This is a genomic window from Microvirga massiliensis (assembly GCF_001006805.1).
Classification (GTDB): Bacteria; Pseudomonadota; Alphaproteobacteria; order Rhizobiales; family Beijerinckiaceae; genus Microvirga; species Microvirga massiliensis.
The window spans coordinates 158,730-216,400 of sequence record NZ_LN811359.1; the positions used below are offsets into that span (position 1 = coordinate 158,730).

54 protein-coding genes and 1 pseudogene are annotated in these 57,671 nt (G+C 63.7%); 22 read left to right on the plus strand and 33 right to left on the minus strand.

Annotated elements, in window-relative coordinates; translation table 11 throughout:
* Positions 1–247: hypothetical protein (locus BN1233_RS49215; RefSeq protein ID WP_046866714.1), on the minus strand; the 247-nt coding region annotated here is incomplete at its 3' end.
* A 256-nt stretch (positions 248–503) separates the two neighbouring features.
* Between BN1233_RS49215 and BN1233_RS26840 the strand changes: the two genes are divergently transcribed.
* The 12 genes from BN1233_RS26840 (at position 504) to acuI (ending at position 13,134) form a co-directional block, all read left to right on the plus strand.
* Positions 504–1,370, plus strand: a complete 867-nt coding sequence (locus BN1233_RS26840) for a branched-chain amino acid ABC transporter permease (RefSeq protein WP_046866715.1) — start codon at positions 504–506, stop codon at positions 1,368–1,370.
* Positions 1,367–2,380: a branched-chain amino acid ABC transporter permease gene (locus BN1233_RS26845; RefSeq protein WP_082145668.1), complete on the plus strand. Its 1,014-nt coding sequence runs from the start codon at positions 1,367–1,369 to the stop codon at positions 2,378–2,380. The genes BN1233_RS26840 and BN1233_RS26845 overlap by 4 nt, the downstream gene beginning before the upstream one ends.
* The gene (locus BN1233_RS26850) at positions 2,377–3,129 is read left to right on the plus strand and encodes an ABC transporter ATP-binding protein (protein WP_046866716.1); all 753 of its coding nucleotides are present in this window, start codon (positions 2,377–2,379) and stop codon (positions 3,127–3,129) included. Before BN1233_RS26845 ends, BN1233_RS26850 begins: the two co-directional genes overlap by 4 nt.
* Positions 3,126–3,833, plus strand: a complete 708-nt coding sequence (locus tag BN1233_RS26855) for an ABC transporter ATP-binding protein (RefSeq protein ID WP_048710310.1) — start codon at positions 3,126–3,128, stop codon at positions 3,831–3,833. The genes BN1233_RS26850 and BN1233_RS26855 overlap by 4 nt, the downstream gene beginning before the upstream one ends.
* A gap of 4 nt (positions 3,834–3,837) precedes the next feature.
* On the plus strand, positions 3,838–4,599 hold the full coding sequence (locus BN1233_RS26860) for an enoyl-CoA hydratase/isomerase family protein (RefSeq protein ID WP_046866717.1): 762 nt from the start codon (positions 3,838–3,840) through the stop codon (positions 4,597–4,599).
* Positions 4,600–4,606: 7 nt separating this feature from the next.
* Positions 4,607–6,736 (plus strand): acetate--CoA ligase family protein, encoded by a 2,130-nt coding sequence (locus BN1233_RS26865; RefSeq protein ID WP_197094652.1) that lies wholly within the window; start codon positions 4,607–4,609, stop codon positions 6,734–6,736.
* Complete coding sequence (locus tag BN1233_RS26870) at positions 6,720–7,502, plus strand: GntR family transcriptional regulator (RefSeq protein ID WP_048710306.1); 783 nt, start codon at positions 6,720–6,722, stop codon at positions 7,500–7,502. Before BN1233_RS26865 ends, BN1233_RS26870 begins: the two co-directional genes overlap by 17 nt.
* 93 nt (positions 7,503–7,595) lie before the next feature.
* Complete coding sequence (locus BN1233_RS26875) at positions 7,596–8,819, plus strand: ABC transporter substrate-binding protein (protein WP_046866718.1); 1,224 nt, start codon at positions 7,596–7,598, stop codon at positions 8,817–8,819.
* Positions 8,820–8,846: 27 nt separating this feature from the next.
* Entirely contained in the window at positions 8,847–10,046 is a 1,200-nt protein-coding gene (locus tag BN1233_RS26880; RefSeq protein WP_046866719.1) for an MFS transporter, read from the plus strand.
* Positions 10,047–10,075: 29 nt separating this feature from the next.
* Positions 10,076–10,900, plus strand: coding sequence for an enoyl-CoA hydratase/isomerase family protein (locus BN1233_RS26885; protein ID WP_046866720.1), 825 nt, complete (start codon positions 10,076–10,078; stop codon positions 10,898–10,900).
* A gap of 31 nt (positions 10,901–10,931) precedes the next feature.
* Complete coding sequence (locus BN1233_RS26890) at positions 10,932–12,095, plus strand: NADH:flavin oxidoreductase/NADH oxidase (RefSeq protein ID WP_046866721.1); 1,164 nt, start codon at positions 10,932–10,934, stop codon at positions 12,093–12,095.
* A gap of 55 nt (positions 12,096–12,150) precedes the next feature.
* Complete coding sequence (acuI, locus tag BN1233_RS26895; protein WP_046866722.1) at positions 12,151–13,134, plus strand: acrylyl-CoA reductase (NADPH); 984 nt, start codon at positions 12,151–12,153, stop codon at positions 13,132–13,134.
* A gap of 190 nt (positions 13,135–13,324) precedes the next feature.
* Here the strand turns inward: acuI and BN1233_RS26900 are convergent, their stop codons facing one another.
* The 9 genes from BN1233_RS26900 to BN1233_RS26940 form a co-directional block, all read right to left on the minus strand.
* Positions 13,325–15,727, minus strand: a complete 2,403-nt coding sequence (locus tag BN1233_RS26900; RefSeq protein ID WP_244471047.1) for a xanthine dehydrogenase family protein molybdopterin-binding subunit — start codon at positions 15,725–15,727, stop codon at positions 13,325–13,327.
* An 88-nt stretch (positions 15,728–15,815) separates the two neighbouring features.
* The gene (locus tag BN1233_RS26905; protein WP_082145669.1) at positions 15,816–16,469 is read right to left on the minus strand and encodes a helix-turn-helix domain-containing protein; all 654 of its coding nucleotides are present in this window, start codon (positions 16,467–16,469) and stop codon (positions 15,816–15,818) included.
* A gap of 167 nt (positions 16,470–16,636) precedes the next feature.
* On the minus strand, positions 16,637–17,434 hold the full coding sequence (locus tag BN1233_RS26910) for an ABC transporter permease (protein WP_244471046.1): 798 nt from the start codon (positions 17,432–17,434) through the stop codon (positions 16,637–16,639).
* The gene (locus BN1233_RS26915; RefSeq protein ID WP_046866724.1) at positions 17,422–18,237 is read right to left on the minus strand and encodes an ABC transporter ATP-binding protein; all 816 of its coding nucleotides are present in this window, start codon (positions 18,235–18,237) and stop codon (positions 17,422–17,424) included. The genes BN1233_RS26910 and BN1233_RS26915 overlap by 13 nt, the downstream gene beginning before the upstream one ends.
* The gene (locus BN1233_RS26920; RefSeq protein WP_046866725.1) at positions 18,234–19,232 is read right to left on the minus strand and encodes an ABC transporter substrate-binding protein; all 999 of its coding nucleotides are present in this window, start codon (positions 19,230–19,232) and stop codon (positions 18,234–18,236) included. Before BN1233_RS26920 ends, BN1233_RS26915 begins: the two co-directional genes overlap by 4 nt.
* A gap of 17 nt (positions 19,233–19,249) precedes the next feature.
* Positions 19,250–19,453 carry a hypothetical protein gene (locus tag BN1233_RS26925; RefSeq protein ID WP_046866726.1) on the minus strand — a complete coding sequence of 68 codons (204 nt, stop codon included), beginning with the start codon at positions 19,451–19,453 and terminating at the stop codon, positions 19,250–19,252.
* A gap of 104 nt (positions 19,454–19,557) precedes the next feature.
* Positions 19,558–20,496, minus strand: a complete 939-nt coding sequence (lhpI, locus tag BN1233_RS26930; RefSeq protein WP_046866727.1) for a bifunctional Delta(1)-pyrroline-2-carboxylate/Delta(1)-piperideine-2-carboxylate reductase — start codon at positions 20,494–20,496, stop codon at positions 19,558–19,560.
* A 20-nt stretch (positions 20,497–20,516) separates the two neighbouring features.
* Entirely contained in the window at positions 20,517–20,858 is a 342-nt protein-coding gene (locus tag BN1233_RS49220; protein ID WP_197094651.1) for a tautomerase family protein, read from the minus strand.
* 399 nt (positions 20,859–21,257) lie between these two features.
* The gene (locus BN1233_RS26940) at positions 21,258–21,926 is read right to left on the minus strand and encodes a helix-turn-helix domain-containing protein (RefSeq protein ID WP_046866729.1); all 669 of its coding nucleotides are present in this window, start codon (positions 21,924–21,926) and stop codon (positions 21,258–21,260) included.
* Positions 21,927–22,069: 143 nt separating this feature from the next.
* On the opposite strand from BN1233_RS26940, the gene BN1233_RS26945 reads away from it, so the two are divergent.
* From BN1233_RS26945 to BN1233_RS26970, 6 genes are all read left to right on the plus strand, one after another.
* On the plus strand, positions 22,070–23,626 hold the full coding sequence (locus BN1233_RS26945; RefSeq protein WP_046866730.1) for an ABC transporter substrate-binding protein: 1,557 nt from the start codon (positions 22,070–22,072) through the stop codon (positions 23,624–23,626).
* A 9-nt stretch (positions 23,627–23,635) separates the two neighbouring features.
* A complete protein-coding gene (locus BN1233_RS26950; RefSeq protein WP_046866731.1) occupies positions 23,636–24,586 on the plus strand; it encodes an ABC transporter permease in 951 nt (316 codons plus the stop codon).
* Positions 24,579–25,409 (plus strand): ABC transporter permease, encoded by an 831-nt coding sequence (locus BN1233_RS26955; protein ID WP_046866732.1) that lies wholly within the window; start codon positions 24,579–24,581, stop codon positions 25,407–25,409. Before BN1233_RS26950 ends, BN1233_RS26955 begins: the two co-directional genes overlap by 8 nt.
* Positions 25,406–27,499: a dipeptide ABC transporter ATP-binding protein gene (locus BN1233_RS26960; protein ID WP_048710301.1), complete on the plus strand. Its 2,094-nt coding sequence runs from the start codon at positions 25,406–25,408 to the stop codon at positions 27,497–27,499. Before BN1233_RS26955 ends, BN1233_RS26960 begins: the two co-directional genes overlap by 4 nt.
* Entirely contained in the window at positions 27,496–28,500 is a 1,005-nt protein-coding gene (locus tag BN1233_RS26965; RefSeq protein WP_046866733.1) for an arginase family protein, read from the plus strand. The genes BN1233_RS26960 and BN1233_RS26965 overlap by 4 nt, the downstream gene beginning before the upstream one ends.
* A 172-nt stretch (positions 28,501–28,672) precedes the next feature.
* Positions 28,673–29,800 carry an NAD(P)/FAD-dependent oxidoreductase gene (locus BN1233_RS26970; RefSeq protein ID WP_046866734.1) on the plus strand — a complete coding sequence of 376 codons (1,128 nt, stop codon included), beginning with the start codon at positions 28,673–28,675 and terminating at the stop codon, positions 29,798–29,800.
* A gap of 268 nt (positions 29,801–30,068) precedes the next feature.
* Here the strand turns inward: BN1233_RS26970 and BN1233_RS49905 are convergent, their stop codons facing one another.
* From BN1233_RS49905 to BN1233_RS27005, 9 genes are all read right to left on the minus strand, one after another.
* Positions 30,069–30,200 (minus strand): LbetaH domain-containing protein, encoded by a 132-nt coding sequence (locus BN1233_RS49905; RefSeq protein WP_425311749.1) that lies wholly within the window; start codon positions 30,198–30,200, stop codon positions 30,069–30,071.
* Positions 30,201–30,395: 195 nt separating this feature from the next.
* Positions 30,396–31,001, minus strand: coding sequence for a DUF1989 domain-containing protein (locus tag BN1233_RS26975; protein WP_046866735.1), 606 nt, complete (start codon positions 30,999–31,001; stop codon positions 30,396–30,398).
* A gap of 56 nt (positions 31,002–31,057) precedes the next feature.
* The gene (locus BN1233_RS26980; RefSeq protein WP_046866736.1) at positions 31,058–31,717 is read right to left on the minus strand and encodes an amino acid ABC transporter permease; all 660 of its coding nucleotides are present in this window, start codon (positions 31,715–31,717) and stop codon (positions 31,058–31,060) included.
* Positions 31,714–32,373, minus strand: coding sequence for an amino acid ABC transporter permease (locus BN1233_RS26985; protein WP_046866737.1), 660 nt, complete (start codon positions 32,371–32,373; stop codon positions 31,714–31,716). The genes BN1233_RS26980 and BN1233_RS26985 overlap by 4 nt, the downstream gene beginning before the upstream one ends.
* 35 nt (positions 32,374–32,408) lie before the next feature.
* Entirely contained in the window at positions 32,409–33,266 is an 858-nt protein-coding gene (locus BN1233_RS26990; RefSeq protein ID WP_046866738.1) for a transporter substrate-binding domain-containing protein, read from the minus strand.
* Positions 33,267–33,540: 274 nt separating this feature from the next.
* The gene (locus tag BN1233_RS26995; RefSeq protein WP_063779857.1) at positions 33,541–33,978 is read right to left on the minus strand and encodes an LbetaH domain-containing protein; all 438 of its coding nucleotides are present in this window, start codon (positions 33,976–33,978) and stop codon (positions 33,541–33,543) included.
* Between the two features lie 25 nt (positions 33,979–34,003).
* Positions 34,004–34,942, minus strand: coding sequence for a sigma factor-like helix-turn-helix DNA-binding protein (locus BN1233_RS50825; protein ID WP_063776764.1), 939 nt, complete (start codon positions 34,940–34,942; stop codon positions 34,004–34,006).
* A 70-nt stretch (positions 34,943–35,012) separates the two neighbouring features.
* On the minus strand, positions 35,013–35,708 hold the full coding sequence (locus BN1233_RS27000) for a thermonuclease family protein (RefSeq protein ID WP_046866739.1): 696 nt from the start codon (positions 35,706–35,708) through the stop codon (positions 35,013–35,015).
* Positions 35,709–35,954: 246 nt separating this feature from the next.
* Positions 35,955–37,259 carry a purine-cytosine permease family protein gene (locus BN1233_RS27005; protein ID WP_046866740.1) on the minus strand — a complete coding sequence of 435 codons (1,305 nt, stop codon included), beginning with the start codon at positions 37,257–37,259 and terminating at the stop codon, positions 35,955–35,957.
* 205 nt (positions 37,260–37,464) lie between these two features.
* Here BN1233_RS27005 and BN1233_RS27010 point away from each other — a divergent pair, with 205 nt between their 5' ends.
* Positions 37,465–38,850, plus strand: a complete 1,386-nt coding sequence (locus BN1233_RS27010) for an aminotransferase-like domain-containing protein (protein ID WP_046866741.1) — start codon at positions 37,465–37,467, stop codon at positions 38,848–38,850.
* A 55-nt stretch (positions 38,851–38,905) separates the two neighbouring features.
* On the plus strand, positions 38,906–39,304 hold the full coding sequence (locus BN1233_RS27015; RefSeq protein ID WP_046866922.1) for a RidA family protein: 399 nt from the start codon (positions 38,906–38,908) through the stop codon (positions 39,302–39,304).
* A gap of 118 nt (positions 39,305–39,422) precedes the next feature.
* Here BN1233_RS27015 and BN1233_RS27020 read toward each other — a convergent pair whose 3' ends face one another.
* The 5 genes from BN1233_RS27020 to BN1233_RS27040 all read right to left on the minus strand — a co-directional run bounded on the left by BN1233_RS27020 (position 39,423) and on the right by BN1233_RS27040 (position 44,339).
* Positions 39,423–40,343: an arginase family protein gene (locus BN1233_RS27020; protein WP_063776763.1), complete on the minus strand. Its 921-nt coding sequence runs from the start codon at positions 40,341–40,343 to the stop codon at positions 39,423–39,425.
* 64 nt (positions 40,344–40,407) lie between these two features.
* Complete coding sequence (locus BN1233_RS27025; protein WP_046866742.1) at positions 40,408–41,532, minus strand: ABC transporter substrate-binding protein; 1,125 nt, start codon at positions 41,530–41,532, stop codon at positions 40,408–40,410.
* Between the two features lie 18 nt (positions 41,533–41,550).
* The gene (locus BN1233_RS27030) at positions 41,551–42,348 is read right to left on the minus strand and encodes an ABC transporter permease (protein ID WP_046866743.1); all 798 of its coding nucleotides are present in this window, start codon (positions 42,346–42,348) and stop codon (positions 41,551–41,553) included.
* Between the two features lie 12 nt (positions 42,349–42,360).
* Complete coding sequence (locus tag BN1233_RS27035; protein ID WP_082145671.1) at positions 42,361–43,248, minus strand: ABC transporter permease; 888 nt, start codon at positions 43,246–43,248, stop codon at positions 42,361–42,363.
* 5 nt (positions 43,249–43,253) lie between these two features.
* Entirely contained in the window at positions 43,254–44,339 is a 1,086-nt protein-coding gene (locus BN1233_RS27040; protein WP_046866744.1) for an ABC transporter ATP-binding protein, read from the minus strand.
* Positions 44,340–44,475: 136 nt separating this feature from the next.
* Between BN1233_RS27040 and BN1233_RS27045 the strand changes: the two genes are divergently transcribed.
* Both BN1233_RS27045 and BN1233_RS27055 read left to right on the plus strand, forming a co-directional pair.
* Positions 44,476–45,414, plus strand: coding sequence for a LysR substrate-binding domain-containing protein (locus tag BN1233_RS27045; protein ID WP_063776762.1), 939 nt, complete (start codon positions 44,476–44,478; stop codon positions 45,412–45,414).
* A gap of 517 nt (positions 45,415–45,931) precedes the next feature.
* Positions 45,932–46,462, plus strand: coding sequence for a hypothetical protein (locus BN1233_RS27055; RefSeq protein WP_052763947.1), 531 nt, complete (start codon positions 45,932–45,934; stop codon positions 46,460–46,462).
* Here the strand turns inward: BN1233_RS27055 and BN1233_RS27060 are convergent.
* The 9 genes and pseudogenes from BN1233_RS27060 to BN1233_RS27100 all read right to left on the minus strand — a co-directional run.
* Positions 46,438–47,043 (minus strand): annotated as a pseudogene (locus tag BN1233_RS27060) (transposase); the annotation flags it as partial. The gene BN1233_RS27055 and the pseudogene BN1233_RS27060 overlap by 25 nt on opposite strands.
* A 270-nt stretch (positions 47,044–47,313) precedes the next feature.
* On the minus strand, positions 47,314–48,018 hold the full coding sequence (locus BN1233_RS27065; protein ID WP_046866747.1) for a maleate cis-trans isomerase family protein: 705 nt from the start codon (positions 48,016–48,018) through the stop codon (positions 47,314–47,316).
* The gene (locus BN1233_RS27070) at positions 48,015–49,649 is read right to left on the minus strand and encodes a hydantoinase B/oxoprolinase family protein (RefSeq protein WP_046866748.1); all 1,635 of its coding nucleotides are present in this window, start codon (positions 49,647–49,649) and stop codon (positions 48,015–48,017) included. Before BN1233_RS27070 ends, BN1233_RS27065 begins: the two co-directional genes overlap by 4 nt.
* Positions 49,646–51,751, minus strand: coding sequence for a hydantoinase/oxoprolinase family protein (locus BN1233_RS27075; RefSeq protein WP_187144380.1), 2,106 nt, complete (start codon positions 51,749–51,751; stop codon positions 49,646–49,648). Before BN1233_RS27075 ends, BN1233_RS27070 begins: the two co-directional genes overlap by 4 nt.
* Positions 51,752–51,776: 25 nt before the next feature.
* The gene (locus BN1233_RS27080) at positions 51,777–52,898 is read right to left on the minus strand and encodes a pyridoxal phosphate-dependent aminotransferase (protein WP_046866750.1); all 1,122 of its coding nucleotides are present in this window, start codon (positions 52,896–52,898) and stop codon (positions 51,777–51,779) included.
* 184 nt (positions 52,899–53,082) lie between these two features.
* A complete protein-coding gene (locus BN1233_RS27085; protein ID WP_046866751.1) occupies positions 53,083–54,474 on the minus strand; it encodes an aminotransferase-like domain-containing protein in 1,392 nt (463 codons plus the stop codon).
* Between the two features lie 79 nt (positions 54,475–54,553).
* Entirely contained in the window at positions 54,554–55,810 is a 1,257-nt protein-coding gene (locus tag BN1233_RS27090) for a TRAP transporter large permease (protein ID WP_197094650.1), read from the minus strand.
* Positions 55,811–55,840: 30 nt separating this feature from the next.
* The gene (locus BN1233_RS27095) at positions 55,841–56,371 is read right to left on the minus strand and encodes a TRAP transporter small permease (protein WP_046866753.1); all 531 of its coding nucleotides are present in this window, start codon (positions 56,369–56,371) and stop codon (positions 55,841–55,843) included.
* Positions 56,372–56,382: 11 nt separating this feature from the next.
* On the minus strand, positions 56,383–57,366 hold the full coding sequence (locus BN1233_RS27100; RefSeq protein ID WP_046866754.1) for a TRAP transporter substrate-binding protein: 984 nt from the start codon (positions 57,364–57,366) through the stop codon (positions 56,383–56,385).
* Positions 57,367–57,671 lie beyond the last annotated feature (305 nt).

Here is a 57,671-nt window from a genome sequence, read left to right on the forward strand (position 1 = left end):
CTAGGGAGGAAGCCGAGACAGGTGTATGCCCGGCCAGAACGAGCAATGGGGACGCGAAGCCGGTGAACAGGATGACGGCAACGTTGTAGAGGGTGAGGCTGAAGCCGCTGGCCCGGTTGAGCCGAACGGATGCCCATTGCCGGAGCGACGGACGGGTCCTGACGTTGAGGACGCACCGCTGCTGTTCGGTGCCAATCGCCGCGAACACATGACAGGACCGAAGGAGCAGCAACGCTGCGACCGCCACAGCTCCGCCCGGGATCAGCAGTGCGCCCGTGAGCGAGGTAGAGCGTGAGGGCCTCAGACTCTGCCAATCGACACCCTATGATGCCCGATGCTGGCCAGGACCAGGTGAGGTCAAGTCCGGCGCCCACCAGCGAAATCCTTCAAGGGGCAGGCCACGAACAGCTGCAATCGATCCATCGTGTCTTATTGTTGACAAGACGAAATTCAGCAATCAGACTTCCAGCATAAAGAATATAACCTCAGGGGAGGAGCCGAAGGTGCTTGCACTGTCGTTGGCCATGAACGGCGTCGTTCTTGGCTCGGTGCTCCTTTTGTTCAGTCTCGGACTGACGTTGATCTATGGCGTGGGCCGGATCGTGAACTTTGCCCATGGCGCGCTCTTCAGCATCGGCGCCATGGCAGGAGTCTGGCTCGCATCCTTGGGGCTGCCATTCTGGCTCGTCCTCGTACTCGCTCCACTCGGTGTTGGCCTCATCGGCGTCGCCATCGACTGGGCGGTGCTGGCGCGCATTCGCGATCGTCCGATGGTGGACAGCCTTCTGCTCACCTTCGGACTGGCCCTCCTGATCACCGGTATCCTGTACGAACTCGGCGGGCGCACGGTTCAGATCATGCAGGTCCCCCACACCCTCGACGGTGTAATCTCGATCGGCGGGATCAGCCTGCCCGTCTACCGCATCTTCGTCTCGGCGCTGGCGGTGGCGCTGACGGTGGCACTCATCCTCTTCCTGCGCAATTCTCTCTGGGGGCTGCGCGTGCGGGCCGCGAACGATGACCCGGAGATGGGCGCCTGCCTTGGCATTGACCGTGAGCGGCTAATGCACTCGGTCGTTGGCGTAAGCGCGGCGCTGGCCGCTGCTGCCGGGGTGGCGGGCGCGCCGATCTTCACGGCCCACGCTGTGGTGGGCGACAAGATCCTGATCCTCGCCTTCATGACGGTCATTCTCGGCGGGCTCGGCAGTCTGAGAGGCGCGGTGGTCGCGGCCTACGTGGTCGGTATGATCATCGTCTTCGGCGAAGGCTATTTCGGAGGCCAACTCGCGCTGATGCTTCTCTTCGCCATGGTGATGGCGATGCTCATCAACTGGCCTCGCGGCTTCTTCGGTGAGGGCAGGGTCGAATGAGCAAAACGCTGACCTCCGAAGGAGTAATCCAGGCCGGTCGTCTGCCGCGCCGCAAGGCGAGTCTGGTCGCCGCTGCCGCCGTTGTAGCGATTGGGGCCTGCCTGCCGCTGTTTGTGAGCGGCGAGCCCTTCCTGCTGATGCTGGCCTCGCATGCGGTCATCGCGGCCCTGGTAGCACTGAGTCTCGACATGCTGACCGGGAACACCGGCCTGCTCTCCTTCGGCCATGCTGCATGGTATGGCTTCGGAGCCTATCTCGCCGGCCTGGTCTCGAAGGTCCTGACCTCCGACATCGTCCTTCTGGTCCTCATCACCGCGGCCGTCACCGTGCCCATCGCTGGCCTGATCGGCGCCATCCTCGTCCGACAGATCGGCAAGACCTTCGCTATCCTCACGCTCGCACTCAGCCAGATCATGTTCGCGGCGGTGTTCGTATTCTCCGACATCACCGGCGGAGAAGACGGGCTCCAGGGAGTGGCGATTCCAACCTTCCTCGGGATCCAGATCTCCCGTCCTGATGTCTGGTACTGGATCCTGTACGGCTGCCTCATCCTGGCACTCGCCGCTGCGCTCCATATCCGCCGCTCACCACTGGGCAAGGCGTGGCTCGCAATCCGCGAGAACACGGAGCGGTCGCGCTACATTGGGTTGAATGTGAGCCGGCTGAAGCTCCTGTCCTACGTGGACTCGGCGCTGCTGGCGGCCGTCGCAGGCGCGCTCTTCGTGCTCTTCAACGGGGCCGCTTCGCCCGATCTCCTGCACTGGTTCGAATCCGGCAAGATGCTCATGTACGTGGTACTCGGGGGCGTCGGGACCATCATTGGCCCCATCCTTGGCGCCGTCGTGTTCACCTTCGCCGAGCACTACGTCAGCAGCTACACCGATGCCTGGCTGATCTATTTCGGTGGCCTCTTCGTTCTGATCGTGATCGTCGCTCCCGGCGGCCTGTTCGGTGCAGCCACGCAGTTGTGGGCGCGCGTGTCGGCATCGCACCGGGAGGGTTCGCGATGATCCTGGAAGTATTCGGTCTTACCAAGCATTTCGGCGGCCTCAAGGCGGTCAACAATGTCGAACTGCAGGTGGAGAAGGCCTCGATCCATTCCATTATTGGGCCAAACGGTGCCGGCAAGACGACCTTGTTCAACCTCATCACCGGAGCGATCGCCCCGATTTCAGGCAAGGTCTTTTTCAAGGGCCGCGAAGTCACCGGCTGGTCGCCGGAGCGCCTTGCAAGAACTGGCGTCGCGCGCACATTCCAGCGCACCAGCATCTTCCGTGCCCTCACGGTGCTGGAAAACGTCGCGCTCGCGATCCGCTCGCGCGAAGGAACTAGCGCCTCGGTATGGCAGCCGACCGAGCGCGAGGAGGCGGTGGTCGCGGACGCTCGTGACATACTCGACAAGGTTATGTTGCGCGGCCGCGAGGAGGTCAAGGCTGGCAATCTCGCCCACGGCTACCAGCGTTCGCTCGATATCGCCATCGGTCTCGCGCTCAAGCCGGATCTCATTCTGATGGACGAGCCGCTCGCCGGCATGTCCCGTGGCGATCGCGAGACAATCGCCGCCCTCATTACGATGCTCCGCGATACTCTGGGACTTACGATCGTCGTGGTCGAACACGATGTCGGCATGGTCATGCGCCTCTCCGACCGGATCACGGTTATGCAGCATGGCGCGGTGATCGCCGACGCGACACCCGAGGAGATCCGCGGCAACGAGGTCGTGCGCAAGGCCTATCTGCACGGGAGTTTTGCCCAGTGATCGGGGTGCTGCGATACGAGAACGTCTCGGCCTATTACGGCCCAAGCCAGATCCTGCACGGCATCAGCTTCGAGGTGCCGGAGGCGTCGGTTGTCTGTCTGCTCGGCCTCAACGGCATGGGAAAGACGACCACACTGCGCGCCACGATGGGGTTGGTGGACCGGCTGGAGGGTCGGATCGTGCTCAACGGGGACGAGCTGCGTGGCCCTACCTTTCGGCGCTCCCAGATGGGCGTGACCTTGGTGCCAGAAGATCGGAAGGTGTTCTCCAATCTCACCGTCGAGGAGAACCTCAAGGTGGCATGCCACCCGTCCAAGAGTGGGAACAACTACACGATTGCCGAGGCCGTCCGGATGTTTCCGCGTCTGGGCGAACGCATGAGCCAAAAGGCAGGAACACTCAGCGGCGGGGAGCAGCAGATGCTGGTGGTGGCACGCGCCATGCTCGCCAATCCGAGCTATGTGATGCTCGACGAGCCGACCGAGGGACTGGCACCGAGCTATGTCAGCGCGATCCGAGAGTCCATCTGCGAGGCGCGGAAGCGCGGCATCGGGGTGATCCTCGTCGAGCAGAGCCTGCCGCTTGCCCTGTCGGTCGGCGACGTCTTTCACATCGTGGAGAACGGCCACATCGTCCGGACATTCTCGCGCGAGGAGGCGATCACCGATACCGCCGCCCTCGAGCGCATGCTGACGGTGGAGTAGTGCGATGGCGACGATTCGTTCTAACTTTGACCGTGGCATCCTTCTTCTGACGATCGACAACGAACCCCGACGTAATGCCTTCACCCATACGATGACGGCTTCGCTCGGAGGGATTTTCGACGAAGCGGAAGCCGACCGCGCCGTGCGCTGCGTCGTCGTGACCGGAGCAGGAGACCGCGCCTTCTCAAGCGGGCATGACCTCAACGAGCTTCTCATCGATCGTCGTCACGCGGCAGATCCCGCTCTGAACGCACCCTTCTACAAGCCGCGAACCATGACCACGCCAACCATTGCCGCGATCAACGGCCACGCGCATGCGGGCGGCCTGATCCTCGCGCTGTCCTGTGACATACGGGTCTGTGAGCCGCATGCGGAGTTCGCGGCGCCGGGCGCGCGGATCGGGCTGCTGCCGATCGGCGGCCAGATCAGCCGACTTCCGTGTCTCCTCCCGATGGGCATCGCCTACGAGATGCTCGCGACTGGGCGCCGTGTGAGGGCCGAAGAGGCGCTCCGACACGGCTTCGCCAATCACGTTTCAGAGCCCGGCAAGGCGCTCGAGCACGCCATGGATATCGCCCGGAGCATCGCGGCGAATTCGTCAACGGTAGTCGCTTCGATCAAACGCGGCCTGGAGATCTACGCCCGCGAGGGGGCTGAGGCTGCCGCCCGCTTCGAGTGGGAGGAAGGCGCCCGTCTCCAAGGTGGACCCGATGCCGACGAGGGCTTGCGGGCCTTTCTCGAGAAAAGACAGCCCGTCTTTCAGTGATCAAACCATGAAGAGCCAAGGCGACATGAAGACCGAGATCGAAACCAAGAAGCTTCTGACCCGCTACGGTATCGCAACAACATCGCCGAGGCTCGCGACCTCGGCGGAGATGGCGCGCCGGATCGTGGCAGAGATCGGTATGCCGTGCGCTCTGAAGGTGGTCTCAGCAGACATCGTTCACAAGGTCGACGCGGGTGGAGTGCGGCTGTCCGTGACTGAAGAGTCGGCAGCGGAGGCGTTTGAGTCGATCATGGCTGCCTGCACGGCCTCCAGCCCAGACGCGGCGATTGACGGGGTGCTTGTCGAGGAGATGGTCTCCGCCGGTCTCGAAGTCTTTATCGGCGCGCGGGTGGATCCGGACTACGGCCCTATTGTCCTGTTCGGACCCGGCGGGTCCGGCGTCGAGCAGGGAGTGAAACCTACCGCCGCGCTCGCGCCTATCGGAGAGGCGGAAGCGTTTGGCTTGGTCGACGCGGCTTTCCCCGGGCGTTTCGCCAACGACCGTGCCGCTTCGCGCGCCGAACTCGCGCGCTGCCTGCTCGCGGTCGCCGGGCGCGATGGGCTGATCATGCAGGAGGATGTGTCCGAGCTCGACGTGAATCCGATCATCGTCACGGAATCGCAGGCGGTGGCGGTCGATGCTGTAGCCGATGGGTCGAGCATCGCTATGCCGGTTCGAGACGGGGAAACCATGGACGCGGCGATAGCACGCCGACGCGCACGCCTCTCCGGACTCGACGCGCTTTTCGATCCGAAGGCGATCGCCTTCGTCGGCGCGTCCACCTCGAAGGACAAGATCGGCTATCATCTCATCAAGAATCTGGTGGAGTTCGGCTTTACCGGGAGCATCTATCCCATCCATCCCACCGCCAACGAGATTTGCGGTCTCAAGGCTTACCCCACCGTCAAGGCCATCCCGCACGAGGTCGATCGGGCCTTCATTGCGGTCGGCAGCAATCAAGTTCCCGGTGTGCTGGCCGAGTGTAAGGAGAAGGGGGTCAAGGTCGCCCAAGTGCTGACCGCCGGCTTCTCGGAATTTTCGCGCGACAGTGCAGAACTCGAGAGGCGGATACTCGACCAAGTCGCGGACGGGCCGATGCGTATGGTCGGCCCTAACTGCATCGGAACGTTCTCGGCGTCCGCCAAAATGGCGATCGGTGCCGCACGCTATAACCCCGTAGAGCCTGGCAACATCACATTCTTTTCCCAGAGCGGCACCTTCGCCGGCGATGTGGTGCGACGGGCTCAGGTCTGGGGCCTACCGCTTGGGCGCGCCTTGTCGTGCGGCAACTGTGCCGATGTCGACATGCTCGACCTGCTACTCTACGCCGACGCCGACCCGACAACGGAGATCGTGGCCTTCTATGTGGAGTCGCTTCGGGATCCGGGATTGTTCTTCCGCTTCGCGAGCGGAATGAGGAAACCGGTCGTCATCCTGCGCGGCGCACAGACAGAACAGGGGCAGGTTGCAGCGTCCAGTCATACCGCGGCGCTTGCGACCGACAAGCTCCTGTGGGAGGCCGGCGTTGTCCGCTCTGGTGTGATCCAGGTCTCCAATGTCGAGGACCTGATGGACACGCTGCAGGCGCTCTCGGTGCACGGGCGGGGACCGGGCAACCGCCTCGCGCTGTTTGGCTCGGGCGGCGGCGTCAGCGTGACCGCCTCGGACGCCGCGTCGGGCGCCGGCCTTCGTATTGCCCCGCTCGCGGCAGGCACGGGAGAGGGTCTGAAGCGCTTCGGAATTCCAGGTACCAGCGTCGCCAACCCCATCGACATCCCAGTCTGGGGTTTGCGAGACGGCGATCGCTACATCTTCGAGGAGATCATCAATCTCTTGAAGAGCGATGATAATGTCGACCGCATCGTCGTCTTCGTGGAGATGGGCTGGGTGATGGACTTCATCGAGAATGACGAGCTCGGGTTGGTTGCGCTCGAGCAGATATGTGATTCGATTGCGCGCGCGCGGCCGGACGGCCCGCCGATGTCGCTGGCACTGCGTACTTCTGGCGACAATTACCAGGACGATTTCGTCCGCAAACAACGCGTGCGGTTCCTCAACAAAGGCATTTCCGTTTACCCATCGACGTCGCGGGCCGTTCGTGCGCAAGCGAGACTTGTCCATGAACCGAGGTATTGAAGTGACGGAGATCCAAAATACTCAACTTGATGCTTTGAGATTTGGAGCGCGGGTCGATGTCGCCGGCACCTTCTTCAATTCGTTCGCAGGGACGAAGGGCATCAAAACGCTCCCCGAGCAGCTTGCAGAGAAACTTGTCGAGCTAATCATCAGCGGAGCTCTTGAGCCGGGGCAACGACTACACGAGGCAAGTCTGGCTGAGCGCTTCGGCGTCAGCCGGGGGCCGATACGTGAGGCGCTGCGGCTCCTTGAGCCAGAAGGCCTTGTCACGATGACCTCGCGTCGCGGCGCATCGGTGGCTAAGCTCAGCCGGCGGCGGCTGCACGACATCTTCTCCGTCCGCGCTGCACTGATGGGGCTTTGTGCAGAGGAACTCGCTCAGAAGCGTTCGGCGCTCATACAGGAAGTACTCGACGAAGGAACACGGAGGCTCTTCACGGCCCATGAGGCCGGCGACGTCGGCGAATACATCATCATCGTTTACCAGGTCAGCATGTATTTGGCTGAGGCAGCTGGAAACGAGATCGCGCGGTCGATCCTGTTCTCGCTCGGACGCCAGACGCTATCACTCTCCCGTCGGGTCTTTGACGATCCCAACCACCGGCTAGCTTGGGCTCGAAATTGGCAAGCTATCGTTGAAAGCATCCGCGTCGGTGATCCGGTGAGATCACGTCAGGCAGTATGCGACCTCATTGATAATATCAAGACGGCCGCGTTGGAGGTTCACGGCCGGCTCGAGCGGGAGACACTCGGGACGACGGACTAGAAATCGGGCTCTCCAGGCGGGGTGGGGCCCGGAAGCCGGCGTATCCGGGAGGGAGCGTTCGGCGATGATTGAAACCCGCAAGTGGAGGAAGCAATGCAGAAGAATTTTTCTCGCAAGGCCGGAAATCTCGTCACCGTCGCGGCCGCGGCGGTTGCGGTATCGCTCGGCATTTCGATACGTCCAGCCTCGGCGGAGGACGTGACAATCGGTGTCTTAGTCCCCACTACCGGTGTCTTGGCGCCGCTTGGCAATGACATGAAGAACGGCTTCGCGCTTGCCGCCAAGAACGCCACCGTGAAGGGGCAGCCCGTACGCCTGATTATCGAGGATACGGCCGCCAATCCGGCGAATGGGCTTCGCAAGGCCCAGAAGCTGGTGCTCGAGGATAAGGTGAAACTGCTGATCGGTCTAACGAGCAGTGCCGTTACACTCGGAATCAATGCACAAGCACCGCGCCTCAATGTACCGATCATCACTACCAACGCGCAGGCCGTGCCCATCACCGGCGAACAGTGTAGCCGCTTCGTGTTCCGAACGGTCCCGCACGACGGCAACTCCGCTAAGGCGATGGCGGCGATGTTTGAGCAGCGGCCGGATCTTGTCCAACGAAATTGGTTTGTGGTCTATCACGACTACGCATACGGGCGTTCGAACAAGGCCGAGTTTGCAAAGGTTCCCAGAATCAAGATCGCCGGCGAGGCCGGTCGGCCGGTGGGGACCGCCGACTGGTCGAGCGCAATCTCACAGATCCAAGCCAGTGGCGCTGACGGCATCTATCTCGCATTGGCCGTGGGAGACGATCTCACAGCCTTCGTCAACCAAGCGCGCGCCTTTGGCCTCAAGTATCCGGTTCTGACGCCCGTGGGTATCCCCGACACCATGCTGCAGGCGCTCGGTGACAATGGTGTCGGCATGCTGGCTGGTGGCCTCACCGCATCCTGGATGCAGGAGGCCGACAACCCCAAGATCGCCGAGATGGTGAAGGCCTACCACAAAGAATACGGGATCGTGCCGGGCTATCAGGCGATTCAGGCGTACGCAGGTCTGCAGTTCACGCTCGCCGCGCTCGAGGCCGCCAAGGATCTGACCACGAACAGCATGATTGCTGCCCTTGAGTCGACCTCCGCCGAGACTGTTGTAGGCACGATGGACATCCGTCCGGAGGATCACCAGGGAATGCTGGGTGTCTACGTGGCGGAGGCCGTTAAGCTCAATGAGCCGAAATATGGCGCCTCGGTAGGCTGGAAGACCTCGACCCACCTGACCTGGGATCGGGTCGACGTCCCACCGTCCGAGTCAGGCTGCAAGGGCTTCTGACGCAACGGTCGCGGAGCGAGAACCGCCATGGCGGGCCAGGCAGGCTCCATCGGACTGATTGTCTTTGGTCAGGTCGCCGCCATGACGCTGTGGTTCTCCGCCACGGCGGCCGCCACGACCTTAGTGGCCGAAGGTGCGCTCTCCGGCCAGCGGGCGGGGCTGCTGACCGGAGCCGTACAACTTGGCTTCGTCGCTGGCACGCTCGCCAGCGCGCTCTCGGGTGTAGCCGACCGTTTCGATCCCCGCCGCCTGTTTGCTATCGCAGCACTGTGTGGCGCGGCCGCCAACCTCGCCCTGCTGGTTACCGGATTCGATAGGCCTGCCACCGTGGCCCTGCGCTTCCTCACAGGCGTCGCGCTGGCAGGAGTGTACCCGATCGGCATGAAGATGGCGGCTAGCTGGACGGAGCGAGCGGTGGGGCTGATGATTGGCGTTCTCGTGGGCGCGCTGACCCTCGGATCGTCGCTCCCGTATCTCTTCAACGCCGTGGCAGGGCTGGAATGGCGCACGACCATCCTCGCGTCGAGCGCCTGTGCGATCACCGCCGCCGCCATGATCCTGCTCGCCGGCTTGGGTCCCGGGCATCGGCGTGCACCGTGCTTCCGCGCCTCGGAAGCGCTCATCGCACTGGCGCGCAGACCGATGCTCCTCGCCAATGCGGGCTATCTCGGGCACATGTGGGAGCTTTACGCCATGTGGGCCTGGGTGGGCGTTTTTCTTGAGTGGGCGCTGACCCGTAGCGCTAGCCCGCTTGCCGCGCAGACCGGCTTGATCACGTTCGCCGTGATAGCCAGCGGCGCGGTGGGCTGCATCGTCGCCGGGCTCCTCGCCGATCGCTTCGGGCGCACCACCGTGACCATGGCCGCGATGGCTATGAGCGGCCTCTGCGCCGCCCTGATCGGATTCACGCCGCTGTTGGGTGCCGGCGCAGTTATTTTCGTGGCGCTGGTATGGGGCGTCACGGCCGTGGCCGATTCCGCCCAGTTCTCTGCCAGCATCGCCGAACTCGCCGAACCGCATCTGGTGGGCACGATGCTGACGATGCAGACCTGCATGGGGTTTCTGCTGACATTCATCGTGATCCAGGCGATGCCGGCCATCGTCTCGATTGTGGGATGGAATTTCGCTTTCGCCGTGCTGGCGCTGGGCCCAGCGTTTGGCGTCGCCGCGATGTGGCGTCTGCGACAGGAACCCGAATCGCTGCGGCTGGCCGCCGGCCGTCGCTAAGTCTTGCCCACTGGAGGAAACCGCCCGAAATGAAATGGGATACGCTGATCTACGATACGCCCGAGCCCGGTATCGGCGTCCTTACCTTCAATCGTCCCGAACGCGCCAACGCCATGAACCAGCACATGCTGGCCGAACTCGACGAGCTTTGTGCGATGTTGACGAAGGACGCCTCGCTGCGCGCGGTTGTCGTCACTGGCGCAGGCAAGGTGTTCAGCTCCGGCTTTGACCTCAAGGCACAGGCGGAAGCCATGCCTCAGGGCGTCGCCGAGTGGACCCCGGTACTGGAGGCGGACTTCAAAGGCATCATGGCGTTCTGGAATCTGCCAGTGCCCACCGTCGCCGCGGTGAACGGCCCCGCGCTCGCCGGCGGCTTCGAGCTGATGATGGGCTGTGATCTCGCGTTGTCCGTCGAGCATGCGGTGTTTGGCGAGCCCGAACTGAAGTTCGGCGCCGGCATCGTGGCAATGCTGCTGCCTTGGTACGTCACGCCGAAGATTGCCAAGGGCGTGATCTTCACCGGCGAGGACGCGATTCCGGCGAGACAGGCGCTCGAATGGGGGCTGATCAACAGGATCGTCGGCTCGGGCGATCTGATGGAGGAAGCGCTCGCGATGGCGAGAAAGCTGGCCCGCATGGATCCGATGGTCATGCGACGCACCAAGATGGCGCTGCATCGGACCTACGAGCTGATGGGCATGCAAGCCGCGCTGCGCGCTGCGCTCGATATCGACATCATGATCGAGGGCGAGGGCACCGACCTTAAGCGCGGATTCCTGAAGGTGCTGCGAGAGGAAGGCCTTGGCAAGGCACTCGCTTGGCGCGAGGCCCGCTTCGCCGCAGATGGCAGCTGACAGTGGCCCGAATGAGAGCATGAGCCCAAGAATGAATCGTTCCATCCCGCGGCTCTTCACGCCTCTGAGCATCCGTGGTGTCACCGCGCGCAACAGGACCATGCTGGCTCCGATGAACCAGCACCGAGCTGTGGATGGCATGGCGGACGACAGGTTGCTGGTACATCTCGGCAAGTTCGCCCTCGGCGGCTTCGGCATCGTCACGACTGAGGCGACGGCAGTCGAGCGGGACGGACGGATCGCCTATGGAGATTTGGGCATCTGGTCTGATGACCATATCCCCGGTCTCAAGCGCGTGACGGCCTTTCTGCGCGACGCCGGGGCGGTGTCCGCCATTCAGCTTAATCATTCAGGACGAAAGGGGTCGTCCCAGCGTCCGTGGCAGGGTTTTGGGCCACTGAACGAAAGAAACGCGGCGGCGGGCGAACTCGCTTGGCCGCTGGTCTCTCCAACTGCGGAACCGCTGGGCGAAGGCCACGTCGTCCCGTGCGCGCTCGACACGGCCGGCATCTGCTCGATCGTCGCAAGCTTTGCCAACGCCGCCGCGCGTGCCGACGCGGCCGGCTTCGATATCGTGGAAATCCACGGAGGTCACGGCTACCTCATCGCGAGTTTCCTTTCACCGACCGTGAACACTCGCGACGATGCCTATGGCGGTGATCTGGCCGGGCGCATGCGCTTCGCGCTGGGGGTCGCGGCAGCAGTGCGGGCACGATGGCCAGCGCACAAGCCGCTCTTCTTCCGCATCTCGAGCGTCGACGGGCATCCCCAAGGATGGACGATTGATGACTCGATCGTATTCGCCAAGGCGCTGAAGGAGACTGGCGTCGATCTGGTAGACTGTTCGTCCGGCGGGTTGCGACAGTCAACGGCACTCGAAAACGCCCAGCGCCTGCCCGGCTATCAGGTCCCTTATGCCGCCGCGATCAGGCGGGAGGCCGATATCGCCACGGGCGCCGTCGGCCTGATCCTCAAGCCCCATCAGGCGGAGGACATCCTTGCACAGGGGCACGCCGACCTCATCATTCTCGGTCGGCAGGCGCTCTATGATCCATACTGGCCTCTGCATGCCGCCCAGGCTCTCGGAATCGACCCTGAGTTCGAGACTTGGGATGAGTCTGCCGGATGGTGGCTGGCGCGCCGGCGGAAGGGCCTGGAGGCGATCGGCCTGGACGGCACCGGAGAGGAAATTTAACCGGCGGCACTGCGGCCGGGGCACGATGTCAACCTCCAGCGGGGAAGGAAAGACCATGTTCAAGGCGATCCTTGTCAACAATAATGATGAGACTGGCTATTCCGCGACCATCACCGAACTTGATGAGCAAGCGCTGCCGGACGGCGACGTCACGGTGGACGTTGAATGGTCGACCCTCAACTACAAGGACGCGCTCGCGCTTACGGGCAAGGGCCGGGCGGTGCGCCGCTTTCCCATGGTGCCGGGCATTGATTTCGCGGGGACGGTGCGCGACTCGCATCATCCTGGTTTCAAGCCAGGCGACAAGGTCGTCTACACCGGCTTCGGGCTAGGGGAAACCGAGTGGGGCGGATATTCCGGCCGCGTACGCGTCAGCGGCGACCGGACGGTTCCTCTCCCTGAGGGACTTTCCACACGCGACACGATGGCGATCGGGACCGCAGGCTTCACAGCCATGCTGTGCGTCCTGGCGCTTGAACGTCACGGAGTGAGGCCCGGCGACGGAGAGGTTTTGGTGACCGGTGCGACGGGGGGCGTCGGCAGCATCGCGGTCAGGTTGCTCGCCGGCCGAGGATACCGGGTGGTCGCTTCGACCGGAAAGTCGGCAGAAGAGGGTTACTTGCGGGAACTCGGCGCGAGCGAGATCATCGATCGGAAGGAACTGTCGACGCCAGGCAAGCCGCTCGCGAAGGAACGCTGGGCCGGCGCGGTCGATGTGGCCGGCGGCGTAACGCTGGCCAATGTCTGTGCGTCGACCCGATATCTCGGGGTCATCACGACCTGCGGTCTCGCTGAGAGCATGGACTTTCCGGCTACCGTCGCGCCGTTCATCCTGCGCGGCGTGACCCTCGTGGGCATCGACAGCGGCTTTTGCCCGATGCCGCTGCGAATGGAGGCATGGACGGCGCTCGCAAAGGAACTCGATCCAGCGGTGCTCGGCCTCATCACGCGCGAGATCGGCCTGGGCGACGTGATCTCTATGGCTCCGGACGTGCTTGCCGGCACCGTGCGCGGGCGAACCGTGGTGCGGGTGGCCTGACCGGCACCCGACCGTTCCCGCGCAGCATCCTCGGGCAGACTGCGGCGACCGGTGCTCATCAAGCAGCCTTCACCTGAACGCTGAGGCTTATCGCCAGTCGAAAACACTTGGGTCGGCTCAGGTTCTGAAATGTTCGGACGTAGTTCTCATGAAGCATAACATCGCTCGACCTGTCCTTGTTGCTCTTGCACTAACGTTGATCGTCGTCCCAAATTGCGCGCGCGTTTACGGCCGATGATCCTGTCCTCCCCGCGACATCCTTTTCTCTCGCGGATCTCATAGCCTGCCACACTCGAAAGGGACTTGCAGGCGGATCGAAGTCGTAGATGCCGAAACCAGCCAATGCATCGTTGACGGCATTCATGACCGCCGGCAGAGAGCCGACGGTTCCCGCCTCACCTGCGCCCTTGATCCCGAAGGGGTTGGTCGTCGCGAGCACCTCGTTGGCTTCTACGACGAGTGAGGGAAGATCGTCGCACCTCGGCATGTAGTAGTCCAGGAACGAAGCCGTCAATGGCTGCCCGGTGTCGGCATCGTGAACGATTTCCTCACAGAGCGCTTGCCCGGCACCTTGTGCGATCCCGCCGTGCATCTGCCCCTTGACGAGAGCCGGGTTCACGACACGACCGACATCGTCGATAACCCAATAGCCCACCAGCCTCGTGCGGCCAGTTTCGGGATCGATCTCCACCTCGGCAACATGGCAGCCGTTAGGGAAAGTCGGTGCCGAGGGTACGACGGTGGCGGATTCCGCAAAGCCGGCCTCGATGCCCTTCGGCAGGCGTTCCGGGGAGAATGCAGCCCGCGCGACATCGATCAGAGAGACAGAACGGTCTGTACCGGAGACCACGAAGCGACCGTCTTGAAACTCCACGTCATCGGACGAAACTTCGAGCATGTGGGCAGCAATCGTCTTGCCGCGGGCTACGATCTTCTCCGCGGCCTTGTGGAGCGAGGCGGCGACCACGCTCGTTGAACGCGATCCGACGGTCCCTCGCCCATGCGGGACCTGATCCGTGTCGCCAAAGGTGACGCGCACACTCTCCTCGGCGACGCCAAGCAGGTCGCACGCGATCTGGCGGAAGGTGGTCTCATGTCCCTGTCCCTGCGCGTGGGTGCCCGTGAATAGGGTAACACCTCCGCCGGGATCGAACCGAATCTCAGCATACTCCTCAGCAGGTTGCGTTACCGGGCCTCCGGCAATCTCGATCACACTCGCGAGCCCGATCCCGCGTAGCAGACCGCGCTTCGATGCCTCGAGCCGGCGCGTCTCGAAGTTGGCCCAATCGGACAGGAGAAGCGCACGATCCATGTTCTCCTCGAAGGCGCCACTATCGTAGGTGTAGATCAACCCCGTACGAAACGGCATGGCCGACGGAGGTATCATATTTCGTCGTCGCAGCTCGATCCGGTCGATGCCGATTTGTACCGCCGCGACGTCGATCACGCGCTCGATGGCATAGGAAGCTTCAGGGCGACCGGCCCCTCGGTACGGGGAGGTCGGGTTCGTATTCGAAAAGATTCCCGTGACCGATGCGTGGATGAAAGGCGTCGTATATGTCCCGGCAAGACCTCCGAGATTGTTGGTAGGAGAGTGCGTGCCGTAGGAGTTGAGATAAGCCCCAAGATTCGCGACGGTGCGGATGCGCAGTGCCAGGAAGCGCCCGCCGGCATCGAGCGCGAGTTCAACGGTCGAGGCATTGTCGCGTGCTTGGTGATCGGCGAGGAAGGCTTCACTTCGATCCGACTGCCAGCGCACCGGCCTCCCGACCTTGCGTGCCGCCCAGAGCACAAGGATCATTTCGGGGTAGACTCCCTCCTTCATGCCGAACGCTCCGCCACAGTCGTAGGCGACAACGCGTAGGTCCGCTTCCGCCACGCCGAGAATACGAGCAATGTCGGTCCTGAGACTGTGGGGTGATTGGAGCCCGGCGAAGAGGGTGTATCGACCACTGCCGGAATCGTAGAGGCCGATGGCATTGCGGGCCTCCAGCGGGTTTGCGCTCACGCGCGAGATATCGAACTCGAGGCGCGCCACGTGTGCGGCCCTGGAAAAGGCTGCATCGACCCCCGCCCTGTCACCAAGCTCGTACACAAAGCAAATGTTGTTCGGAGCTTCATCCCACACTGGAGGCGTGCCAGGCTTGGAGGCCTGACGCGTGCGGGTCACCGCTGGCAACGGTTCGTAGTCGACCACGATGCACTCGGCCGCATCCTTTGCAGCGGGCAGGCTGGTTGCGACGACAGCCGCTACAGCATCGCCAACATGGTGCACGGCATTGACTGCGAGAGCCCGATAGGGAGGAGCAACATGCGGGGAGCCGTCGGGTAGATGGCGTTGGACGCGCGAGGGAATGACACCCAGACGATCGCGTATGCAGTCCTCTCCGGTCAGGACGGCCAACACCCCGGGGGTTTTGCGAGCCGCCTCCACGTCGATACTGCGGATTCGCGCAGCCGCGTGAGGTGAGCGTAAGACGTATAGAAACGCCTCGCCGGAAAACGCGAGGTCGTCGGTAAAGCGTCCCTGTCCTCGGACAAGGCGAAAATCCTCGCTACGCGCAATGGAGCGTCCGATCTTCAGTTCGCGCACGTATGGCCCCCACATCAGCATCCGGCCGGCTCTGCCTAACCGGACCGAGTTCTTCCAATGGCGCGCCGGTCCGTGGTGGGACCTTACACTAGCCGACCTCCGGCACGCCGGTGCAAACCCACAAAACCACCGCGTCCTTCTTACTTACCGAGATGATCGCATGGCCCATCTTGCTGTCGAAGTAGATGGAATCGCCGACCATCAGGACTACCGGCGAATAGAATTCCGTGAAGACCTTGATGCTTCCGGACAGGACGAACAGCACTTCCTCGCCCTCGTGCCGGATCCAGTCGCCAAACGCCTCAAACTCGCGTGCTTTGATCCTCGTGCGGAAGGGAAGGAGTTTCTTATGCGCGAGGTCTGTCGCAATCAGTTCGTGCACATAGGTCTCGGTCTCGTGTAACCTGCCCTCGCCGCGGCGCGTCACGCTCCGACGTCCGAAGGGCGCGGCAGTCTGGCGAGTGTCGAACAACTCCACCAGATCGAGGTTCATTCCCACGGAAATCTTGTAGAGGATGTCGAAGGTTGGCGACATCGCACCGTTCTCGATCTTCGAAAGCGTTGAGCGCGAGACCCCCGTGTGATGGCTGGCTTCCTCCAGTGTCCAATTGCGTGCGGCGCGCATGCTCCTCAGGCGCATGGCGAGATTGGGGCGCCCGCTTCCATCGGTCTGCGGACGGGGAGAACGGCCAAGTGCTTCAGGCGACTCCGGTCCCGCTTCGTCCGGACTGGAACCGGTCATGCGGCGTCTGCCGCGTTTCGTGCCCTGGGGTTCTGTTACCCGCCGGCGTGGCTTGGATGAGGTCGGCAGCACCTTGAAGAAGCCTCGTTCTCTGCGGTTTGCTCTTTCCGTCCTTGATTAAAGACCAGCCAATGGCATCTCTTCCTCGGCTCTGAGGATCGACCGCCCTACAGACTCGCGCCTCCAGCCGGTGCAACGCCACGCTGAGAGACGTGCCACGGCACGACAAGCCGCTCGACCAAGTCGACGATATAGAACAGCACGGTGCCAATGATCCCGAGCAGGAGAATCGCAGCGAACACCCGCGGGGTATCGAACATGCCCTGAGCGAGCAGGATCACGTGACCGAGCCCTTGGTCGCCAGCCACGAATTCACCGACGAGCGCGCCGACCAGCGCAAACGAGATCGCAACCTTCATGCCCGCGAAAAGGCTTGGCAATGCATTGGGGAAACGAATCTTGGTCAAGATCTGCCAGGTTGAGGCGCGCGCCGCTTTTGCAAGGTTCAGGGCATCAGGATCAACCGAGCGAAGTCCCAGAACAGTGTCGATAACGACGGGAAAGATGGCGATCATCAGCGACACGGCCACTTTGGGCGCAACCCCGCTGCCAAGCCAGATGACGAAGAGTGGGGCAAGTGCCACCTTCGGTACGCTGTTCATCGCAACGAGGATGGTGAACAGCGTCTTCTCGAGCAGCGACGAGTACACGGTCGCCACTGCGATCAGGACGCCGAGGGCTACGGCGAGCCCGAAGCCCGCGAGCGTCGTCATCACGGTGTAGCCGCTGCTGGTAAGGAAGAAGCCCGGATAGGCCGCGATCTCTGCAATCACTGCCGAGGGCGCAGGCAGGATGAAGGAGCGCACACCTGTCAGCCTTACGCCCACTTCCCATAGCACGATCAGAACGGCCAGGACCGCGGCGACGGACCCGCCGCCGCGCATTCCGGGAATTACGTGGCGCACGGACTTCCTCCGCCGAATACGCCGAGCTCGGTGAAGCGGTGGCGGATCAAGCGCACGTACTCGCCGAATTCGGGAGTTTCCGAAATGTCGAGATTGCGTGGCCGCGGGAGGTCGATGTCGATCCATTCAATGATCCGCCCCGGGTTGCGTGACATGATGGCGACGCGGTCCGAGAGGAACACCGCTTCCTGAATGCCGTGGGTGATGAAGAGCACGGTCTTGCCGGTCTCTTGCCAAAGACGCGCGAGCTCCAGGTTGAGGTCATCGCGCGTCATGGCATCGAGCGCACCGAACGGCTCATCCATCAGGAGAAGGTCAGGGTCGTCGAGCAGCGCCCGACAGATGGAGGCGCGCTGGCGCATGCCGCCCGACAGCTCCCACGGATGCCGCTCCTCCGAGCCGGCGAGACCGAAGCGGGCAAGCAGCGCGCATGCACGCTCCTTTAGCGCCTTCGTATTCCGGCCGCGGAATTCGGACACGATCAGGACATTCTCGAGGATCGTCCTCCAGTCGAGGAGGATATCCCGCTGGAAGACGACACCCATGTTCTCGGGCGGGCCCGCGAGCGGGCGCCCCTTCACGGCAATGGTGCCACGCGAGATCGGCTCCAGCCCCGCGACGCATTTGAGCAACGTGCTCTTGCCGCAGCCGCTCGGTCCGAGGAGGCTCAGGAATTCGCCCTGTCTGAGATCGAGGTCGATCTCGGCAAGGGCGTTCAGTGCCCCCGGTCCCGTACCGTAGGTCTTCCAGACGCCGTTCAGTTGGACGAGCGGCGTCGCGCCGTTGCCGCGTCCGCGCGTCATTGAGAAACGAAGTCGTTCGTGTAGAAGTCGGAGGGCTTCGCCTCCGGCTTCAATAACCCGGCCTTCTGCATTGTGGTGACCGCGTCGGCCCAGTCCTTCTCGGACTGCCACCCGAACGGCTTGCCCTTGGTCTCGGGCGTGTCGAGGAAGCTGAGATAGAGTTCGATCTGGCGCTTGAGGATCTTCGGGTCGAGCTTTGCGTTAGGACGCTGGCTCACAATCGCCGCAACCCCCTCGTCGAGATGGCCGTCGAGAATGTATGCCCAAGCCCGTTGCTGAACCCTAATCAGCTTGCGTAGGGCTTCTGCCTTGGCCTTAAGCGTCTCTTCAGTCGCAAAGAGCCCGTAGCTCGGGAAGGCGATGCCGTAATCGGCGGCGAGAATGAGCTTGGTCGGGCGCACCGGTTCGGCGACAGCCTGACCGTAGGGTCCAGCAGTCATTACGCCGTCCGCCTGACCCGAGGTGTAAGTGCTGACCATCGCCGCGGGATCGACATAGAGCAGGCTTACTTTGTCCTTCGCCAGCCCTCCCGCTTGGAAGAACATGTCGATGAAAGGCACCCAGGGGCTGGCCGCGAACAAGGTGAGTTTCTTTCCTTCGAGGTCCTTCACGGTATTGATGTTGCTTCGGCTGTCGACGAGTGCCGCAAGGTCGCCTTTGCGCACGATCCCTGCAAACGACTTGATCGACAACGAACCTGCCTGCCTCGCGGCGGCCATCGATCCGAGTTGCGCCATGCCGACATCGGCCTGCCCCGCCCCGACCAGTTGGATGGTGCTGACGCTGCCTCGTCCATCCGTCAGGGTCACTTCGAGACCCTCATTGGCAAACCAGCCCTTCTGCTGGGCGAGGTGGAATCCCGCGTGCATGCCCCAAGGCGCGAAGTCGAGGAGCACGGAGAGCTTTTCTGCCGCCCTGGCGGGAAGCGTAGCGAAAGCGAGGACTGCAAGTGCGAGGCCAACCGTCTTGCTGATCGAAGAGATAAACCACATCATCGCGTCTCCTTAGACAGTCATTGAGGCGACCAAAACCGGCCAATGGAGTACGAGATCTCCAGCCGGAGAACGGACTCTTCTTTTGCTTCAACAATGAAACGGGCGGCGCGGTACTTTTCGACCGCAAGGCTCAGGATGCGCAGGTTCTCCCGAGCGAAGGCGACGGCTGCCTTCGCAGCGGCGCAGGCAAATAAGTCCATGAAGCTTCGCTCGTCCTGCATGACGAATTCCGCTTTTGCCCTCTCCACCCACGTGGAGCTATTTTTGAACTGGAAGCGAACGCAACACGCGAACCAGCCTTGTCGCGCGGCGCTTCCAGAAACGCTCAGCCGGTGCAGGCCACCAGATTGGCAGCGACGAGATCCTCGATGGCGATGCCGACGGATTTGAACACAGTGATCTCGTCCGCACTGCGCCGGCCCTCGACCGTGCCTCGGCAGAGATCGAAGAGATCGCCCGCAACGTCCTCTGGCTTCAGGATTCCGGCCTTGATGGGCTGGACGAGATCGCCGGCCTCGATCAGGCACGATTCCTTCTTGTCCACGAAGATACGTGCACGGCGGATCGCCTCGTCGTCGGCCTCACGCATCGAGGGAGTGAAGCCTCCGACGAGATCGAGGTGAGCCCCCGGCGAGAGCCAGTCACCCATGACGAGCGGATCGCTGGCCAGGGTAGCACAGGAAATGATATCGGCCCCGCGTATTGCGGTGGCGAGGTCCGTCGCAACGATGTGTTGCACGGCATCCCCTGCGGGGCGTCCAGCGGCCACTGCCTGCGCCCGCTCGGGTCGGCGCCCCCAGATCGCCACCTTCTCAATCGGTCGAACTGCGCAGTGCGCCTTGATGAGATAGGGAGCAAGGGTCCCTGTTCCGACCATTACGAGGCACTTGGCATCCTTCCGGGCGAGATAGGTTGCTGCAAGCGCTGAGGCGGCCGCGGTCCGGTGGAGCGTCAAAGTGTGGCCATCCAGCGCATGGGTGGGCTCGCCTGTCACCGGATCGAATAGGACGTAGATCGCCCATCTCGACGGAAGTTGGCGGTCTACGTTGCCTGGCACGATGGTGGTCATCTTTACGCCCAACGTGCCGTCGGCCTGCCATGCGGGCATCAGCACGAGACTCGCTGGCGGCTCCCCGTTCCGCTCCAGTGTGTGGCGATGGCGCACGGGCATCTCGCAGCCGCTTCGGAAGCCATCGCGCAGAGCTTCGACGAGCGAGTTGACAGCGAGTTTATTAGTAATAGCGGTGGAATCTATGAATTGCATAGTTCGCGCCAGATCAACCGCTACTTCTTACGGGTATCGGAGATCAGCTTGCCTTCGATCGCCCAGTTCTCCGGCGATACATCCTCAAAAATGACTTGGGTCTGCGACGGGGTGGAATTCAGGTGCTCGGCTAAAGCTTGCGTCACAGCCTCAGCAGCTTTGCGCTTCTGCTCGGGACTCCGCCCAGCAATTAAGGTAATCCGCACGACCGGCATGTTTCCTCCACCACGATTTGTTTTATTTTTTCCATCATGCGAGAGAAGTTTCCGATGCGCAACTGGAATGTTGACTGGTTCATCTAATCCCGATGGGCCGATCTCGCCTCCTGAGGTGCTGCTGAGGCTTTCGCGCCCTGCTTTCATGAACTCTCGTCAGTACTATGCGCCATGTCACTGGTGTGGGCAGGCACTACCGCGTTAGTCCCGAGGTTCCATATCGCGCATCTTCGCCTATGGGGTACCAGCCGTTACAGGACTGCCTTGGGAGGGTGCCTGGCTCGGCTGGCGTTCAAGATCGTCCGCGAAGGCTATAGATCATGCTGCGAAACTTAAGTCCCGTGGGAACGACAATTATGGGGCTTACGGACCACGTATGATCAGGGCAGACTCTTCTGTGCTCGCCACAACCCACCAGCGTTCGGGTCTGGTGCCGAAGTGAGCCAAGGACAGGCATGAGGTAGCCTAGCGTCTACGCCTGCCGATGCTGGTGAGGTACTCGATCGTAGATGGCCCATGTCGATCGAATGCCGTGCTCGGGAACGCTTATTCCGAAATTGCGCCATTCCCGGGAGACTCGCTCCCCGGCGGTTCCTCCTGCTTGTTTGCCTGGTTCCCGCAGCAGACGACGAGGATCTGGGCATCGCGTGCCCCGGCACTCACGTAGGCGTGCCCGCTGGAACTGTCGAAGTACGCGCATTCACCGGGAACGAGGCGGATCGGGTCGCGTCCCTCGATGAACAGGTCGAGTTCGCCACCCAGGACGTAGACGAATTCCTCGCCCTCGTGGTGGATAAGCCTGGAGAAGCTCGCGATCGAGTGCGCCTTTATCTGCCCAAGCATCGGCACCATCTGCTTGCCACGTACGTCCGGGAACAGCATCCGGTAAACGTAAGTCTCGGTCTCGTGCACGCTCGCTTGGTCGGCAGCGCTCGTTGCGACGCAGCCCTGTTCGAATGCGTCGCCCCCCGGTGAGAAGAGTTCGCCGACATCAATCCCCATTCCGCGCGCGAGGGCGATGAACCTGTCATACCCGAGCGCCATGAGGCCGCGTTCGGCCTTCGAGATGGTCGAGATCGCAAGTCCGGTCCGGCGACTGACATCCTCCAGCGTCCAGCCATTCATCCGGCGAAGCTCACGCAGGCGAAGCCCCATGCTCTGGAGGACCTCCTCGTTCCGGGATGAGCCGGACGGCGTCGGTGATTGCGACCCCATGTATTTTTCCGATCGGAAAACTTCGTTGACGGAATCTTTAGTGTCTGTAGGCTCTGCGGCAATCCCGCGGTCTGCAAACATGCCGGTCGATCGCGACCGGGCGCCGAACGCATCAAGCGGGTCTGCATCATGGGGAGGAAGAAATGATGAAAGCGACGCGTCGACAGCTTCTGGCGGGAACGGCTGCGGGTATCGCCCTCACCGCTCTCGGACCAATCGGGACGGGTACGGCCGCAGCGCAGGGTGCAGGCGTTCTGCGCGTCAGCGTCAATCAGCGGGTCAATACGTTGAACCCACTCAAGATGGTGAACATCCCCGAGGCAATGGTCGCGGAGCTGATCTACAGCACCGTCACGCGGCTCGGGCCGAACATGGTGCCGGAGCCGGGCCTCGCGACCAAGTGGGAGTCGAATCGGGATGCGAGCGAATGGACCTTCACGCTGCGCGACGGCGTCAAGTTCCATGACGGCACGCCGTTCGGGGCGAAGGACGTGGTTGCGACCATCAAGGCGATCCTCGACCCGAAGACCGGCTCCCCGGGCGCCAAACAGATCGGGCCGATCAAGGACGTCTCGGTATCCGACGAGCGGACGGTGAAGTTCGTCCTGACCACGCCCTTCGCCGACCTTCCCGTGGCCCTTGCGCAGTGGAACGCCTCGATAGTCCCGGCCGCCGTCCTGGAGAAGGATCCCACGCTGCTGGAGAGCGGCAAGTACGGGTGTGGGCCATTCAAGCTCGCCAACTACGAGCCGGGGCGGATTATCAGGGTCGAGCGCTACGAGAACTATCACGTCCCGCAGCATCCGAAGGTCGCCGCCGTCGAGCAGATCATCTACCCGGACCTGACGGCCGAATCGGCGGCGATTATCAATGGCGAGACCGACATCCTGCTCGTGGCCACGCCGGCCGACTTCGATCGGCTCGAAAAGGCAAGCGGGGTTGTTGGCGTGCGCCAGCCCTCCGGACGGTTCCTCAACCTCGTCCTGCGCATGGACCAGAAGCCGTTCGACGACATCCGGGTGCGCAAGGCACTCCAGCTCAGCATGGACCGCGAGGCTCTCGTGGAAGTCGTGCTCGAGGGCAAGGGACGGCCGGCCTTCGACAATCCGATCTCGCCCGGCTACCGCTACCACGCCGACACGCCAGCCATCCCCTATGACCCGGATAAGGCCCGCGAGCTGCTGCGAGAGGCCGGCCATCCGAACGGCCTCAAGGTTCCACTCTATGTCGCGAACCGGCCGGCCGTGCGCAACGCCCTGGCCGTCGCGCTGAAGGAGATGGCCCAGCCCGCGGGTTTCGACATCGACGTGCAGATCGTGCCCTACGATGCGTACCTCGCGAACATCTGGCGCAAGGCCAACTTCTACATCGGATCGTTCCCGATGCAGTCGACCGAGGACGCGATGTTCACGCTGCTGTTCACGACGGACGCGCCGTGGAACGACTCGCAGTGGAACAACGCCAAGTTCGACGGACTCGTCCAGGAGGCGCGACGCACGCCCGACCCGGAACGCCGCAAGGCCCTTTATACCGAGGCCCAGAGGATGATGGTGGACGAGGTTCCCTACATCATCCCAATCTATGAGGACCTGCTCGCTGCGCATCGCAGCTACGTCAAGGACTTCCGGGTTCACCCGCGGCACGGCAGCTTCCGCCTCGACGAGGTCTCACTAGGCGAGGGCGCGCCGAGTCGCACCTGAGGCGGCGGCATGGACCCGATCTACGTGGGATGGCGGATGGTCCACACCGCCGTCACCTTGCTTCTGGTCTCGCTGCTGGTGTTCGCGATCACCCAGATCCTGCCGGGCAACGCCGCGCATATGGTCTTGGGGGAATTCGCCACGCCCGAGGCCGTGCATGCTCTCGAGGAGCGGCTCGGCCTCACTGCTCCCTGGTTCATCCAGTACGGCCGCTGGCTCGCGGGCATCCTGAGCTGGGACTGGGGCACGTCGCTGTCGAACTCGCAGCCGGTACTGAGGCTCGTTGCCCAGGATCTCAGCCGCTCGCTGGTTCTCGCCGCCAGCAGCCTGCTGCTCGTCACCGCGGTGGCGATCCCGGTCGGCATCATCGCCGCGCTGCGTCGGGGCACGCTCACGGACATGGGGATCAGCCTGTTCTCCTATGTCGGCGTGTCGATGCCCGAGTTCGTCGTTGCCACTCTTCTCCTGGTGCTGCTGGCGCGCCCGGAGATCGGGATTTTCCCGGCGGGCGGCTACGAGCCGCTTTCGGCCGGACTGTGGCCGTTCCTGAGCCACCTCATCCTGCCGTCCCTGGCGCTCGCCATCATCCTGATGGCCCACATCTCGCGCCAGACACGCTCGGAGATGGTCGACGTGATGCAGCAGGATTACATCCGCACCGCCGTGCTGAAGGGCCTGCCGCGTCGGCGCGTGGTCATGCGCCATGCGCTGCGCAATGCGATGATCCCGACCATCACGGTGATCGCCCTCGACGTCGGCTACCTGATGGGCGGAATCCTGGTCGTCGAGGAGGTGTTCGCCTATCCGGGACTCGGACGCCTCCTGGTCTCCGCCATGCAGAACCGGGACCTGCCCCTCCTCCAGGGCGCGGTCCTCGTCGTCGCGGCCTGCTACGCCCTGGCCAATCTCCTGGCCGACATCGCCTATGCCACGCTGGACCGGCGCATCCGATATGAGTGACGTTTTCCGCCGCCTGCTCAGGAGTCCGGCGGGCCTTGTCGGCGCCGGACTCCTGCTCGTCCTCCTCCTGCTCGTGATTGCAGGCCCGCTGCTGGCCCCCTACGAGCCGACCCAGTTCCACATGCGCCGACGCCTCGAGGGGCCGAGCCTCGACCACTGGCTCGGAACGGACCAGTTCGGGCGCGACATCCTCAGCCGCATGCTCGCGGGTGCCCGCTCCACGATCCTATTCGGGGTTGTCGCGACATTGCTGGGCACGGTCGCGGGCACGCTTATCGGCGTGAGCTCGGCTTACTTCGGGGGGCGCGTCGATACGCTCCTGATGCGCGTGATCGACGTCTTCCTGGCGGTGCCGAGCCTGCTCCTGGCCATGCTGATCGTGACCGTGATGGGGGCGAGCAGCCTGCATGCCCTCCTCGCCGTGGCGATCGCCTTCACCCCGGCCATCGCAAGGATCGCGCGCGGCGTCGCCCTGTCGGAGCGGACCCGGGATTACATCCAGTCGGCAGTCGCGCGCGGCGAAGGCCATGCCCACATCCTGTTCCGGGAGCTGCTGCCGAACATCGGGGCGGCAGTGGTGGTGGAGAGCTCCATCCGCGTCGCCTTCGCCATCATGCTGGGTGCGACGCTGAGCTTCCTCGGCATGGGTGCCCAGCCGCCGGCCTCGGACTGGGGACTCCTGGCCGCCGAGGCCCGCGCCTACATGTTCCGGAACCCCTGGGTGCTCATCGCGCCGGGTGTCGGCATCGCGGTGGTCGCCGCCTGCTTCAACCTGCTCGGCGACGGATTGCGTGACGCGCTCAACCCCAAGGTGGCGCGATGACCTCCGGCGGCGCGCCCATCCTGGACGTCCGGGATCTGTCGGTCTCGTACGAAACCCTCTCCGGATCGTTCCCTGTCCTCAGGAACGTCAACCTCGCCATCCGCCCCGGGGAGTCGGTCGGCCTCGTCGGGGAATCGGGATCGGGCAAGAGCAGCCTCGCCTACACGATCGTCCGCTACCTGGCGCCGAACGCGCGTGTCGACGGCGGTCGGATCGACTTTGCCGGGATGGACCTTCTCGTCGCCGGCAAGTCGACACTTGCGGGTCTGCGCGGGAAGGAGATCGGGGTCGTCTACCAGGATCCGAGCACGGCGCTGAACCCGACGCTGACCCTCGGGGAGCAGTTGATCGAGGGAATCCGGGTGCACCTCTCCCCTGACCATGCCGAGGCGCGCCGTTCGGCGCTCGCGATGCTGGAACGTGTCAGGTTGCCGGATCCATCCTTCATCATGCAGCGGTTCCCGCACGAGGTCTCAGGAGGCGAGAAGCAGCGCCTCCTGATCGCGATGGCGATCGCGTGCAACCCGAAGCTCCTGATCTTTGACGAGCCGACCACCGCGCTCGACGCGACGACGGCGATCGGGATCGTCGACCTGATCAACGACCTGCGCCGGACGATGGGCGTGGCGAGCCTGTTCATCAGCCATGATCTCGGCACGGTCGCCCGGGTCGCCGACAAGGTCGCCGTGATCTATGCGGGGCGCATCGTGGAGCACGGCCCCGTGGCCGAGGTCCTCGGCAGTCCACGCCACCCCTATACGCGCATGCTGCTCGCCAGCATCCCCAACCCGCATGGCGGGGCCCACAGGCGCAGGCTGATCTCCTTCCCGGGCGAAGTCGCGACGAAGGCCGGCGTCGATGCGTGCTGCGTCTTTTCCGGACGGTGCCCCTTCGCGTTCGATCGGTGCCGGACGACGGCTCCCGAACTCGCAGGCGACGGTCACCGGACCGCATGCTGGCTGGCCTCGGACCCACTGCTCCTGCCGGCCCAGGGCGCGAACCAGCGCCGACCGGGCGCGTCGGATGGAACACCCGTCCTGGAAGCCCGGAAGCTCACGGTAGCCTATACGCGCCGACGGGCGCTCGACAGACCCCTCGGGCGGCCCACGCAAAGTGTCTCGGCCGTCGCGGGCGTCGACCTCAGCATCCGCGCGGGCGAGACGCTCGGGCTGGTCGGCGAGAGCGGCTGCGGAAAGTCAAGTCTGGCGCGGGCGCTGGTCGGATTGGTCCCGTATGGGGGCGAGATTGTCAGCGAGGCCGGTCTCTTCCGGGATGCCGCCCCGCTGAACAAGTCCTATCGGCGTATGGTGCAGATCGTCTTCCAGCACCCGGACCAGTCGCTCAACCCGCGCTGGACGGTGGGCGACATCCTGTCCCGCCCCTTCCGCCTCTACGCTCGCGGAACGGCGGACGTGAAGGCGCACATCGCCGAAACGCTCGACTTGGTGCAACTCCCCGCCGCGATGGCGCGGCGCTACCCGCACGAATTATCCGGGGGCCAAAAGCAGCGCGTTGCCATCGCCCGAGCGTTCGCGGCCGAGCCGAAACTCATTATCTGCGACGAGATCACGGCAGGCCTCGACGTCTCGGTGCAGGCCGCGATCCTCAACCTGCTTGCCGATCTCCAGGACAGGCTCGGCACGGCCTACCTGTTCATCTCGCACGACCTCAACGTCGTGCAGCACTTCGCGGACCGGGTCGTGGTCATGTATCTCGGCCGACTCGTGGAGGAGCGGCCCCTTCACGGGGCGACGATCACGGCACCCTTCCACCCGTACACGGAGGCGCTGATGAGCGCCGCCCCGGTTCCCGATGCCGACGTCGAGGCACGTGTCGTACGGCTCAGGGGGCCGCTGCCGAGTCCGAGGGCGCGTCCGCCCGGGTGCCCCTTCACGACGCGTTGCCCGCGCCGACTTGGCCCGGTCTGCGACACCGCCCCGCCGCATCGGATCGTGGCGAGCGATCACAGCATCGACTGCCACATCCCGGTCGGGGATCTCGCCGCCGTGCCGCCCATCTGGCGCCCGCTCTCCCAAGGGATAGCCGCAAGTTCTTCCCCCTCGAACGAAGCCAAGGAGAGGCTCGAATGACCTACGTGTCCGTGCTCAGCAAGATGACAGATACCGAAGTGCCCATGATCGATGCGGACACCCCGAGCTTCATGGGTCTGCCGGTCGCGCGCACGAAGGCCGACCTCGCTGGGGCGGATATCGCCATCATCGGCGTTCCCTACGACACGCCGCCGAGCGCAGGACGCGACCCGAACTCCTGGGCAGGCTTCCGCACGGCGCCCCGGGTGATCCGCATCAATTCGATGCGCTATGCCGGCTATCTTCCGGAGTTCGATCTCGACGTCCTGGAGCACTTGCGGGTGGTCGACTACGGCGATGCCGAGATCGTCGCCGACGTCAAGCAGAGCACGGACAACGTCATCCGCAAGGTCGAGGAAGCGATTGAGGCCGGGGCCCGCCCGATTACGCTCGGCGGTTTCTCGCCCTGCGCGTCCTATGCGGTCGCGGGAGGGATCGCCAATCGCACCGACGGCAAGGTCGGGACCATCAGCCTCGATGCGCATGGCGACTGCGTCGACAGGAGCCTCGGCAAAGACGGCTCTCGCGAGCCCAACGGCTCCACCTGGGAAGCTCGGATGTGGGACCACTTCGCCAATATCGACCCGACCAAGCACTGCGAGATCGGGATGCGCGGGCCACGCAACAGGCGCGAGATGGTGGAGAAGTACCGGAACGTCGGCGCGCGCCTCTTTACGTCAGCCGAGGTGCATCGGCGCGGCATCGAGGCGATCACCAGTGAGGCGCTTGACGGGACGTTCGCCGGTGCGAGCCGCACGTGGTTCCACTTCGACATGGATGTCCTCGACATCGGCGCCGTGCCGGAATGGGGAGACGAGCCGCTTGGGCTCTCGGCGCGCGAGTGCATCCACGTGGTGCACGAGGCAGGCAAGCGCGGACTCTCCGGTCTCTCCTTCGTCTTCGTGGCTCCTCAGCCTGGGACGAGCGCCATCGTCATCTATGCGTGCGTCTACTACATGGCGGGACTCGTGCTCGGAGGCTTTGCCGGGAAGAAGGCTTGAGGCCCTGGCGGGCACCCGGCCGTCGGCTCGACCTCTTGTTCCGTGCCCGGTCGGGAACTCCTCCGTTCCCCAGCGCACAGACGCGGCGCATGCGGATCATGACCAATGAGGTCGGTGCCGCAGCGACGTCCGCGGTTGGCGGGGATCGATGTTCGGAACTTGGTGAACGAGCATGAGAACGTGCGACGTCCTCGTTGTTGGTGGCGGCATAGCGGGTTCGTCCGCCGCCTACGAACTCGCCGCGGCGCGGGATGTTGTGCTGGTCGAGCGCGAGACGCGGCCGGGATATCACTCAACAGGGCGATCGGCCGCGCTCTTCACGGAAACCTACGGCAACGCCGTCATACGAGCGCTTACGACCGGCAGTAAGCCCTTCTATCTCTCGCCGCCTCCGTGCTTCAGCGATCACCCCGTTCTCACTCCGCGCGGAGCGCTCCTAGTAGCCCGAGCCGATCAGGCCGATCTGCTCGATGGCGCCTTTCGGGAGATGAGCGCCACGGGGGCGAAGGTCCGCAGGCTCGATCGGCAGGAGGTCCGGAGCATCATCCCCGTCATTCGCGGCGATTACGTTGCCGGCGGGATTCATGAACCCGATGCGATGGACCTGGACGTCCACTCCATCCATCAGGGGTATCTGCGCGGGCTTCGCGCACGGGGCGGCATGATCCTCACGGATGCGGGTGTCGTGTCGGTGACCCGGCGCGGCGGACGATGGCTGGTCGATACGCCCGGCACGAGTTTCTCGGCAGCCACACTTGTGAATGCAGCCGGGGCGTGGGCCGATGTAGTTGCCGGACTGGGAGGGGTGAGGCCGATCGGGCTCATTCCGAAGCGCAGGTCGGTTTTCACATTCGAGGCGCCCGAGGGTAGCCAGTTCAGAACCTGGCCGGCCGTAATCGATCTTGAGGAGACTTTTTACTTCAAGCCGGATGCCGGAGTCCTGCTAGGTTCGCCGGCGAATGAGGATGCCGTTCTGCCTCACGACGTACAGCCTGAGGAGATCGATATCGCGCTCGGAATCAGCCGCATCGAGGAAGCGACCACCCTGACGGTCCCGCGCATCCGGAGCCGGTGGGCGGGGCTGCGTTCCTTCGTAGCTGACAAGACCCTGGTCGCCGGCTTCGACCCGGGCAGTCCCGGGTTCTTCTGGCTCGCGGGCCAGGGTGGTTACGGCATCCAGACGGCGCCCGCCATGGCCAGGATCACGGCCGCCTCAGTCTTGGGCGAGAGCTTCCCAAGGGATCTGTCCGCGCTGGGGCTGAACCCTAGCCTACTCGCGCCGGACAGACTCCGCTCCTGAACAAGTGTGGGGCTGTTAACCCCTGCGCTGACATCTACCCCACTCAGCCGGGCCTATAACCGGCAAGGACCCCGACAACGTATGCTTGGCCGGGCCGAGTCCCTGACCAAGCGCTTGCGAAACTCGCTCAGGATCGAGTTGCTGGCGACCTCCCATGCGTGCGATCCTCATCTCCAAGGCGGATCAGCCCGTCCGCACCTTTGCGATTTCTGCGTCCAGAGAGATCCTGCACAGCCGCCGGGATCCTCCTGAGCGCGGATGTGGGTCATTAGGCTTGAACCCGTGCGAGGTTGTCGAAGGCGGTTACCCCGGCGGGCACGTCGCGGCTCGCCACGCCACCCACCCCGATCATAGCATCATCGCCGATCGGGACACCCGGCAGGACGATTGTGTCGAGCACCCCGGTAAAGGTCGCCAGCTCGATAGCTCTCGCTCCGAAGCTGCCGAATATCGAGCGATGACACAGGCCTTGGCTTCAACACGCAGTCATTGGCGGTGGCGCCCTCGTGCGCCACTGCCATGTAACGGCTACAGGAACGGTAGCCATTGATATGCGCATCGGGAGGCATGTCGCTCTCCCATCCAGAGACGGTCCCTAGCTCAGAACCTGGAAGTGCGCTTCAGTCGGCTTCAGGCCTTTACCGTTGATGGGAACGATGTCCTGTGGGCAGGCGGAAAAGGCGATCACGAGATCCATTTCGGCGCGCAACAAGACATAACTCCCCTTGGTCGACACTGGCGGATCGAAGGAGAGCGAGTCATCATCGTGGACCGGGATGTTCATGAACAGATTGAGGGGACTCGGCGTTTCCGGGGCATGCAGGCCGAGCTCGTGCATGGCGGCATGGAGGTTGTCCGTGCAATTGTCGTGGTGTTCCTTGCAGCCGAGGAGCTCATACCGGTAGCGGTCACATGCGGCCATCAGGGTGTCGTGCACCGCGCCGGCCGTGTCCTCGACAAAGGTAAGAATAGGACGGCGCTTATTGGTCAGCATGGTGTCGCCAACCTTCGGGTTCACCTTCAGGATGTGGGGCCGGCTGTGCTCCATCGACATGAACTCATTCAGGTCGTCCTGGTTGAAAGCCCACGTGTCAACGACCTGCTCGCCATGTGTGTTGATCACCTTGATGATCTGGCCTTTCTTGACACGAGCTGCCTTACCCTTGCGGGCCGGGATGGTGATCAGAGTTTGGTCCGACATGACTTTCTCCTATTTTCCTGTTGGACGGGGGGTGAAACTACCTGTGAGATCCCTGGTCACTGACGCAGGTGGGTGGTCAACGCGGCCTCGGCATACTGGCCCACGCGGCTCACGAGCGTCGCAGCGACCCAGTAGAGGAGTGCGAGACTGAGATAAGGTTCGATCACGGTGAAGGTCTCGGCAACCATACGCGTCGTCTGGAATGTGAGCTCCGGCACTGTGATGACGGAAAGGACTGCTGATTCCTTCAGGAGAATGATGGACTGGTTCGTCATAGGCGGAATGACGGCAACGAGCAGTTGAGGCAGTTGGACGAGGCGAAAGGTCAGCCAGCGGCTGAGGCCGAGCGAGCGGGCAGCCTCCTCCTGCCCTTTCGGTACTGCCGTGAACCCAGCTCGAAAGATTTCGGAGAAGTAGGCCCCGCCATAGAGTGTGAGCCCGATCAGACCCGTCGTAACGGCATCGAGCGTGAGTCCGAGCCCAGGCCCACCATAGTAGAGGACAAAAAGTTGGATCAGCAGTGGTGTGCCGCGGAAAACCGACACGTATGCACTGACCAATCTGCTGGCGGCACGCCACCTTCGCCGAAGGAGTGCCAGCGCGAGGCCCCAGACGGCACCCGCAATGATCGACACAAGGCAGATCCAGGCGGTCCAGCCGAGGCCTATGAGCAGTTGCGGCCCGTAGGTGCCAAGCAAGGCGGGATCGAAGTTCACCGCGGTGCGTCCTGCAATCCGAAGCGCTGTTCGGCAAGACGTCCCGCAAACCCGATCAGGCTTGTAAGGACGAAGTAAAGTATCGCGACCGTGATGTAGACTTCGAGCGGGCGGTAGGTCACGGCAGTCACCTGCTGTCCGATGCGCAGGAGATCGGTCACGGCGATCACTGAAACAAGCGCCGAGTTCTTCAGGATGTCCACTGCCTCATTGGTCAGCGCCGGAAGAGTAAGCCGCAGCACTTGCGGAAGTAGCACAAGTCTATGCGTCTGCCACCCGCTTAACCCAAGCGCACGTGCGGCCTCGGTCTGCCCCTTTGGAAGGGACTGATAGCCAGCCCGGTAGATCTCGGCCTGAAAGGCCGCCGTGTTCAGCGTGAGGCCTAGGAAGGCCGCGGCAAACGACGAGACCGGAATCCCAAGTGCCGGCGGCACATAGAACAGCACCAGCAATTGGACGAGAAGGGGCGTCCCGCGGAAAAAGCTGATGTAGCCCGCAGCGAGGCGCGTGGGCAGTCCTCCAGCGCGCTTCGCCGCGTAGAGTGCAAGCCCGAGCGGGCAACCCACGAGAATGGCCGTGAGCGACAGGGTGAACGTCGTCACTGCCCCGACGGCAAGGCGATCGAAGTGTTGCCACGCCGACGTAAAGTCGAACACGGGCCAGGGCTCTCGCGCTACCTCGATTGGTCAGGTCACATCGTGGGGTCAGGCACCTTGTCGGCCGGGACGTCCATCGTGAAACCGAACCACTTCTCCTGTAGCTCCTTCATCTTTCCCGAACGATTGAGTTCGGCAATGTTGTCGTTGAAGAATTTCACGAGAGACGCGCTTTCGGGATCCTTGCGGCCAGCCCAGGAGAAATAGTTCTTGGGACCGAAGGCCGGCTGAACGATCGCAAAAACGTCGCCGCGCTGCTTCACCAGCGGACCGAGGTTGGACATTGAATGGGCCACGGCCTGGATGCGCCCGGCAGCAAGGTCGGCGAAAGCCTCGTTGAAATCAACATACTCCTTGATCTGGCCTACACCCTTGCCAGTGTCGCGTTTGAGTTTCTCATCGTAATCCCGGAGGGCTTTCAACTGGCTGGATCCCGCCTGCGATCCTACGACCTTGCCGACAATATCTTCGGGCTTGTTGATTGCAGTGTCATTCTTCCGCTTGAGGAGGCCAACAGTGGCCTCTGCGATCGGCAAGGTCAGAGCGTATTTGTCCGCACGCTCCTTTGTGATCCCGACAGAGGTCACGACGAAGTCGAACTTCTTCGCGGCAAGACCCGGCAGGATTCCCTGCCATGGCAGGTCAAGTTGTTCAACCTTGACGCCCGGCATCTTGGTTATGATCAGCGCGAGCAGGTCGGGAGCATAGCCCACGATCTTTCCGTTCTCGACGAATTCGAACGGGGGAAAGCGCGCCTCGGTGCCAATGGTGATCTGACCTTTCTGCTTGATGTCCTCGAGCAGGTCTGCACGGACGGGTAGGACGGCGCTGATGGCAAGGCTGGCTCCCAACACCCACACAGCGCAGGCACGACCTAGGATAACTTTCGACACCGGAGTTCTCCCTAGTTTTGCTGGCTCAATCGCGTTCCACGTTGAACTCTTTACTGAGCCTATGCTGACCGATAAGAAGGAACTTGTCGATCCCAGAACCGCAGGCGCATGTGATGGGCCGAGATTTTTGGATCAGCCCGCGGGAGGGTAGCGCGCCGAGTTGATCATACCCTCCGCGAAGCAGGACTGCGCGGAGCCATGCAGGACGGGAGGAGCGGCGTGATCGTCTCTCACGCGATCTTCGTCCTGAAAGCGGACCAGCCCGCGTGCACCTTCACGACGCCTGCAATGAGAGATCCTGCGCCGCTGCCGGGTTCCTCCTGAGCGGATGTGGGTCATCAGCCCCGCACCATGCGGGGTTGCCGAAGGCGTTCGCCCCGGCGGGCACGTCACGGGTCACCGCGCTGCCCGTCCCGATCCAGACATTGCGCCCGATGCGGACCGGACGGCCGAACGCGAGGCCGGAGGCCCGCAGCACGGGATCACGCGGGTGATCGGCCGCGAGGGTTTTCACCCTTGGCCCGATCTGCGTGCGCTCGCCGATCGAGACCTTCACCGTTTCAAGAATCACGCAGTTGACGTGCAGGAACACGCCCGCGCCGAGGCGGATGTTGGAGCTGCAACCGCAGTGGAATGGCGGCCGGATCACGGCGCCCTCCCCGATCGCGGCCAAGCGTCCCAACAGCCGGTTGCGGCGCTCGGATGCCGACATGTTGAGCGCTGTATTGTAGCGCGAGTCAGCGCTGCGTTGCGGCGAGTTCCGCCTGAAGGTCCGGCGCGTTGGGGTCATACGGCTCGCCGGCCAGCATCCTGTCCCTCTCGGAGCGGGGCACCTGCACCTCGCCAGTGCCGTCATATTCGCGCGGGGACCGATCGGAAGTGGCGATCTCGAGCAGGTGCGCCTTCCGGACGATCGCGATCACGCGCCGCGCCTCGGCGACCAGTTTCCTGTCGATGATGCCAAGAATCTCGGGATCACCGACGGCCCCGACCAAGGCGATCGTCACCGGATCGGCGATGTCCCCCGGGGCCACGCGCGCGATCAGCGCGTTGAGGTGGAGCACAGCGTTCTCGAAGCTCGCGTGACCCGCATTGAACTCCCGGGCAAGGCCGGACAGCAGGCGGTCATTCTGCCACCCGTTCCGCATGCGTCTGAGCGCCCGAAGTTCAATCAGCCGAATGTTCTCCCGCGTGACACCGAACCGTCTCCCGAGTTCATCGAGCGTCGCGAACTCGCTCGGCAGGATCCGGCAGCGCGCGATGGTCTCCATGCGCGGGTCGCCGATGCGCGCGATCGCCCGCTCGAGCGCCGAGAGCAGGTCCTCGATCCGGAAATCCGAAAGGACATCCTCCGGGATGTCGTCCGTCCGGTCCTGCGGGACGTCGACAGCCGGTCGTGACTGGACCTCCCATCTCGCCTCCTCGGCGGCAGCCCAGGCGAGCGGGAACGCCCTGTAGTCGATCGGGGGTTCGAACCCCGCGAGGATGCACGCTCGCGTGAGCTCGGCGAGGGTCTTCCCGCCGATGCCGTTCTCCATCAGGAGATCGCGCGCCGCGTATCGCCCGACGTCGGAGAGGCGAATCCCTAGGCGCCGGAGGATCTTCGCCGTGCGGGGTGACAGCCTGTCGAGTGCGACGAATCCTTCGGCTGCAAGGGGAGGCTTGGGAAGATGCATCGCGTTCGGCTCGGCGTCTAAAGCGGTCACACGCTAACGGGCCGGCCGAGGGGTCCGCAAGACAGGGTCCTCAGCGGGCCCTCCGCCATCCCGCGCGTTCCGCTTCGGCCTCGTCGCAGAACCAGCGCTCGCCGGCCTTCTCGTTGACGGTCGTGCGCGCGTAGCTCGCCTGCCAGGGCAGGTGGTAGATGCGCACGCCGGTCCGCGAGATGTTGCCCTTGATCGGGCACTTGCGCTGTCGGTCGGCCTCTGCGCTCTCAGTAGCGCCTTCCCACTTCTTCGCGCGAAACGCCCAGGGCGGCTCGTTATCGACTGCAAACACGCCGCGACCTGCCTTTCGTGCCTCGGCCTCGACGGTCACGTAGGCGTCGCTGTACTTCACGAAGGCCCAGGCGAATCCCTGTGAAACGAGCGCGGCGTTGATCTCCCCGGAGGCGGTCGTGCAGACGGCGAGAAGACGTCCGTAGTCGTCGTGAGCGTCTCCCTGGCAGGTAACTGTCTGACCATTGATCAGGCGCTCCAGGGCGCGCGTCGCCGCGCGGCCGCAGGCCCACTCGTTTCCCCGCCTGTCTTTGCAGCGCTGCGCGCCTTCGGGAGCATCGATCCCAAACAGCCGGATGCGCGTGCCATCGATCTCGATCGTGTCGCCGTCGAGGATGTGCGCGATGCCGGCGACGGTCGTCGTGGCGGCAGTCGCGATGGATGTCGAAACCAATATCGTGATCGACGTCGCGAACGCATAGGTTGCATGGCGGAAGATGGGCATTCCTCCTTCAACCAGAACTTCCGTCCCGGGTCATCTTCTGCTCCCGACAGCGACAGGAACGATAGAGCTGGGCGCCGGAACGCATGACGGAGCGCGATAGCCGATCATGGAGCCAATGAACGGCGGGGCATGCTGCATTAATGCCGAAACGAGAGGTCACCACGCCCACCCGTGCGGGTCGCGGTCGCGACCCGCACATCCGGACCGATTGTCCGATCAAGCCATGAACCGCCCCTGTTCGGTGCGTTACCTGCTCACGGCCATCGCTGGTAACCTCTTTCCGGCGATGGCATTGGCTGCGAGGTGGATTACGAACGCCGTCAGTGGGTTGAGGGTGACCAGGCCGATCGGGGCACCTTCCGGAACCGTCGCCCAAAGGAGGATGTTGAGCGCCACCGTTACGAGGTAGGTCACGAGAGCCAGCATGTTGACGGCCGGCAGGTCCTCGAGCCGTGTCGGGACATTCATGCGCTGACGGACGTAGTATTCCGCGAACACCACTCCGGGGACAGGCGTCAGAAACAGCCCGAGGAAGATCAGGAACCCGGTGAAGACGCTCTGGAACGGGTACGCCGATAACGCGACCGTGATGATCAAGGATATCGCGAGCAGGATGGTCTCGCACGTCGTCCTCTTCATCCGGAACGCGTTCGCCATCGCCAGACTGCTCGAGTACATCTGGTTCTGGTTCGTCGTCCAGATCTGGGCGAAGACGACGATGAAGGCGAACGCGGTCAATCCGATCTTCGCAAAGGCCGGACCGAAATCCTCCACGCCGAGGCTCTTGTAGAAGATCAGTCCCATCATCCCGAGGCCGAACAGCCCAATAGTAAACGAGCCGACGGCTCCCACGATGACGCCTCCCGTGCTCTTCGCGTAGCGGGCCACGTCAGGAAACACCGTCGAGCCATTTATCCATAGCGCGGCGACCATGACCATCGCCGCGATGGTGCCCATCTCGCCGGGAGCGGTCGGCGGTGCCGCCACGACTGCATCCCAGCCGCCGGCCACCGCCACCGCGCGGTAGATCGAGATCGCGAAGAGCACCAGCAGCGCCGGAATGGCTATGCGGTTCAGCCACGTCATTCCCTTCTGGAGTCCGGTTCGCGTCGTCACCGTGGTCAGGATCCCGAAGGCGATCAGGAGAGACGCAGCCTTCCAGAACGCGATGTCCGGAAAGAAGGACATGATCAGCAGCAACTGGATCACCCACCAGCCTTGCGAGGTGACGATGAGCAGCGCCGAGGGCAATCGGCTTCCCTGATCGCCAAAGGCGAAGCGTGTCGTGAGCGCATAGGACGTCCGCTCGCGATAACCGATGTAACCCATCAGGATGGCGTTCACGACGACGATGGCGGTGCCTCCCGCAAGAACCCAAAATCCATGCCAGAAGGAAAAGTGCATGGCGGCCATCACCCCGACCATGAGCCCGGTTGGGATGATCACGAAGCCCGTGTAGTTGAGGCTGATATCGAACCATCCCATCCTGGCGTGATCGGGAACCCTCGACAGGGCGAAGTCTTCCGATCCGACTGCGTATTGCTCCGACATCTGTTTCCATCCCTCGTTTCGGGCGGCCGCCGACGCGTTGACGTCTGAAGTTGTATCGACAGTAAAAAGAATCGCGTCGCGAAACCACCAAATAAACATTGTCCGAATAAAAATTCAGACAATGTGTTTGCGCTACCCCCAACTGGGGATTTCCATGAAAAGCCCTTGCCAGCAGTAAGTCAATCGGTGTTCAATCGCCTTCACGATGTGGGCTGATCTTATCAGACAAGTTCCTGGACCCCGCTACCGGGCGATCGTCCAAGTAATCTCGGACGCGATCCGGTCCGGTAAACTGTCGGCCCGCGACCAGTTGCCGACGCACCGCGAACTGGCCCGGCAGCTCGACATCGACGTCGGGACCGCCTCGCGGGCCTACACCGAATTGCGGCGCCGGGGCTTGATCAGCGGTGAGGTAGGGCGAGGAACCTACGTCGCGGAGACTGTCCGCGATGCGCCTTCCTCGATTTCCGAGGCACCGTCCGCCGGCAGCTTCATCGATCTGTCGCACAACTTTCCGCTGAATGCGCCCACGAGTCCGCTAGTGGCACGAACCATCGAGGAGTTGAGCCGCGACTGCGACATCGCCGGTCTGATGACCCACCAAGTGGACCTGGGTCATGCTCACCACCGGGAGGCTGGACGCGCCTGGCTTGACTTCAACGGCTTGTCGGACGCAGACGGCGAGATCGCCGTGACCGCCGGCGCCCAGCACGGCCTGCTGCTGGCGATCTCCGCGCTAACGCGCCCGGGCGACCGGGTGATGACGGAAGCCTTCACCTACTTCGGGATGAAGTCGGTCGCCACCATGCTGGGGCTGGAGCTCGTCGCCGTCGACATTGACGGCGAGGGCGTGCTGCCCGAGAGCTTTGAGAACGCCTGCCGCACGAGCGGCGCGAAGGTCCTCTACTGCACGCCGACCCTGCACAACCCGACGACAGCCCTCATGTCGGAGGGAAGACGCGAGGAGATTGCGGAGATCAGTCGTCGTTATGGCGTCCACATCGTGGAGGATGACGTCTACGGTTTCCTGCTCGAGCCGCGCTTGAGGCCCCTGTGCAGCCATGCGCCTGATCTCACGTTCTACGTCACGAGTCTCTCGAAGTGCATCGGGCCCGGACTGCGCATCGGATTTCTCCGGTTCCCGGCCTCGTATCGCGAGAAGGTGGGCCTGGCGACCCGCGCCACGACACTGATGGCATCCCCGCTCACGGCCGAGATCGCAGCCCGCATGATCGAAACCGGATTTTTGCACTGCATTGCAGCCGACCAAAGCGCGATGATGAAGCAACGACAATCGACGGCAGGGTTGTTGCTTCGTGAATATTCCATGCAACGCCACCCGCAGTCGTTCCACGTCTGGCTGGAAATGGTCAACGGCTGGTCGCCCCGGGAATTCTCGCTGGAGGCGGAGCGTCTGGGTGTCGGCGTCGCGCCTGGAGACCTCTTCGCCGTTTCGTCCGCGACGCGGTCTCGCGCAGTCCGTCTGTGCATTTCCGCTGCAAACGACGCCTCGCAGTTGAACAGCGCGCTTTCTCTTCTCTCCGGTCTTCTCGAAAAACCCCGAAAGACGGGCGCCTCGCGTGCTGCGTGATCCCCTGCGGGACAACCCCTCCCTTTCCCCGAATCAGATCCAACAGGAGTCAAAGATGTCAGGCACCAAGTTCCACATGGTCGAAGCGGCGCCAACTCCCGTCGGGCCCTTCTGCCATGCGACCGAAACCGATGGTTGGATCTTCCTGACGGGGCAGATGCCGACCGATCCCAATGACGATCACGCGCCGTTGCCGGAGGGCGTGGAGGCCCAGACGCGGCGCGTGATGGACAACCTTCTTCTCGTTCTTCAAGGCCTTGGGCTGACGCTGGAGAATGTCGTGTCGGCGCGCGTTTTCCTCACGCATTTCGAACGGGACTTCGAGGCGATGAACAAGGTCTACAAGGCCTATTTTGCGCAGGGAAAGCTTCCCGCCAGGACCTGCATCGGCGTGACCGGCCTGGCAGTCGGTGCCTTGGTAGAGATCGACTTTATTGCACGTCGACCGGCATGAGGTCCGACCGGCAACATCAGGATAATCCGGAAATGCCAAGGCCGGGCCTAAGCCCGACCTTGAACTGCGGAAAGTCCGAATTCGACGTGAGGGAGTATTACCGTATGCCGAGCGTGCGTTATCCCTCTACGGCTTGGTGTTGCCGCGCTATCAGGTGAAGCGCGTTGAGGGTCACGGTCGCTGCCAGAAGCGCCGACATGCCGCCAACATCGTGCGGAGGGCTCACGGTGTTGACGTTCACGCCGACGATGTTCAACCCCAGGCAGGCCTCCAGCACCGCGAGTCCCTCGCGAGCGGTCGCGCCTCCCCAGGTGGGCGTGCACACGCCGGGAGCGACGGACGGATCAAAGAAGTCCATGTCGAAGGATAGGTAAACGGACCTATCGCCGACTGCGTCGTGAATCTGCTTAAAAACGTCCTCGATCCCGCGGGAGAGGAGTTCATCCAGCGTGATGACATTGTAGCCGAGGGAAGCGCCGTACTCGAGCACCCCGGCCACCATGGTCGAGCCCCGCATGCCGACCTGGAACGAGCATTCGGCGGCTACCAGCCCTTCCTCAACCGCTCGTGCGAAGGCCGTTGCGGTATTGTACCCGTCGATCGGATAGGCGTCGGTATGGGCGTCGATGTGGATGGTCGCGAGATCGGGATACACCCGGTGCAGCGCGCGCATTTCCGGCAGGGCGATGGCTCCGTCGCCGCCGAGCGTAACCGGGACCACCCGCTGACTTGCGATCGCGCCGACCGCCTTCTCGATCGCAGCGTAGGAGGCTTCGATCTCTCCGGGTGAGACGCGCGCATCGCCCACGTCGACTACCTTCAGCGCTTCCAGCGGATTGATCCCCGTCTTCAGGTTGAAGGCGCGCAGGAGCAGCGACTGCTCCCGGATCGAGGATGGACCGAGCCTGGATCCGATCCGCTGCGGATGGGTGCCGCAATCGAACGGAATGCCGAGAACGACGGCCTTGGCATCGCCGATGTCGGTCCGGTGGGGCACACCCATGAAGGTCGGCGCAAAGGAGAACGGAGCCTCTGTCATACTTGGTCCTGTTTGTTGGCAGCATTTCGCGGGCCGACAGGGCGCCGGCCCGCGTTGGAATCGATCAGGAGGCGATTGCATCCATGTAGCGGTTGAGTGCAGTCGCGTACTGCTCCGCGTACCACTCGTTGTCGACGGCCACCTGCTTCGCGACGTTCTCCGGCGACCCGCAGTTGTACGCAGCCAGGTCCGTGGACACGAGCGCCGACGCCTCCGGATTGATCGGCCCGTTGCCAACGCGCTTGAGCAGCTCGACCTGGCTCTCGGGGCGTTGCGTCGAGGCGATGAACTTCCACGCGAGTTCGCGGCCGGGAGCCCCCTTTGGCACGATCCACGCGCCGGCGAACAGGATGCCTTGATCGAAGGTGAACTGAATCCGGTCACCAACTTCCTTTTGGAGGAGCATGGATCGGGTGTGCCAGAGGTTGCCCATGACCACCTCGCGGTTCCGGAAGAATTGCTGGCTCTCGGCTCCGCTCGTCCAGAATATGGTATGCTCCTTGATCTCCTTGATCTTCTCGAGCGCCCGGTCGACATCGATCGGGTAGATCTTGTCCGCGGCGACCCCGTCCGCCATCAGGGCGGCCTCGAGCATGCCCTCGATGTTGTTGCGAAGGGTCCGCTTGCCGGGAAAGTCCTTCACGTTCCAGAAGTCAGCCCAGTTCTTCGGCGCCGGTCCCTTGAGCGCGTTACGGTCATAGGTCAGGACGAACGAATAGAGGTAGGCACCGACGCCCCAGTCGGAGCGGTGGGCCGGGCGGAGCTTGTCCTTGGAGACGACGTTCCAGTCGATCTTCTCGAGAAGGTTCTGCCGCCCGAGTTCGACCGACGCCGGAACGGTGCGGTCGCAGACGTCCCAGGTGACGCTGCCGCTCTCGACCATCGCCTTGATCTTGCCCGATGTCGGCCCGGCGCCGCTGATGACCACCTTCGCGCCGGAATTGGCGGCGTTGAACGGCTTGGCCCAGATATCCTCGTAGGCCGGGACGGCATCGCCGCCCCAATTCACGACTACCAGCTCTCCGGACGCTGCGTGCGCGACTGGGGTGAACCGGAGCGCAGCGGGCGCGATCCCGAGCGCCACCAGCGCCTGGAGGAAGCGGCGCCGGTGTACGCGCTTGCCCTCGGTCTGCTCACGTAGGATCGCAAGGCAGTCGTCGCGAAATTCCTGATGTCCCGGGTCCGTCATTGTCCTCTCCTCTGGTTGCTAGGCCCCGCTTGGCTGAGGCCGGAAAGTCTTGAATGCTGCAATCGCGAAGGTCAGCAGGATCATGATGGTCCCGATCGCCGCGATGGCCGGATCGATGTTGTCGGCAAGCCCTTCCCAGATCCGGCGCGGAAGCGTCGTCACGTGGCGGCTCGTCACGAACAGGGCAACAACGATCTCGTCCCAGGATGTGATGAAGGCGAAGGCGGCCCCCGATGCGATGCCGGTCACGATCTGGGGCAGAATCACCCACCGCATGGCCTGCGACGGCGTGCAGCCGAGGCTCCGGGCCGCCTGCTCGAGGCGTCGGTCGAGGTTCGCGAGTGAGCCGGCCACCGTGAGGACCACGAACGGCACGCCCTTCATCGTGTGGATCAGGATCAGGCCGAGATAGCTGTCGAGAAGGCCGATGGTTGCCCATGCGCGATAGAAGGCGACGGCATGGACGATCGGCGGAACGATCAGGGGAGCGAGCATCAGCAGGCGGAGCCGCTTCGCCAGAGGCACGCCGAGACGCCAGGCTCCCACCGCGAACGCCGTCCCGAGCGAGACGGAAAGCAGGGTAGCGCCGATGGCGACGATCAGGCTGTCGAGGATGCTCTTCGACCAGCGCGCGTCGTTGATCAGGCTGGAGTAGTGTCGAAGCGAGATCCCGCCGGACGGCATGGAAAGGTAGCGTTCCGGCGTAACGGATATCGGGATGATCACCAGCATCGGCAGGATGAGAAAGCAGGCCGTCGCCCAAGCCAGTATGCGAGGGAACCGGGAGGCGCCGACTGCTTCGTTCTGCGAGGTCATGACTCCGTCCCGCTATTTCTTCAGGGCCGTCTCGAGATCCATGAAGCGGCTCAGCCAGAGGACGAGCAGCAGGACGCCGGCGAGCAGCGTCGACGCCAGCATCGCGGCGAGGCCCCAGCGCAGGGTCTCCGAGATCTGGATGCTGATGTACTCCGCGATCATGATGGTCTTGCCCCCGCCCAGGATCGCGGGCGTGATGTAGAAGCCGAGCGAGAAAATGAGCACGATTACGCCGGCACCGATCACTCCCGGCATGCTCATGGGCAGGAAAACCCAGCGGAAGGCCTGGAAGGGCGTCGCGCCGAGAGCCCGCGCGGCCGGCACGAGGCTCCGATCGATGCCGCTCATGTTGGCGTAGAGCGGCAGGATCGCGTAGGGCAGCATGTAGTGAACCATGCCGATCATGACCCCGAGCTCGTTGCGGACCAACTGGAGGGGGGTATCAATGATGCCAAGCCACGTGAGGGCGCTGTTGATCAGGCCCGCCGATTGCAGGATCGCCACCCACGCGAATGCGCGGATCAGGGCGCTGATCCAGAAGCTCGCGAGGATGATCGCGAAGAGGATCTTGCGCTCCCGTGGGCCGGAATGGACGAGCGCATAGGCAACCCCGTATCCCAGCACGAGAGTGATGGCCGTGGTGACGACACTGATCCTGAGAGTGGTGAGGAGGACCCGCTGGACCGCGGCGTTACTGAACAGCGCAGAGTAGTTTTCGATCCCCGCTCTTGGAACGGTGACGCTCATCACGAGCACGTTGATCACCGGAAGCACGTAGAACAGGCCGAGAAACAGGCACGGCAGGATGAGGAGCAGCCAGTAGAGCCGGTTGCCGCCGAGCAAGGCGGAACCGACCTTGCCAGTAGCGGGGAGATCATGCGGGATGGCTGCGGATGTCATGCGCGCTATCCCTCGCGCGGCGTCACGAGCACCGGGGCGTCGGGGGCCCAGGAGGCGAAAACCTCCTCGCCCTCCGCCACCGAAATCGACCCGGCCGGCACCATGGCCGTGAGACGGGTGTCGTCCGGCAGCGCGAGCTCAACCTCGATGGCCGAGCCGAGATAGGTGATCGCCGTCGTGCGGCCTCTCGCCGTGCACAGGTCTCCGTCAGGCTTGGCTCTGTGGAGAGCGATCTTCTCAGGCCGTAGGGCCGCCGTCCCGCGTGAGCCGGGGACGGGATCCTGTTGGTGTCCGGCGGAGGCCCTGCTGGACAGCGCACCGCAATGGATCTCGACGAGGCCGTCCATCACGCACTCGATCCGGCCACGGAGAAAGTTGCTCTTGCCGAGGAAGCCCGCGACGAACTCGGTTTCCGGACGTTCGTAGAGATCCCGTGGTGGTGCGCTCTGCAAGATCCGGCCACGATCGAGGATGACGATGCGATCCGACATGGTCAGCGCCTCCTCTTGGTCGTGCGTCACGTAAATGAAGGTCGTTCCGACCTTCCGGTGGATCGCCTTGAACTCTGTCTGGAATTCCTTCCGCAGCGAGCGATCGAGGGCGCTCAGCGGTTCGTCGAGGAGGAGAAGTTCGGGTCCGAAGACGAGCGATCGGGCAAGGGCAACGCGCTGCTGTTGACCACCCGACAGTTGCCGCGGGAGACGTTCGGCGAAAGGATCGAGCTGCGCCATCGCGAGTGCGGCCTCGACCTTCGGGCGTGCGGCTTCCCCACGGATTCCGCGGGCGCGCAGGGGAAATGCGACATTCTCGTACACGGTGAGATGCGGGAACAGTGCGTACCCCTGAAAGACTACGCCGAAGTTGCGCCTTTCAGGCGGCAGTCCGGTGATGTTCTCCCCGTCGAGCAGGATCTGTCCGCTCGTTGGCGTCACGAAGCCTGCGATGCTCATCAAGATCGTGGTCTTGCCGGATCCGGAGGGGCCCAGCAGTGTGACGAACTCGCCGGCCTTGATCTCGAGATCGGTCTTCTGAAGCGCCACGAAGTCTCCGTACCGCTTCTCGACGCCGGACAAGACCAGATTGCGCTTCACCCCTTGTCGCCCTTTCGTACGTGTCTCGCGATTAAGCGGGAGTGTTAGCAGACGGGCGACCAACGTCAAAAGGAAAGATGGGCCAAAGAAATAACTTTGCCTTATATCCTGAGGCAGCCAACAACCGAGCTTAGTGATGGATACACGGCACCTCGAGGCGTTCAGGACGGTCATGGAGACGGGGTCGATGACGGCGGCTGCCAGCCTGCTCGGCAAGTCTCAGCCGGCGGTAAGCAGCCTCATCAGCCGCCTGGAGGACGAGCTTGGCCTTGCCCTCTTCAAGCGGGGGAAAGGCAGGTTGGAGGCGACCCCGGAGGCTCATTTCTTTTACGAGGAAGCGCGGCGCGCGCTCAGTGCCTTCGATCGCGCCGCACAGGTGGCCCGGGACCTCAAGCCCCTCAGGCTGGGCACTCTTGCGCTGGCAAGCCAGCCGGGACTCGCGACCTATATCCTCCCACCGATCATCGCGAAGCTGCTCGATCGGTGGCCCAGCGGTACCGTCCGGTTCATCACTCGCTCGTCCAGCACGGTGCGCGACCTCGGACAGATCGAGGCCTTCGATATCGGCTTCGCCGAGCTGCCGATCGAGAGCCCGGCCGCGATCATCGATATCTTCGAGATCCCCTGCGTCTGTGTCCTTCCCGCCGGCCACCCGCTGGCTCGGCAGCCTGTCCTGACACCGGCCATGCTCGACGACGTACCGTTCATCTCGCTCTATTCGGGTCACTACCTCCACGAAGCCCTCGAGAGTGCCTTCGCCGAAAGTTCGGCGCGTCTCAGGGTAGTCACCCACGTGGAGTTCTTTGGAACCGCCTGCGCGCTCGTGGCGGAAAATCTGGGCGTGACCTTGGTGGACACCTTCACGGGCGCCCATTTCGAAAAGACTGGCTTGGTCACGCGGCCGTTCAGGCCCGACCTGCTTTACAGGTTCGCGATGTTCCAGCCGAACAAGCGCCCCCTCTCCCGGATCGCCATGGATTTCGTCGACCAGATCCGGCGCCTCTCGATCACCAGGACGAGCGATCTATCGAAGAGCGTCATTCCGCAGCCGAGAATGCTCAACAGGGCCATGTGACCGGCACAGCCCTTCGCTGGGCGTCTCGCCCGTCACCACAGCGCTCGCGCTACCCGATGGTGAGCGGGTCAACGCTTCACATAATGCAGCTCCGCTTCTGCCACCCAAACATCACCAATCACAAAAAGGGGCTTCGAGCCTGTCGGGCTTTCACCCGATCCGATTACCATACGGAATGATAGCCTCGACCCGATCGAGCACTTCAAGGGTTGGCGGAAAAGAGATCAGAAAGGCAAGGCCCATCTCCGACGAGAGGCTGAAGAGGAGCTTGCTGCCGCCTTGTCGCGGATACCGGATGGGGCTAGGCGCTATGCGGCGATCGCCGACAGCCTGAATTCCCAAGGGGTGAAGACGGTCACGGGCGGCATTTGGAATTTTGAGAACGTCAGGAAGACGATCAAGAACCAGAGGCGTGCAGATGAAACTCAATGAATTCGGCAGCTCGTAAGGCTCGTCTCAACAGCCGATGAGAATACGCAACAGGCATGTCTGTCCGGTCGTGGCATAGATCCGCTGGATGTTTGATCGCCTGATCCACGCCGACTGGAGTGTCGACGCTCGCAAGCGCTGGCAGGCCTCGGCCGAACGCAGTCGCGGCGCTTGGTATGTCTTCGCACCGCGAACCGTCGGCTCAGTGTCGGATTTCCTCGACGAGGTCTTCGCTCATTCCGCGCGAGACAGGGTGCTCATGGGGTTCGACTTTCCAATCGGGGTGCCGAACGCCTATGGTGTGAAGACTGGGCTCGCCTGCTTCCGTGATGCCCTTTTCGAATTCGGTCGCGGCGACCGGGCAGGCGTCTTCGACATTGCCGATCGGCCAGAGGAAATTTCCGTCTCGAGACCCTTCTACCCTCGCGGGTGCCGCAAGGGCGTGTCTCGAAATTCACTCATCTCAGGACTGGGGGTGAATTCCTTCGCCGACCTCCTGCGGATTTGCGAGCGCCGTATGGCTCATGGGCCGGAGGGATGTTCGCTGTTCTGGACGCTCGGCGGCAATCAGGTCGGACGGGCTGCCATCACGGGCTTGAACTGCCTGGCGTGGGCATAACGCTGCTGCTGGATCAGCGCCCACTTGCCGAGCCGGGCATAGGACTGGCGCAGCCGGATGCCGTGCTTCTTGGCGAGCCGCACCAGACGCTCGCGGGCGCGGTGCATGAGCTTGGCGTCGGTGGGATAGGTGATGGCCTTCTCCTGGACCGTGGCGTCGACGATCACCTGTGTGAAGTCGGCGGGCTTGGCGGCTCCGGTGCAGGTCGCCACGCTCAGGCCCTCCGGTCCCATGCGCTGGTGCCAGTGGGTCAGCGAGGAGCGCTCGAACGGGAGTTCGTGCTGGAAGAACTCCTCGCCGCAGAACAGCTGAAAGTATGGGTTCTCGCGCCAGCGGTCGCACAGCACCTCATCGGAGAGGTCGTGCAGGTGCTTGAGGATCGCGAGCCCCGTCATCAGCCGAGTCGGCAAGGGCGGCCGGCCGGGATCATCGTCGTAGACCTCACCGAAGCATGCCTCCAGGAAGCCCCAGTCGATCGTGCGCGCGAGCCGCACCAGCGCGTGGCCGGGATCGACGATCTGATCGAGCCGGGCCCGGAAGAGATCGGCCTGGCCACTCTCGCGCCGCTCGTTGGGTCGCATGAAAGCCTCCCGTGCGAGGGCCTCACGGGCAGGGAATCACGCCCTCACGCGCGGCGCAATTTGCCGGAAAAGGTGTCCACAGCGCATCAAAAGCCGCAAATCCGCATTCGGGCCGAATCCCAAAACTCACACACAGTCAGTGCGTTGCGAGTTCTTCACGGACGACGGATGAGGCGGGCGCTGATGCCCCGGAGAGCTGGGCCGCTTCTCCGAGGCTCAAGCCACTACCCAGGATCGCCGAGCTGCCGGACGGATCCTTAGGCCCGGAGCTCAGTCGAATTTTTTTCTTATGCCCTCCAGCACAGCGGAGTTGCTCGTCACGACCCGCACGCCGAGAGCCGCCTCGAGTTCTGCAAGTGCGTCGAGGGCACGGAAGTTCGTGCACGAGACGAAGACGCCATCCATCTCCATGCCACGCAGCCTGTCGGTCGCGAAGGCGACGATCTCGGCAGGGCCCGGCGTCGCCAGCTCGACATTGACGTCGATGCCCATCCCGTGTGCCGCGACGACCTTGCGGCCATTGTTCTCCGCTGCCCGGGCAACTGCTTCGGTCAGATCATCAATATAGGGTGTGATGACGGCGAGCCTCTTGAACCCGCGTGCGTCCAATGCCTCGTTCACGGCCGAGATGGTGCCGAGCGTCGGGCAGCGTGCCAAGATGCCGAGGTCCCGGCAGACCTTCCTGTCATAGTCGAGGCCAAACAGCGAACCGCCGGATGTGCAGCCGAAGACCAGCAGATCGAGCCCCGCCGTACCCACGTCGGCCGCAGCTTTCGGCGCATGCTCCTCGATCATCTCGATCTCGCCGGCCCGCGTGGTCTCCTCAAGATACATGCGCGCCGTATGGACCGTATATCTCTCCTTCGGGAGACCCTTGTGGAGGTCGTTCTCCATCACCGTGTTCGACGAGGGAACGAGCAATCCGATCCTGATGGCTCGCGCGGTGTCACCGCGCCGCGTCTCTGATACTGTCATCCCTGCCTCCCCTCGTCTTCATGACTTGGTGAACCCCAGCCGCCGCCACCGGCGGTGCGAAACTCGATGCGGTCGCCTGCGTTCAGGCGATGCGGACCACTCTTGGAGGCGAGTTCTTCCCGGACGCCCGTGGCCCGGTGAACCGTGAACGATGCGCAGGCCCCCGGTCCGCCCCCGGCGACGCCGTTCGCTTGCGTATGGCTGCGCTCGCCGAGCACCGAGGCATGCACCGCATCCGTCAGGATCTCGACCTCCTTGCGGACCCCCTCGCCGCCCCTCCACCGGCCGCTGCCCCCGGATCCCTCGATGAGCTCGTAGGCCTTGAAGCGCAGCGGCATGGCTGCTTCCATCGCCTCCACCGGAAGATTCATCGTATTGCCCATGTGCACCCGCATCCCGCCGGAGCCGGGCGCGCCGCGCCGGGCCCCCATACCTCCGCCGATGGTCTCGTAATGGACAAACGGCCGCCCACGCGTGGAGTCGAAGCCCCCGAGCGTATAGACGCAGGCGGATCCATAGCTTCCGGCCGGGATCTGATCCGGGTAGGCTTGGCCGAGTGCTGCCAGGATAAGATCGACGATGCGGTTCGAGGTCTCTGTGTTCGCGCCAACCACGGGGGATGGGTAGCGCGCATTGACGACGGAGCCCTCAGGCGCGGTGATCGACGCGCTGGCATACGCGCCCGAGTTCGGAGGTATGTTTCCGCCGGCGAAGCCGAGCATCGTGTAGTAGACGGCCGATGCGGTGACCGGCAGCGGTGCGTTCACCGGTCCGCGCGCGGGACCCGTGGAGCCGCTGAAATCCACATCAAACCGATCGCCTACCTTGCTGACGCGAACCTGGATGCGCAGGGCTTCCGCGCCCGGGCCATCGAAGCCGTCACCGTCGAGGGTCTCCGCGAGCACGACTTCCGCGTCCGGAAGCCGCTCCAGCCGGGCGCGCACCTGCAGATGGCTGTAATGCTGGGATTCGGCCAGAACCGATGTCAGCATCTCGGCCCCGTAGCGGGCCGCGATCTGGCGCAGCCGGTCCACGCCACGATCGTTCGCCGCCTGCTGAGCTCGAAAATCCCCCAGGCGGTCATCGGGAATACGCACGTTGGCGAGGATAATGCTGAGGATGCTCTGCTGGACCTCGCCCTGCACGATGATCTTGACGGGTGGGACGCGGAGCCCCTCCTTGATGATCTCATCGGCGATGGACGAGCTGCCGGCCGCGATGCCGCCCACGTCAGGCCAATGCACGCGCGTCGCAGCGAAGGCCAGCAGCCGCCCGTCTTGGAACACTGGCGTCAGCATCGACATGTCGGGCAGATGTGTGCCGCCGAGATAGGGATCGTTCATCAGCACGGCATCGCCAGGCCGCCAAGTGTCGAGCGGGAACGCGGCGAGGGCTGCACGACCCGTGAAAGGCATCGCGCCGAGATGGACCGGAATGTCGTTGCCCTGGGCGGCAACATTGCCATCGCGATCGAGGATCGCACAGGACAGGTCGGCTGAAAGGCTCAGGAGCGGCGAGAACGACGTCCTCATCAGGACGGTCTTCATCTCCTCGCAGATCGCATAAAGGCCGTTGCGGATGACCTCGAAGGTGACGGGGTCAGATCGGAGAAGCCCTGTTGCATTCGTCATAACGAGCAAGACACCCTTATGTGGACGCTGCCGCAGTCGTCGACCCGGGCGGCGGTCCCCACATGAAGCCACACGGTCGCTCCGCCGATGGCAAGGATAGCCGGACCGTCAAGCGTTCGGCCGACCAGGCTCGCACCGGCGACATGAACGGGAACAGCGGTCTCCATTCCGTCGGCACCGATGATCGCGGTGCGCATTCCGGCTGGCAACTCCAATGCGGCACCATCCATGAGGGATGTGAAAGGCCGCCCTGCCCCGCCGGGGTCTACCGTGGCCGAAAGGCGGAGGTTGACGATCTCGGGCACTCCGTTCGGCAAGTCGAAGCCATACTCGGACGCGTAGGCCGCCCTGAACAGCTCGTCCAGCGCCATGGCATCGGGAAGCGGCGCGTCCAAATCCCCGAGAGGAATCTTTAGCTGGAACAGCTGTCCCCGGAATCGTACGTCGATGAAGCGTCTCGTGCGCGGGGGCTCCACCGGCTCCTGCTCGGCCGCGAAAAGCCCGTCGAGCTTCTCGTGAAGCGGCACGAACGCCTGTTCGAGATCCTCGCGCCGGATGTCGCGCACGAGACGCAGCATCGAAGCGCTGACGTCGTGACGGATGGGCGACATTATGGCGCCGAGCGCGCTGAACATGCCCGGCAACGGCGGCACCACGATTTCCGAGATGCCGACCTCCCGGGCGATGGCGACCGCGTGCAGCGGACCGGCGCCACCCGACGGGACGAGAATGAAGTCGCGCGGATCGAGCCCGCGCCTGACGGTCGCGAGGCGCACCATCTCGGCCATGTTGGCGACCGCAATGTCGAGGATCGCGTGGGCGGCTCTCTCCACGGACCATCCAAGCGGCCCGGCCAGGTGAGTGGCGATCGCGCGACGCGCCAGGTCCCGGCGCAGCTCGATGGTCGAGGCCGCCAGGAGTTCCGGGACCAGAGTCCCGATCACTGCGTGCGCGTCCGTAACGGTGGGCAGTTCACCGCCCTGGCCGTAGCAGGCCGGGCCCGGCCGGGCTCCGGCGCTGCGGGGCCCGACCTTGAGGACGCCGGCTTCGTCGAGCCAAGCGAGGCTGCCGCCGCCCGCGCCGATCTCGACGAGGTCGGTCACGGAGCTGAGGATCGGGAAGCCCCCGACGTTGCGCCCCTCCACCAGGGCGTCCGCGTAGAATTCGTCGGTAAGGCGCGGCTCCCCGGCGACCACGACTCCCGCCTTGGCGGTCGTGCCGCCCATGTCGAAGGCGAGCACGTTCTCCCGGCCGATCGATCTTCCGAACTTCGCCGTAGCCGTCAGTCCTGCCGCCGGCCCTGACTCCACCAGATGCACGGGATAGCGCGCCGCGTTGGCCGGGGACGTGAGGCCGCCGTTCGACTTCACCACGTAGAGCGCGCGGGCACCGATACGACGCACGCCCGCAGCGAGCGCGGTGATATAGCGGCTGACTGCCGGCCCGATATAGGCGTTGACGACCGTTGTACTAGTGCGCTCGAACTCCCGGATCTCGGGCGCCACGTCGCTCGACGTCGAGACGAACACCCCCGGGAAGGCCTGCCGAAGCATTTCCTCCACCCGCTTCTCGTGCGCCGGCGAAGCGTAGGCATTGATCAGGCAAACCGCAATGGAAGCAACATTCCGCGCGCGAATGGCATCGACGACGTCCTCCAGGCCGGAGACGGGCTCGACAACAGATCCGTCGTGCGCGATGCGCTCGGCCAGCTCGATCCGGGCGTCGCGCTCGACCAGCGGCTCGCTGAGCCGCTGGTCGAACGTGTAGAGCTCAGGCCGCGCCTGCCGCCGGAGCGCAAGCACGTCGCGGAAGCCCCGAGTGGTGACGAGGGCTGTCGGCCCCCCTTTGCGCTCGATCAGCGCATTCGTTCCCACGGTGGTGCCGTGACACACGGTGGCGTCGCTCAGCGTCCACCGCTCGCCGATGCGACGCAGGGCGCCAAGCACTGCCTGACCCGGATCGTCCGGAGTCGAGGGTATCTTGAACGCCTCGATACACGCGCCCGACTGGCCATCGACGACGACGGCGTCGGTGAAGGTGCCGCCGACATCGATTCCTATGCGCAACCGACCTTGGGGCGCACCAATTGTCCCTGCCGGCAACGGCACCTCCCTCCGCTCCGCCGTCTCAGGCCACGCGCCGCTCGATCTCGATCAGCCCGTCCACCAGCCGATCCATGTGGCGTTGGAGGCTGACGTCGGAGCGCAGATAGCGCTTGCCGAGCCCCTTGAACGAGACCGAGCCGTCCTTGACAATCACGCCGCAGCTCAGGAGCTCCTCGAACACCTTGGTCGAGTCCAGGGCGGGATGCATGATTTCAATCAGGAAAAAGTTCGAGCGCGAGTCCGGCACCATGCGAAAAGCCTTCAGCGCCGACATCCTCTGGGCCACGTAGCCCCGCATCTCCACGATCATCGCGACCGTGCGCTCGATGTGGTCGTCGTCGTCGAGTGCCGCGGCGGCGCCCGCCGTCTGCGCACACCCCATGTTCCAGGTCGGCTTGATGTTCAGGAGAGGAACGATGCGTTCGGCGGAGGCGACGCCGAAGCCCGCACGCAAGCCCGCGAGACCGAACGCCTTCGAGAAGGTCCGCAGCACGATCAGGTTCTCGTAATCGCGCACGAGGTGCAGGCTGCCCTCGGTTTCCGTGAAGTGGATGTAGGCCTCGTCGAGAACGACGAGCGTGTCGCCGGCCGCCTCGCAGACACGCCTGATGTCGGCCTCGCTCATCAGCTTGCCGGACGGGCTGTGAGGGTTCGTCAGGAAGGCGATGCGCGCTTCCGAAGACCGCATCGTCTCGATGTAGTGGTCAATGCGAAACTCGAACCCGGATCCCATCTCCACGTACACGGGAACCCGCCCCTCGTTCTCCGCGAAGATGTGATAGATCGGGAAGCAGGGCTTGTACATCACGATCTTGTCGCCCGGCTTGGCGAAAGCGCGAATGACGCAGGCGATGACTTCCGTCTCGCCAGTCCCGCAGACCACCTGATCGGGCTTGAAACCATATTTCGCAGCGATCTTCTCCCGCAGCCTCTCGGCGGTCCAGCTCGGGTAGAGGTCGAGCTCGCCGAATGCGCCGGCAACCGCGACAAGGGCCTTGGGAGACGGACCGAGCGGGTTCTCCGCCGAGCCGAGCTTTGCGATTTCCTCCGGCGCGAAACCGTAGCGCTGGGCGACGTAGGAGCGGGACAGACCGGGCGTATAGGGCTCCCCGGTCACGAGTATCTCGTTGCTCACATAAACCATGGTCTCGCTCTCCAGTCGCTGTCTTGTCATGTCCCTTGGCAGCCCGGCGCCGCCATGAATGTAGTGTCACGATTCCGAGGTAATCGCAATACAATCGGCAGAAAAATTAGACGCAAATGGATATTGTCCTAGTATAATGCTTGAGCCGCACTGTGATGCGCATATGACCCTCCGGGTGAGACTCTCAGGCAATAGCGCCCACCACCATGGCCTGGGGAATGAGCCGCTCCGCAACGAGGGCGAGCGCAGTCTCCAGCTCGGCACGGTCTTCGACGCTACCGAGGCTGATCCGGATCGCGTTGGGCACAGGACCTCCCGGAACGGCAAAGTGGTGGGCCGGCGAGACGATGACGCTCTCCTTGAGGAGGTCCACGCACAGCTCCTCGGCCCGCATCGAACGGTCGACGGGAATCCAGACATGGTAGGCTGGCGCTTCCGCGAGAACACGACGTCCCAGATGGCGCCGTGCCAGCCCGACGCGCGCGGATGCCTCCCGCCGTTGATCGGCTACGCAACGGCGTGCGGCCCCTGTCGTGATGAGCCGCGCCGCGATGGCCGCGTGAAGTGACGGCGCCGTCCAGTTCGTCGCGTAAAGGGCGTCCCGCAGGCGCGGCGCCATGGAGCGCGACGCCGCTAGGAAGCCGACGCGCAGACCGGCACTGAGGCACTTCGACATGCTCGTAACGTAAATCGTCTGCTCGGGCGCGAGCGCGAAGAGCGTCTCGGTTTCCTCGCCCCCGAGATGCCCGTTGATATCGTCCTCGATCAGCATGATCCCGGCACGCTGAGCCACTCTGACCAGCTCACGGCGACGGGCGGCATCCAGCGTGGCTCCGGTGGGGTTGTGGGTAACGGGCGTGCAGACGACAGCGCGTGCCTCGTGCCGGCGTGCGGCCTCCTCAAGGGAGGCCGGGATCATTCCCTTCGCATCGATCGCCACACCGGCAAGGGTGAGACCAAGGAGGTGCGCGATGCGCCGCAGGCCCGCATAATTCACCTCCTCGCACAGGACGGTGTCACCCGGCCGCGCTACCGCTGCGAGGGCCGTGAGGAGCCCCTCGTTGGCACCCTGCGTGACGATGATCTGCTCGTCTGCGACCTCGATTCCCCGCTCCGCAAGCCAGATCGTGCCGGCCCGGCGGTGCTCCGGCGAGCCACCGACCGGCTCGTAGCCGAAGAGGCGCACGTCATTATGCGCGGTGCTCACGTCCGCGAGGGCCTGCGCCAGCGCCGCGGCAACCGGGCCGACGGCGGGACGGTTGATGGCGAGATCCATGGGGCCATCGGCGGGCTCGACAGCGATCCCGATCGAGCGCGGGCCGCGGACGTAGGTCCCCGAGCCGCGCCGGCTCGCCAAGAGGCCGCGCCGGTTGAGGTCCGTAATCGCCTTGGTGACCGTCGCGACCGTCACGCCAAGCAGGCCCGCCAGCTCGCGATGGGGCGGCAGCCGCTGGCCTTCGGACAAGCTTCCCGTCTCGATCGCGTTGGCGATCGCGTCTACGATTGTCGTGTACTTGACCGCCGTGTCGCTCCGAATGACAGGCAGCCAATCCGGGATATCCTTGCGATCCGGCATCTATCCTCCCGCGTCCGGGCGGCAGCTGCCGCCGCCTTCCGCGACTCCAGTTCAGCCATGCCCGATCGAGATCCGACGGTCATGGACTCGTGAGCCATTCCGCGCCCGGGATATACATCAGCCCGAGGAGGAACAGGACCAATACAAGGGCGAACGGAAGCGTTCCTCGGAACACGTCCATTACCGGCACATTGCTGATGGCGCTGATGACGAACAGGTTGAGCCCGATCGGCGGCGTGATCACCGCAAGCTCCATGTTGATGACAAGCAGCACGGCGAAGTGCACCGGGTCGATCCCGGCATTTGTCAGGACCGGCAGGAGGATCGGCATCGTGATCAGGATGATCGAGATGACTTCGAGGAACATCCCGGCCACGATGAAGAACAGCATGAGCATCAGCAGGAGCTGCCAGCGCTCCAGCTGCAGCCTTGTCAGATAATCGAAAACCGCATGGGGCACCCGTTCCGACGTGAGTGCGTAGCTGAAGAGGTTCGCGGCCGCGAGGATGAGAAGGATCATGGCGGCGGTCGAAGCCGAGCCCGTCAGCATGGCGGGGATCTCGCGCAGCGGCACCCGGAATCCGACGACAGCCAGAACGAGCGCGTAAACGCAGGCGATGGCAGCGCTTTCGGTCGCGGTGAAGAGCCCGGTATTGATCCCGCCGAGGATGATCACAGGCATCAGGAGGATGCCGCTCGCCTGCCAGGTCGCGATCAAGCGCTCGGACCATGAGCGGCGTGGCGAAGGCAGCACGCCGGAGCGCCGCCCCATGAAGTACGCCACGACACAAAGGATTCCTGCCAGACAGAGGCCGGGCAACATGGCCGCCGTGAAGAGCCGGTCGATCGAGATCTCCGTGATCATCCCGTAAATGATCAGCGGGATGGATGGCGGGATCAGAATGCCGAGCCCGCCTGCCGTCGCGATGAGCCCGACCGTGAACCGGCGATCGTAGCCGCGCGCGATCATCTCGGGAATCATGACCGAGCCGATTGCTGCAGCTGTGGCGGCCGAGGAGCCGCAGATGGCGGAGAAGAACGCGACGGCAATCACCGCCACGACCGGCAGTCCTCCGCGATTATGCCCGATCCAGGCGTCGACCATCGCGATAAGGCACTTAGTGGCACCGCTGCGATTGAGGATTTCCGCAGAGAGGATGAAAAACGGGATAGCGAGCAAGCCGCCCGAATTGAGAGTCGCGAAGAGATAGGACGAGAGCGTGCTCGGATACTCGCCCGTCGAGACGACATATACGAGGCCGGAGAAGATCAGCGCGAAAGCGATCGGCGTCCCGATAAGGACGCTGAGGCCAAAGGCTCCGACGACATTCAGCACCAGGGAACGTCCTCTACAGTGGCAGGTCGGTCAGACGACATGCGCATCAGCGGCGGCGTCCTGGGTGGAGCGGGAGCCGGCCGAGATGATGAAGTGGAGTCGCTCGATCGTGCGAAGGCTCATCAGAAGCCCTCCGATCGGCATGATCAGTTGCGGAATCCACATCGGGACCTGCACGGTCCCGAGTGTGCTGTCGCCGAGCAGAAGGCTCTCTTCGATCAGGAGAAAGCCGGAGTAGGTCAGATAGACCGAGACGACCAGTATGATCGTCATCGCGATCAGCTCGAGCACGAGCGCAACGTTGGCTGGAACGATATTGCTGAGGATATCGATCCGCACGTGAATGTTGCGCTTTATGCCCAGGCTGGCGGTCAGCATGACACTGAAGATCACGCAGAACGTCGCCATCTCATAAAGCCCGCTGATGCCGATGCTGAACACGGAACGCAGCACGATCTGGAGGAAGACGAGGAGCACGGAGACGAAGAGGAAAAGGCCGCCGACCTGGGTTTCGAACCAGTCCCAGAATCTGACTGCGCGCTGAACGAAAGCCGTCCCCATGCTCCCTTCTCCTAGTGAGATTGTTGCACGTCAGTGATCATCTTCTTGACCTCGTCCGTCGAGGCAGCCCAGACATTCTTCGCGATGTCGGTCCAGACCTGGCGCTGATCCGTGGTCAGGTCGAGGATCTTCATGCCTCCGCTCGCCAGCGCGGCCTCCGACGCACGGATGTTGTCCAGGGTCTGCTCCTGATTCCACTTCTCGACCTCCTTGACCGCGCGCATGAAGGCCTCCTGCTGGGCGGCGTCCATGCGCTCCCAGCTGCGCTTGTTCATGGCGACGCCGTATCCGCCGACGCCCCAGAGCGCGCGCGTCATGGTTGTGAGCACCTCGCCCCAGCGAGCGGGCGCAGTGTAGGTCGGAGTGGTGATGACGCCGTTCACCACGCCCTGCTGGAGGGCGAGATACACCTCGGTGGCAGGCATGGTGATGCTCGTGGCGCCGATGTTCTGCAGCATCATTTCGATCGGCTTGGACGGCGCGACGCGCACCTTCTGGCCCTTGAGCGCGTCCGGGGTCAGCGCGGGCTCACCCTTCGTGAAGGCGTAGACCGGTCCATCGTGCCAGATCGACAGGCCCTTGAGCCCGCGCTGGTCGAGTTTGCCCAGGAGCGTCTGGCCGATGGGCCCGCCGAAAACCTCGATCGCCTGCTCGGGCGACTTGAACAGGAAGGGCTGGTAGAAAATGTCCCACGCCGCGTCGATGGCCGAATAGTAGCTCGTATAGGGCGCAATGATATCGACCTGCCCGCGAACCGCGGCACGAATCTCCTCCGTCGTCGGGACCAGCTGTCCGCCCGGGAACACGTTGATCTTCACGGTCCCGTTCGAGTATTTCTCGACCAGCTCCGCGAGCTTGTCGGCTGACCGCCCCTTGATCGCGGTGGCCGGCGCCTCGTGCGCCAGCTTCAGAACCACATCGGCAGATTGCGCGCCGCCGCCGAACCCGATCAGCGCGGCCGCCCCGAAAACGGCGGCAAGCCAGTTCCTGGTCATTCGTTCACTCCCTGAGTCTCTTATGGCCTCGTCGGAGCCGGGCTCGTCGACAATCTTGGCAGACGAGCGTCTGGCCCCACCATCATAAGACGCCGTCTCGGATGGCGCCCAGTTATCCTAGATCACCTGATTTCCGACGGTCAACAATCAGAATTCAGGAGTGCGATGTAGCGCCGAACGGGTGAGCATCATCGCTCAACCCTGCTGACTTGACTCCGCCGATCCAAGCCATGTCCTCTCGCGATGGTCCCCTCGGCAATCCTGCTTCCCGGTCGACAGGCAAATCAGCGCCTGAAAAATATCGC

Coding starts and splice junctions, on each gene's coding strand:
- BN1233_RS27070 (WP_046866748.1), bottom strand. CDS start 49,649: ATGACGAATGCAACAGGGCTTCTCCGATCTGACCCCGTCACCTTCGAG.
- BN1233_RS26945 (WP_046866730.1), top strand. CDS start 22,070: ATGATGAAAGCGACGCGTCGACAGCTTCTGGCGGGAACGGCTGCGGGT.
- BN1233_RS26955 (WP_046866732.1), top strand. CDS start 24,579: ATGAGTGACGTTTTCCGCCGCCTGCTCAGGAGTCCGGCGGGCCTTGTC.
- BN1233_RS27005 (WP_046866740.1), bottom strand. CDS start 37,259: ATGTCGGAGCAATACGCAGTCGGATCGGAAGACTTCGCCCTGTCGAGG.
- BN1233_RS26880 (WP_046866719.1), top strand. CDS start 8,847: ATGGCGGGCCAGGCAGGCTCCATCGGACTGATTGTCTTTGGTCAGGTC.
- BN1233_RS26845 (WP_082145668.1), top strand. CDS start 1,367: ATGAGCAAAACGCTGACCTCCGAAGGAGTAATCCAGGCCGGTCGTCTG.
- BN1233_RS26925 (WP_046866726.1), bottom strand. CDS start 19,453: ATGCAGGACGAGCGAAGCTTCATGGACTTATTTGCCTGCGCCGCTGCG.
- BN1233_RS27035 (WP_082145671.1), bottom strand. CDS start 43,248: ATGACATCCGCAGCCATCCCGCATGATCTCCCCGCTACTGGCAAGGTC.
- BN1233_RS26850 (WP_046866716.1), top strand. CDS start 2,377: ATGATCCTGGAAGTATTCGGTCTTACCAAGCATTTCGGCGGCCTCAAG.
- BN1233_RS26915 (WP_046866724.1), bottom strand. CDS start 18,237: ATGACGCGCGGACGCGGCAACGGCGCGACGCCGCTCGTCCAACTGAAC.
- BN1233_RS27055 (WP_052763947.1), top strand. CDS start 45,932: ATGTTTGATCGCCTGATCCACGCCGACTGGAGTGTCGACGCTCGCAAG.
- lhpI (WP_046866727.1), bottom strand. CDS start 20,496: ATGCAATTCATAGATTCCACCGCTATTACTAATAAACTCGCTGTCAAC.
- BN1233_RS26885 (WP_046866720.1), top strand. CDS start 10,076: ATGAAATGGGATACGCTGATCTACGATACGCCCGAGCCCGGTATCGGC.
- BN1233_RS26965 (WP_046866733.1), top strand. CDS start 27,496: ATGACCTACGTGTCCGTGCTCAGCAAGATGACAGATACCGAAGTGCCC.
- BN1233_RS26995 (WP_063779857.1), bottom strand. CDS start 33,978: ATGTCGGCATCCGAGCGCCGCAACCGGCTGTTGGGACGCTTGGCCGCG.
- BN1233_RS27065 (WP_046866747.1), bottom strand. CDS start 48,018: ATGACAGTATCAGAGACGCGGCGCGGTGACACCGCGCGAGCCATCAGG.
- acuI (WP_046866722.1), top strand. CDS start 12,151: ATGTTCAAGGCGATCCTTGTCAACAATAATGATGAGACTGGCTATTCC.
- BN1233_RS27010 (WP_046866741.1), top strand. CDS start 37,465: ATGTGGGCTGATCTTATCAGACAAGTTCCTGGACCCCGCTACCGGGCG.
- BN1233_RS27080 (WP_046866750.1), bottom strand. CDS start 52,898: ATGGTTTATGTGAGCAACGAGATACTCGTGACCGGGGAGCCCTATACG.
- BN1233_RS27045 (WP_063776762.1), top strand. CDS start 44,476: ATGGATACACGGCACCTCGAGGCGTTCAGGACGGTCATGGAGACGGGG.
- BN1233_RS49220 (WP_197094651.1), bottom strand. CDS start 20,858: ATGAAAGCAGGGCGCGAAAGCCTCAGCAGCACCTCAGGAGGCGAGATC.
- BN1233_RS27100 (WP_046866754.1), bottom strand. CDS start 57,366: ATGACCAGGAACTGGCTTGCCGCCGTTTTCGGGGCGGCCGCGCTGATC.
- BN1233_RS27025 (WP_046866742.1), bottom strand. CDS start 41,532: ATGACGGACCCGGGACATCAGGAATTTCGCGACGACTGCCTTGCGATC.
- BN1233_RS26865 (WP_197094652.1), top strand. CDS start 4,607: ATGAAGAGCCAAGGCGACATGAAGACCGAGATCGAAACCAAGAAGCTT.
- BN1233_RS26950 (WP_046866731.1), top strand. CDS start 23,636: ATGGACCCGATCTACGTGGGATGGCGGATGGTCCACACCGCCGTCACC.
- BN1233_RS27095 (WP_046866753.1), bottom strand. CDS start 56,371: ATGGGGACGGCTTTCGTTCAGCGCGCAGTCAGATTCTGGGACTGGTTC.
- BN1233_RS26890 (WP_046866721.1), top strand. CDS start 10,932: ATGAATCGTTCCATCCCGCGGCTCTTCACGCCTCTGAGCATCCGTGGT.
- BN1233_RS26860 (WP_046866717.1), top strand. CDS start 3,838: ATGGCGACGATTCGTTCTAACTTTGACCGTGGCATCCTTCTTCTGACG.
- BN1233_RS26920 (WP_046866725.1), bottom strand. CDS start 19,232: ATGATGTGGTTTATCTCTTCGATCAGCAAGACGGTTGGCCTCGCACTT.
- BN1233_RS27015 (WP_046866922.1), top strand. CDS start 38,906: ATGTCAGGCACCAAGTTCCACATGGTCGAAGCGGCGCCAACTCCCGTC.
- BN1233_RS26960 (WP_048710301.1), top strand. CDS start 25,406: ATGACCTCCGGCGGCGCGCCCATCCTGGACGTCCGGGATCTGTCGGTC.
- BN1233_RS26875 (WP_046866718.1), top strand. CDS start 7,596: ATGCAGAAGAATTTTTCTCGCAAGGCCGGAAATCTCGTCACCGTCGCG.
- BN1233_RS27030 (WP_046866743.1), bottom strand. CDS start 42,348: ATGACCTCGCAGAACGAAGCAGTCGGCGCCTCCCGGTTCCCTCGCATA.
- BN1233_RS26970 (WP_046866734.1), top strand. CDS start 28,673: ATGAGAACGTGCGACGTCCTCGTTGTTGGTGGCGGCATAGCGGGTTCG.
- BN1233_RS50825 (WP_063776764.1), bottom strand. CDS start 34,942: ATGCATCTTCCCAAGCCTCCCCTTGCAGCCGAAGGATTCGTCGCACTC.
- BN1233_RS27020 (WP_063776763.1), bottom strand. CDS start 40,343: ATGACAGAGGCTCCGTTCTCCTTTGCGCCGACCTTCATGGGTGTGCCC.
- BN1233_RS26940 (WP_046866729.1), bottom strand. CDS start 21,926: ATGGGGTCGCAATCACCGACGCCGTCCGGCTCATCCCGGAACGAGGAG.
- BN1233_RS26905 (WP_082145669.1), bottom strand. CDS start 16,469: ATGACCGGTTCCAGTCCGGACGAAGCGGGACCGGAGTCGCCTGAAGCA.
- BN1233_RS27000 (WP_046866739.1), bottom strand. CDS start 35,708: ATGCCCATCTTCCGCCATGCAACCTATGCGTTCGCGACGTCGATCACG.
- BN1233_RS26975 (WP_046866735.1), bottom strand. CDS start 31,001: ATGTCGGACCAAACTCTGATCACCATCCCGGCCCGCAAGGGTAAGGCA.
- BN1233_RS26870 (WP_048710306.1), top strand. CDS start 6,720: ATGAACCGAGGTATTGAAGTGACGGAGATCCAAAATACTCAACTTGAT.
- BN1233_RS27085 (WP_046866751.1), bottom strand. CDS start 54,474: ATGCCGGATCGCAAGGATATCCCGGATTGGCTGCCTGTCATTCGGAGC.